Raw genomic sequence first — 56,259 nt, 5'->3', positions numbered from 1 at the left:
CATGTCCGGAGCGCCGCTGCCTGCCTTCAGCGCCGTACGCAGCTTGGTGTACTGCGGGGTGCCCTGGCCGGCGTTGACGATCTTGACCTTGATGGCCGGGTACTTCTTCTCGAAGAGTGCGACCTCCTTCGCGATGTTCGGCACCCAGGTCCAGAAGGTCAGCTCGGTCGGGGTCTTCATGGCCTTGTCGATGTCGGCCTGCCCGACCGGATTGGCGGAGGCGGACGAATCGCCGGAGTCGCCGCCGCACGCGGACAGCGCGGCACCGAGCGACAGGGCTCCCGTCGCGGTGAGGAAGAGCCTGCGGTTCATGGCGGAGGGACTGGCGAAGGACCTGGATGTGGGCATGGCGAACTCCCGCGATGGCGAAGGGGATGGCACGCCGAGCGAGGGCGTGCGGAACACGGAGGAAGGGAGAGGGGCAGGCGTGGACGTGACGACCGGGTCGTGGACCTGTGCGGTCGGGTGCACGTCCTCGCCGGCCGGGACCGGCGTACGTTCCACGTACTGCGGAGGTGGAAGGACGCGGCCGACAGGAGAAGCGGCGGGATCGAGCAGGGACCGGCGCGACGGCTTGGACCGGTGCGGTCGTCCGTCTCAGAGGTCCCGTGGTGAGAGGGATGGTCCGGCGGCGCTCGTGTCCCGGGGTCGTCCGGACGAGCGGGCGCGGTCGGGGAGGAGGGAGCTGATCGGCGGGCGGCAAGGCGGCTCGGCCTGGGATCGCATGCCCGGCCGTGGGCTCTGCCGGCCGGGTCGATCGCCGCTGGTCAGCGGTTGTGGGCGCTGGTGAGCGCTTGTCAGGGGTGGTGAGGCGCTGTCAGCCAGGGTCAGTGGGCAGTGGACGAACCCCCCTTCGGGAGTGGTGGGTTACCGCCCCGGCCGCGCCCCGGGGTCTTCCGGGGCGGCGGAGGCGCGGTCGAGGCGCGGACGATGAGGTCGACCGGTGGGTCGCTCGCGGGCAGCGGGTCCGCCTGCGGATTCTCGATGGAGTGAACGAGACGCTTGAGGCCCTCCTGCGCCACGGCGTCGAACGGCTGGCGCACCGTGGTCAGCGGGGGAGTCACATAGCCGGCGACGGGGATGTCGTCGAAGCCGACCACGCTGACGTCCTCCGGTACGCGTCGGCCGGACTCGGCCAGCGCGCGGATCAGACCGATGGCCATGTCGTCGTTCGCGGCGAACACCGCGGTCACCTCCGGGCGGGAGGCCAGTTCACGGCCCGCCGCGTGGCCGGACGCGGCCGACCAGTCTCCCTGGACGACCGGCGGAACGTCCTTGCCGTGCTCCGTGAGCGCGGAACGCCATCCCATCAGGCGGTCCCGGGCGGCGTACCACCGCTGCGGACCGGCCAGGTGGTGCACGGTCGCATGGCCCAGGTCCAGCAGATGTTCGGTGGCGGCCCGGGCCAACCGGTCGGCGCCGCCGCCCGCGGCCAGCACCGTGGAGGCGGTGAAGGGCGAAGGTGCGCCGATGACCAGGACCGGGACGTCGAGGCGGGTGGAGAGGTCCCTCCCGTCGGCCTCCTCGTCGATCGGCTCGGAGATGACGATCCCGTCCACACCCTGGTCGAGGAGTGAGGCCACCGCACCGGCGATGCCCGCGGGGTCCCCCTCCATCGTGTTGACCACGCGGAGCGCGTATCCCGTGTCCCGGACGACCCGCTCGACACCCATGAGCAGGGTGGCGGGCCCGTACAGAGCGGTGCCCAGCGTCACCACACCGATGGACCGGGTCCGCCCCGAAGCGAGCGCCCTGGCCGCGTTGTTGAGCCGGTATCCGAGTTCCTCGGCGGCGGCCAGTACACGTCGGCGCACGTCGGCGGACACGTACTGCTCGTCGTTGAAGACCCTCGACACCGTCTTCTGCGACACCCCGGCCAGCCGGGCCACATCCACACTGCGCGGCGCGGCGGAGCCCCCGCCCCGGCCTGTACCTCGCGTCATGGAGCCTCCCCAACGGCCGACGAATCGGATCCCAAGGATGCCAGACCACCGATGGTCTGACTGCGCAGACATGTCTACGCAGTCATATGGCTGGCGTCAAGGGTTCCGGCGCGTTCGCGGAGTCTTGTCTCTGTACGGGCATGTGCACTTCCTGAGATAGTCAACTATCTTAATAGCCGACTAATTAGCCATCCGTTCTCGCTCCGCGGGCAGCGGGGGATCTGGGCCGAGAGAAGGCGGGCGACCATGGCGAACAGTGGCTACGCGCGGTACGTCGCCCTGGGTGACAGCCAGACCGAGGGCCTCGGTGACGACGACGGCACCGGGAACCCGAGAGGGTGGGCGGACCGGCTCGCCGAGCAGATCGCGCGGACCGAACCCGGCCTCCTGTACGCCAACCTCGCCGTCCGTGGACGCCTCGCGGGCGAGGTGCGCTCCGAGCAGTTGGAGCCCGCGCTCGCGCTGCGTCCGGATCTGGCGACGGTCGTTGCCGGTGTCAACGACGTGCTGCGGCCCCGCTTCGACGCGGACGAGGTGGCCGAGCACCTGGAGGCGATGTTCGCCGCGCTCACCGGGAGCGGTGCCCGCGTCGCGACGCTGACCTTCCCCGACTTCGCGCGGATCGTCCCTGCCGCCAGACCCATCGCCCACCGGGTCACCGCACTGAACAGCCGCATCCGCGAGGCGGCCCGGCGCCACGGGGTCGTGGTGGCCGACGCGGAGCCTCACCCGGTGGTCACCGACCTCCGGCTGTGGAGCCCCGACCGGCTGCATGCGAGCCCGCGTGGCCATGCCCTGATCGCCGCCGCGGTCGCCGAGGCACTCGCCGTACCGGGAAGCGACGACAGCTGGATCCGGCCTCTGCCTGACACCGCGCTCAGGAATTCGAGGCTGCGCGTCGTCGGGACCGAGCTGCGCTGGGCGGGATCCTTCCTCGGGCCCTGGCTCGCCCGCCGCGTGCGCGGCCGCTCGTCAGGTGACGGCCGGGAGGCCAAGCGGCCCACCCTGCTTCCGGTGGCCCACGCCATCGAGGATCCCTCGTGAGGGCCCCTCATAGTCGTCGCATTGAGTAATCAACAGGCTGTTAGGTTGGATCCATGGCTCTTCGCAATGCGGTGATGGCGGCGCTTCTCGAGGGCGAGGCGTCGGGGTACGACCTTGCCAAGGGGTTCGAGGCGTCGGTCGCCAACTTCTGGATGGCCACACCGCAGCAGATCTACCGCGAGCTGGAGCGTATGGAAGGCGAGGGCCTCGTCGCCGCTCGCGTCGTTCAGCAGGAGCGCCGTCCGAACAAGCGGCTGTTCTCGCTCACCGAGGAGGGCCTTGCCGCCGTACGGGCCTACACCGCCGAACCGCCCGCCAAACCGACCGCGATCCGGGACGAGTTGCTGGTCAAGGTGCAGTGCGTGGACGTCGGCGACATGGAGGCCGTACGAACCGCCATCGGCCGGCGCATGGAGCTGGCCGCGACCAAGATCGCGCGCTACGAGCGCGTACGGGAATGGCTGTTGGCCGGACGTACCGAGGACGAGTACTTCACCACCGCCGAGCGCATTGGGCCCTATCTCACCTGCCTGCGGGGCCTGTCCCTCGAACGGGACAACCTGACCTGGGGCGAGGTGGCCCTCAAGCGGCTCGCGCAGCGTGCGGAGGCGATGGCTTCCCCGGCACGTGAGGCACACGGCTGAGTACGTACGTCCCTGCCGCGACCTCGCGATGCCGCGGTTGCTCATGTCTCGGCCCACGACCGACTCTCGGGGGGTCTATGTACACTCCCCGGCATGGCATGCCGCATCAGTGAACTGGTTCTCGACTGTGCCGATCCGGAGCGGCTCGCCGCGTTCTGGTGCGAGGTCCTCGGCTACATCGAACTCGACCGGGAGGACGACGGAAGCATCGAGATCGGGCCGCCCGATGTCGGCTTCGGCGGCCCGCAGCCCACCCTCGTTCTGAGCCCCAGCAGCGACCCGCGCAGGGGGAAGCTCCCACTGCACATCGACGTCAACGCCACCGACCGCGACCAGGACGCCGAGTTGGAGCGGCTGCTCGCCCTCGGCGCCAGGCCCGCCGACGTCGGCCAGACCGGCGCCGAGAACTGGCACACCCTGGCCGACCCGGAAGGCAACGAGTTCTGCCTCCTGCACACCCGGCTCAAGCCCCTCTGACCTGACCTGACCTGACTTGGCCGGGACCTGGCCGGGTGTGCGTCGGACAGGAACCTACGGGCGCGCTGTCGCAGAGCGGCTGTTGTACGCCTCCACCTTCAGGAGCGGGCGGTGCGAGGGCAGGGCGCGGGCGGGCCAGGACAGGGTGACGGTCTGTGACTCGCCGGGGAGCAGCCACAGGTAGTTGTCGCTGTAGAGCGTCGGCAGGACGCGATGGCCGGTCTTGTCGTTGAGCAGGGACAGCCGGACCATGGCGGCGACGGACCGACCGTGGTTGCGGATGGTGGCGGTCAGTTCGTGACGGGCCCCGGACCGGGACAGGCGCGTCACCGTTCCGGACACCCTGGTCTGCGGCGCCTTGGTCAACGCACGCATGGCGGCCGCGGTGCGATGGCGCCAGTAGGTGTTGTTCGACAGCACGCGGCCGTCGCTGCTCTCCAGGGTCAGGCGCAGCAGGTGCAGGTCGGGCAGGTCGTCGGTCCAGGCGCTGGTGAACGCCTTTGCGGTGGCGGCCGGGCCCACGTCCAGCCGTGTGCTCCTGGTCCTGCCGAGCTGTCGGCCCGACAGGTCGAACAGCCGCGCCGAGACGGTGGCGTTCTTGAGGTCCTTGCGCGTGTGGTTGACGGCCAGGACCTGTCCCTTCGGGTCGGCCTGGACGTGCAGCGGTTCGCAGGCAGTGCGGGCACCGTAGTAGGTGCCGTTGACGTCGAAGTCGTAGTCGTAGGTCTGCCAGACCGTGCTGTGCCACGCGGGGTGGGACATCCACAGCATCAGTCCGCTGGCGTTGTCCCACAGGTTCGCGTTCCATGCCTCGAACATGGCTCGCGTGTTCTCGTAGTTGACGAACTGGGCCTTGCGGGCGAAGTCGTCCAGGTCCTCGGTCTCCCCGAGGCGGGCCTCGACGGCTGCCTTGTAGGTGTGTGGTGCCTGGTTCCCGCGCTCACTCCAGTCGTGGTAGTACCACGCGCCGCGGATCGGCCACTCGGGCTCGTCACCCGTCATGTTCCGCATGCTGGCCGCGGTGGAGACGACCGGCATACCGATCTCGGTGTGGAAGCCGAAGTCCTTGCTGCCGTACGTGGACGGATCGAAGTACTTCTCCGGCTCGACCCAGCCGTAGGGACCGCCGCCGGTGATGATGCCGCCGGCCGAGTTGTTCTGGTAGAGGATGCCGGGCGCCTGCTGTTCGACGGCCTGGCGCATTCCCTTGTCGATGGCGGCGGGCGGGTTGCCCTCGTTGGCTCCGCACCAGATCACCACGCTGGGGTGGATGCGGTAGCGCAGGACGGTGTCCCGCGCGATCGAGTTGAAGGCGTCGTGGTCCGGCGGGTCCATGGCCCACGCGTTGGGGAAGTCGTTCCAGACCAGGATCCCGTGCTCGTCGCAGGCGGCGAAGAACTCCTCCCGGTCGCAGGTGCCGACCCAGTTGCGGATCATGGTGAAGTTCATGTCGCGGTGCATCCGTACGGCCGCGTCCATCCGCTCCGGCGGCATGCGGCGCAGCAGTTCGTCCCAGCCCCAGTTGCCGCCGCGGGCGAGGACTCGCACTCCGTTCACGCTGATCTTCAGCGGGTCGGGCGTGTTGGACACGGACTTCACATCGGTCCAGGTGTCCCCGTCGTCGGACACCTGGATCACGTAGGTCTTCGGGTAGGCCGGCTCCCACACGATGGCCACCCGGTCGAATCTCTTCGCTGCGCCCAGGTCGACCTGGATCCATTGCTGGTCCTCGTACTGGGACGACCAGCGAGTTCTCGTGTCGCCGTCGGTGGCGTGCGCGGCCGGGTGGTCGGACTCCTCGGTCGAGGCGGTCGCCTTCTGGCGCAGGGCGAGGTCGGTTCCGGGCTTGGCGCTGTCGATGACGCCGAGGGACCACAGTGAGTTGCCCCAGCTGGTGTTGCGTACCCCGCAGGCGATACGGACGTAACGGGCGGTGCGCGCGGCGAAGTCCTCGACCTGGAGGCTGGCGTTGCCGTTGTTGAAGGGCAGCGGCACCGCGCTGTTGTCCACCGACGCCACATCGGTCCAGTCGGCGTCGTTCGAGGAGACCTGCACGACGTAGGTTTTCGCGTACGCCTGTTCCCAGGTCAGGTCTACCCGGTCGAACGACTGCGAGGACCCCAGGTCGACCCGGATCCACTGGTCGTCCTCGTAGGAAGAGGACCAGCGGGTGGCGGGATCGCCGTCGGTCGCGTTGGCCGGGCCGTGGTCGTCCCCGTCCTTGCTCGACGCGTCGGCGGGTGCGTGCAGGGCGAGGTCGACGGAGGGCCTGGCGCTGTCGGACACGGACAGGGTCCACAACGAGTTGCCCCAACCGGAGGCCCTGGTCAGGCACTTGACGCGTACGTACCTGGCCTGCTGCCGGTCGAAGGTGACGGACTGGGTGTAGGCGTCCTCGGAGGCGGTGAACGGCAGCGGCACCTCGTACTCGTAGCCGAACTGGCGGATGCCGAACCGGGTGGTGCGGCGGTCGCTCTCGGCGCCGTCGAGCGACGCGACGAGTGTGAGGTCATGCAGGGCGGGATCCCCGAGCCCGTTGGGCCACCACAGTTTCGGGTTACGCAGCCGCAGTTGGCCGAAGGCGTCGGGGGTGAACGTGACGTCGACGCTCTCGCCCGCGGGCACGGTGACGACCTTGGACACCCGTACGCCGTCGAAGGCAGCTGAGACCGTCGCCTTGTGGTCGGTGGTGTCGGCGTTGCGGACCGGGACGACGATGGTCAGCTCGGCGACCGACACGTCGGGCAGCTTCGGCAGCAGGGTGTCGACACGGGGATCGCCGATCACGACATGCCCGGTGGATCTCAGCCGGACGTGGTTCCAGATCCCGGCGGCCCGGTCGCGTACCGCGGGCATCCAGTCCCAGCCCGAAGAGGCCAGGTAGGTGGGCGAGTTGAGGTTCATCTGGTTGGCGCCCGCGTCCACCCAGGCCTCGCCTGCGGGGCCCTTGTCGCCGGGGCTGCCGGGCACCGGCATCGGCGTGATCTTCACCGCGAGCGCGTTGGCGTCGTCGGTCGAGAGCAGTTTGGTCACGTCGTGGGACGAGCGGGCGAAGGGGAACGTCAGGTCGCCCACCTGCTTGCCGTTGAGCCAGATGTCGGCCTTGTGGTTGATGCCGTCGAACTCCAGCCAGATCCGGCGCCCGGCTCCGGTGCGCAGACCGCGTGGCAGCTCGAAGTCCCGCTTGTACCACCACGCGTGCCGCGACAGGGCCTCGGGGACATGGAGGTTGTTCAGTCCGGCGACGGGGTCGGGCAGCTTGCCCTGGTCCACGAGCGAGGCCAGGACCGTGCCGGGAACGGTGGCGGGCAGCCAGCCGCTGGTGTCGACCGTCGTCTTCGACAGCTCCCTGCCGTCGGCGTCCGCCCAGTCGTCGAGGGTGAGTCGCCAGCCGGACTCCACCGGCACCGTGCCGTCGTCGGCGACCGCGAGCTTGGGCGCGGGCCCGGAGTGCTTGTCCCAGTCCGTCCAGCCGGTGGCCGAAGGACGGTGCCCCTTGGGGCTGCCGTAGACCTCGAAGCCGTTCAGACCGAGGGGATTGGGGTTGGAGCGCTTGCGCGAGGTCATCCGCACATGGCGTGCGGTGACCGGGCGCGGGAGCTGGATGTTCACCACTCCGCCGGTGCCCGCCGTCGTGCGGTACACGCTGGTCCAGGACTCGCGGTCGGTGGACGTCTCGACCACGTACTCGACCGAGTAGCTCGACTGGATCTCCTTGCCCGTGGTGCCGCTGGCCGGATTTCCCGTGGTCGGGGGAGTGAACACCGGGTCGCTCGCGTCACCTTCGAACGTGAGGCGGATCCACGTGACGTCACAGGCGGCCTGCAGATCGATCGAGATCCACTGCGGGTCACCCGCCGCGGCCCGCCAGCCGCTGCCCCGCACTCCCGGTGAGGCGAGCCGGTCGACCACGAACGAGCCCGGGGTGGGCGCGTAGGCCGTCGAAGAGACCGTGACGGGGCGGTAGAGCGCCAGCTCACGAGGCGAGGAGGGCGCGGCCGACGCTCCGGTGCCCGCGGCGGCGGCGGTCGACGCGGGCAACAGGGAACCAAGTCCGAACCCCGCCAGCAGGGTGGAACCCGTGGTGACGAGGGAGCGTCGCGACAGGCGTGGCGAGCTCGACTGATCTGTCATGAGCGTGATGTCCCATCAAAAGACAGCGGTGCGGGCCGGGTACGACACGGCACGTGATGCCAACGGATGACAACGTTGCCAAAGGCTGTGACGCGGGATGGTTTCTGTCAACCCCTGGTGCGGAGTTCGTCTCTTGAGGCCTGGTTGAACGAGAGGTGCGGCCCGGCGCCCCGGGTGACTCCGTGGGGTGCCTGAGCAGGACGAAGTGACTGTCCGGGCGGCGGTGCGGGTGAGGGGTCACGAGACCTCTTTCTATTAAATTAGGAATTAATGTTGACAGGGTTTCGGCCGCGCGCCACAGTCTTCGCCGTGACGTAGGTGGCCCCCTGTCGCAACGCGGCCCGCGTCACGTCCTCGTGCTTCCCAACCCTCGGGAGAGGCAAGTGACTTCACACCCGCAGGTCCGCACACCCGCGGCGTCCAGACTGACGCGCCGTGCCACCGCGGTCGCGATCGCAACCGTGCTGGCGGTGACCGCCGCCCCGGTGGCCACGGCGCAGACCGGCCCGGATCGGGGCGCCGTCGACCAGGGCGCGCCCGAGTACTACGACAGTGGTCTCGCGCCGACGCCCTACATGGGCTGGAACACCTACTACGGGCTGGGCGCACCCACCGAACAGGCGGTGCGCTCCGTCGCGGACAAGCTGGTCAGCAGCGGTCTGCGCGACAGCGGCTACGACATCGTGTGGCTGGACGGAGGCTGGCAGGCCGACAACCCACGTGACGCGAAGGGGCGGTTGGCCGCGCATCCGGACCGCTTTCCCTCCGGCATCCCGGCTCTGGTCTCCTACCTGCACAAACGCGGCCTGAAGGCGGGCATCTACACCGACGCCGGCGCCTACGACGGCGGCAAGACCTGCGGCCTCGGCAGCAGGGGCCACTACGAGGAGGACGCCCGGCAGTTCGCCGGCTGGAAGATCGACGCGGTCAAGGTCGACTTCCTGTGCGGGATCGGTGCCAAGCTCGATCCGGGCCCGGCGTTCAAGGAGTTCAGCGACGCGGTGGCCAAGTCCGGCCGCAAGATGCTGCTCAACCTCTGCAACCCGCTCACCGACGACTGGGGCGTGCCGCACACACCCGAGCAGGACGCGCACAACTCGTACGTCTACGCCCCGACAATCGCCGACTCCTGGCGCACCGGGACGGACATCGCCTGGGGCACCCCGAGCCCCGGACAGTGGCCGAACGTGCTGCGCAACATGGACGCGAACGCCTGGCACCCCGAGGCGCAGGGGCCCGGCCACTACAACGACCCGGACTACCTCATCCCCATGCGGCGCATGGGCGACGGTTCCCTGGAACTGACCCAGGAGGAGTCCACCACGCAGTTCGTGATGTGGGCCGAGATGGGTTCACCACTGGTCATCGGGTCCGATCCGCGCACCCTGTCGGACTCGATGATCGAGACGCTGCGCAACCCGGAGATCATCGCCGTCGACCAGGACCCCCTCGCCATCCAGGGCGTACGGGTGGCCAGTGACTCCGTCGGCGATGTCTACAGCAAAGTACTCGCGGGTGCCGGCAGGCGCGCGGTCGTGCTGCTCAACCGCTCCGACAAGCCGGTCGAGCGCACGGTCAAGTTCTCCGACGTCGGGCTCGGCGGCGGGGTGAAGGTGCGTGACCTGAGGGCGAGGGCGGACCGGGGTGCCCACACCGACTCGTACACGGTCGAGGTCCCCGCGCACGGCACCGCGTTCCTGAAGCTGACCGGCGCCGACGCCCTGCCCGGCACCAGCCTGGGTCAGAAGGCCACGGCGAGCCCGGCGGTGGTGCGCGACGGTGACACGCTCACGACGTTCCTGCGCGGACCGAAGGGCTCCCTCGTCCAGCACACGGCCACCGCCGAGGACTATGGCAAGGCTCGGCCGCGGGATCTCGGCGGCCCCACGAAGGGCAGGATCCTCGGCCAGCCCGCCGCGTACGCCTCGGCCGGCGGCCGGATCGACGTCTTCGTGCGCGGCACCGACTCCCGGGTGTACCGGCGGGTCTTCGCCGACGGCCGCTGGGGCGCGTGGCAGAACCTGGGCGGCCGGGTGACCGACGCGCCGTCGGTTGCGTTCACCGACCCCGGGCACTGGACGCTGTTCGCCACCGGCTCCGACGGACAGGTCGTGCAGCGCGGCCCCTCGTCCGGCTGGTCCTCGCTCGGCATGCCCGGTGACCGGCCGGTGTACGGGCGGCCGTCCGCCGCCGTCGACTCCCAGGGGCGGGTCCACGTGGCCGTGCGCTCCGCGGCGGACGACGTGTGGACGCGGTCCAGGGAAGCGTCGGCGTCGGGGGAGTGGTCGCCTTGGACGTCGCTCGGTGGGACCGTCGGCGGCAGCCCGACGCTCGTCGCCGTGGGGGACGCCGTGGTGCTGTACGCGCGGGCCTCCGACTACACGCTCTGGCAGCAGCGGTACGAGAACGGCGGCTGGCAGGGCTGGACCAAGCGGCAGGAGTTCCCCAGCGCGGCCTTCGAGGGCGCGCTCGGAGCGGCGGCAGGGTCGGGCGGCACGGTCGACGCGGTGTTCCGCGGAGTCGACGGCTACGTGCACCGGACCCAGTTCAAATAAATTAGTAATTATTCTTGACGTGGCGTGAGTGCCACGCGAATCTGTATCCGCGCGAGCGGGGCCCGGCCGTCAGGAGGGCCGCCCCGCCCGCGCGGATCCACAGGGAGCCATCCATGACGAACCACCAGACCGGCCGACGCCGGTTCCTCGCAGGACTCGGTGCCGCCGGGACGACGGCGCTGCTCAGCGGCTGTGTCACCTCCACCTCCTCCGGCAAGAGCTCCTCCAAGGGCGCGGTGACCCTCCAGTCCAACGTGTCCGCACCGCAGGCCAAGGCCGCGATGCAGGACCTCGTCGCCGCGTACGCCAAGAAGGGATCGGCGCGCGCCAGCCTCAACACGGTCGCCGCCGAGACCTTCCGCACCCAGCTGCCGACCTACCTGACCTCCGCCAACCCGCCGGACGTGTACACCTGGTACCCCGGCTCGGTGGCGGACGCCTACGCGAAGAAGGACCTGCTCCTCGACCTCGGCGAGGTGTGGAGTTCCTCGCCCGACCTCAAGAGCTACTCCAAGGCGCTGAACTCCCTGTGCACCGCGACCTCGGGCAAGAAGGTCTTCGTTCCCGCCACCTACTACTGGTGGGGCATGTTCTACCGGAAGTCCAACTTCGCGAAGTGGGGCGTGAGCGAGCCCAAGAGCTGGGACGACTTCCTCGACCTGTGCGACAAGCTGAAGAGCAAGGGCGTCGACCCGATCGGCCTCGGTGCGGGCGGCAACACCGCCTGGGTGGCCTCGGCCTGGTTCGACTACCTCGACATCCGGATCAACGGCGCCGAGTACCACCGCGAACTCCTCGCCGGGAAGCACCGGTTCGACGACCCCGAGGTGCGCAAGGTCTTCGACCGCTGGCAGGAGGTGCTGCCGTACTTCGACCCGAACGGCGACGCCGTTCCCTTCCAGGACGCCACGACCGCCCTGCTCAACGGCCGCACCGGCATGATGCTCATCGGCACCTTCTTCGCCGATGCCGCCCCCAAGGACGCGCTCGACGACATCGACTTCTTCCGCTTCCCCGTCATCGATCCGAAGGTCCCGCTCGCCGAAGAGGCCCCGGTCGACGGCTACTTCGCCAGCGCCCGCACCGGCCGCCGCGAGCAGGTCGTCGACCTGATGAGCTACCTCGCCACCGCCGAGTCCCAGGAGATCTACATCAAGGGCTCGTCGGGCACCGTCCTGCCGTGCAACCCGAAGGCCAAGGACGCCGGCACCGCCCTGGTGAAGAAGGGCCGCGCGCACGTCGAGGAGGCCGCCGAGATCACCCAGTTCTTCAACCGGGACTCCAGCGACGCCCTTCAGCCCACCGCGGACACCGCACTGACCAGGTTCCTGGCCAAGCCGAAGGAGATCGGCAGCATCCTCACCGGCTGGCAGCGCGACGCCGAGAAGATCTGGAACGCCTGACATGGCAGTCCTGACCGCGCCCGACCGGAAGTCCCCGGCCCCGCCGTCGCCCCGCGGCAGGCGGACCGGGGGCCCGCGCCGTACGCCCCCGCTGGTGCTCGCGTTCGTCCTCGTCCCGCTCCTCGCCGAAGCGGTATGGGTGTTCTGGCCCGCCCTCCAGGGCTTCTACCTCGCCCTCACCAGCTGGGACGGGGTCTCCCCACCGCAGTTCGTCGGCCTGGACAACTTCCGGGAGATGGCCCACGACGAGGTCTTCCGCAGCGCGGCCGGCCACACCGTCCTGTGGCTCGTGCTCTTCGGCGGCCTCTCCGCCCTGCTCGGCCTCGCCGCCGCGCTGCTGCTCCAGCAGGAGCGGCGCGGCGTCGGCTTCTACCGCGCGGCCCTGTTCCTGCCCGTCGTCTTCTCCCTGGTCGCCACCGCCCTCGTATGGCAGGCGATCTACCAGCCCGACGGCGTCCTGAACCAACTCCTGGAATCGGTCGGCCTGGGCAACCTGCGCCACGCCTGGCTCGCCGACCAGGACACCGCCCTGTACGCGGTCATCGTGCCCGCGCTCTGGCGGCAGATCGGCTACGTCATGGTGCTCTACCTGGCCGGCCTCAAGGGCATCGACCCGGCCCTGTACGAGGCCGCCAAGGTCGACGGCGCGAGCGCCTGGCAACGCCTCCGCCACGTCACCCTGCCCCAACTGCGCAGCGTCAACGCGGTCGTTCTGTCCGTCATCGTCATCGACTCGCTGCGTTCCTTCGACGTCGTGTGGTCGCTGACCCGCGGCGGCCCCTACCACTCGTCCGAGCTGCTGAGCACCTACATGTACTCAACCGCCTTCCAGTCCCTACGACTTGGCTACGGCTCCGCACTCGCCGTCGTCATCTTCGTCCTGGCCTTCGGCGTCATCTGCTCCTATCTCGTCCGCGCGTTCCGGGAGGCCGACTGATGTCCGCCACGTCCACGGCACTGCGCCGCAAGCGGGCCGCGACCGCCGGATTCCACCTGGGCGCCGGGGCGTTGGCCCTCCTGTGGCTGCTGCCCATCGCCCTGGTCCTGGTGACCAGCCTGCGCTCCTTCGATGACATCGCCGCCAACGGCCTGGGCAGCTGGCCGCAGTCCTTCACCCTCGACAACTTCGGCCAGGCCTGGAACGACGGCGGCCAACAGCGCGCGCTCATCAACAGCCTGCTGGTCACCGTGCCCTGCGTCCTGGTGACCCTCGCCCTCGCCGCCATGGCCGCCTTCTCGCTCAGCCGCTACGCAATGCCCTTCCGGCGCTCCCTGTTGCTGCTCATGCTCGGCGGCAACCTGCTCCCGCCGCAGATCCTGCTCATCCCGGTCTCCAAGCTCAGCGAGCAGATGGGCGTCTTCGACACGCTGCCCGCGCTGATCGGCGTACAGATCGGCTTCGGTGTCGGCTTCTACGTCTTCGTCCTGCACGGCTTCATGCGCTCCATACCGGCCGAGATCCAGCAGGCGGCGGTCGTCGACGGCGCAGGGCCCTGGCAGATCTTCTGGCGGATCATCCTCCCGCTCACCCGCCCCGCCCTGGCCGCCCTCAGCGCCCTGTCCTTCACCTGGATCTTCAACGACCTGCTCTGGGCGATCACCGTGCTGCGCAGCGACACCAAGATGCCGATCACCGCGGCCCTGATCGGACTTCAGGGACAGTACGTATCGATGTGGAACGTGATCGCCGCCGGTTCCGTCATCGCCGCCGCGCCCACCGTGATCGTGTTCCTGCGGTTCCAGCGGCACTTCGTGGCCGGCCTCAACCTGGGAGCGGTGAAGTGACGTCGTACCCGCGCTGGACGCTGCGCACCGAACACACCAGCTACACCGTCCGCCTGTCCCCGGACGGACCCTGGGCCGAGCTCGACGCCTGGGGCCCGCTCGGCGTCGAGGACGGCCCCTCCGCCCTCGACTGGTCCCGTCGTACCCACTTCGTCACCCCCGCCGACGCGGCGCCCGCCGAGTATCTGCCGTACGGACTACGGCCGTTCACCGGATCCGAGCTGATCGCGGCACGACCGGGCCAGGACCGGGGCGTGTGGTGGGACTTCGACGGCGCGGAGGAGGGGGAGGGAAGCCTGCGGCTCGCCTTCACCGACGACGTCCTGGGACTGCGTACGGTCCTCTGCTACGAGACGGTGCCGGGCACGGACGTGATCCTCCGCTGGACCGAACTGACCTCCACGGAAGAACTCCGCCTGGAGCGGCTCGACTCGGCCGCCGTGAACATCCCCGTCACGCGTACCGCCCGGCTGACCTACCTCACCGGACAGTGGTCCCAGGAGTTCCAGCGCACCCAACTCGACCTGGCAAGAGGCACGTTCACCATGGGCAGCCTCCAGGGCGCGCCCGGACACGCGTACGCTCCCTGGCTCGCCGTGCAGGACGGGGAGGCCGAGGCGGCCTATGGCATCGCCCTCGAATGGCCCGGCAACTGGCACATCACCGCGGAGGCCGAGCCGGGCGGCAGCGTGCGCGTCCGCGCCGGGCGGGTCCCGCACGAGGGAGTCGTACAGCTGACCCCCGGCGACACCCTCACCACCCCTCGCCTCGCCTGCGCCTTCAGCGCCGACGGCCTCGACGGCCTCTCCCGCGTCTGGCACCGCTACGAACGCCACCTCTCCGGCGAGCGACTGCACCGCCCCCGCAAGGTGCTCTACAACTCCTGGGAGGCCACCGGCTTCGACGTCGACGCGGCGGGCCAACTGGAACTGGCCAAGCTGGCCGCCGACGTGGGCGCCGAACTGTTCGTCGTCGACGACGGTTGGTTCACCGGCCGCGCCGACGACACCGGGGGACTGGGCGACTGGTACCCGGACCCGGCGGCGTTCCCGCAGGGCTTCGGCCCGTTCGTCGAGGACATCCGGGCGCTCGGGCTGGACTTCGGCCTGTGGGTCGAGCCCGAGGCGGTCAGCCCGGCCAGCCGCCTGTACGCCGAACACCCCGAGTGGGTCTACCGGATCGAGGGCCGCCCCGCCCGCCTGGTCCGCAACCAGCTGCTGCTCGACCTGGGCCGCACGGATGTACAGGACTTCGTGATCGGCACGCTCGACCGGCTGCTCAACGGGCACGCCGTCAGCTACCTCAAGTGGGACATGAACCGGCCGCCCACCGAACGCGGCCGGCCCGGCACCGAACACGCCGACCACCTCGACCTGGACGCCCAGCACGTCGCCGGCTACCTGCGCGTCCTGGATCACCTGCGCGCCACCCACCCCGACGTCACGATCGAGGGCTGCGCGGGCGGCGGCGCCCGTATCGAGCACGCGACCCTCGCACGCACCGATGTCGTCTGGCCCAGCGACAACACGGCCCCGCTGGACCGGCTCTCCATCCAGCACGGCTTCCTGCACGCCCACGCCCCGCACGTGATGAGTTCCTGGGTCACCGACGCCCCCGGCATCTTCGACCCGCGCCCCCGCAGCCTCGCCTTCCGCTTCGTCAACGCCATGTGCGGCGTCCTCGGCGTCGGCGCCGACCTGCGCACCTGGACCCCCGACCAGCGCACCGAGGCCGCTCGGTGGATCGCCCGCTACAAGGAGGTCCGGGAGACCGTCCACCACGGAGACGCCCGCATCCTCGGCACCCCCGAGGACCCCACGTTCGGTGTCCAGTACGACGACCCGGAGACAGGACGCACGGTCGTCGCGGCCCTCAGCACGGGGCGTCTCGACGGGGCTCCGCTGGTGCCCGGCCGCCCCGCCCGGCTACGACTGCGGGGCCTGGCGCCGCAGGCGAGCTACCGCGACGCCGAATCGGGCAGCACATACAGCGGAGCCCATCTGCTCCACTACGGGCTGCCGTTCTCCTGGAGCGCCGACCATGACGCCGAACTGGTGGTGCTGATACGGCAGTGAGCCCGGTCCGGCATATGTTCTCAGGACGGCCGATCAACCGTCCCACGCCCGCGAAGGAGTCGAACCCCACGATGGAGCAGTCCGCACGACGGCACGGCGCCCGTTTCTCCGGCCGCACGGCCGTGGTCACCGGAGCGGCCTCCGGCATCGGAGCCGCCACGGCCGAACGCCTCGCCGAGGAGGGCGCCGCCGTCGTGATCGCCGACGTCGCCGAGGAACAGGGCGAGGCCGTCGCCACGCGGATCACCAAGGCCGGCGGCCTCGCCAGGTTCGTCCGAGCCGACGTGGCCGAGGAGGACGACTGGACGCGGATCCTCACCGCCGCCCACTACTTCGGGCCCGTGGACGTCCTCGTCAGCAACGCCTACACCGTCGAGGTGGCACCGGCCCACACGATGTCCCTCGCCTCGTGGCAGCGGCAGCTCGCCGTCAACCTCACCGGCGGCTTCCTCGGCTTCCGGACCGTCCTGCCCGATCTGCGGGACCGCCGCGGCGCCGTCGTGCTGACCTCGTCCGTCCACGCCCACAAGGGCATCCCCGGCCATCCCGCCTACGCCGCCTCCAAGGGCGCCCTGCTCTCCCTGTGCGGCCAACTCGCCGTCGAATACGGCCCCGAGGTACGCGTCAACGCCGTCGTCCCGGGCCCGATCCTCACCGCAGCCTGGGACAGGGTCCCGCCCGAGGACCGGGAACGCAGCATCGCCGAGACCGCGGTGCGCCGCTTCGGCTCACCCGAGGAGGTCGCCGCGGCCATCGCGTTCCTCAGCGCCGACGAAGCCTCCTACATCACCGGGACGAGTCTCGTCGTGGACGGCGGCTGGAGCGTCGTCAAGGCCTCCGCATGACCACGCTCCCTCAACAGCAGAAAGGCTGTACGACATGACGCCCTATGCCCGTCGCGGCGTGCACGGCCAGACCGTGGAACTCCTCGCCCGCCGCATCCTGGGCGGTGAGATCCCCGAGGGAGCCACGCTGGACCTGGTGGCGCTGCAGAGCGAGCTGGACGTGAGCCTGACCGCGCTGCGCGAGTCGCTCAAGGTGCTCGCCGCCAAGGGAATGGTCGACGCCCGCCAGCGGCGCGGCACGTTCGTGCGCACCCGCGCCGAGTGGAACCTGCTCGACGCCGACGTACTGCGCTGGCAGTTCGAGGGCGGCCGCACCAACGCCTCCGACCGGGCCCTGCTGCACAATCTCGCCGAAGTACGCGCCATCATCGAACCCGCCGCCGTGCGCCTGGCCGCCGAGCGCCGCACCGACGAGGACCTGGCCGCCCTGGACGGCGCACTGGCGGCGATGGGGGAGCACGGCAACGACGCCGCCCACGCCGTCGAGGCCGACCTCGCCTTCCACCGCGCCCTGCTCAACGCCACCCACAACGAACTCCTCGAACGCATGGAGATGGTCATCGAGTCGGGCCTGGCCCACCGCGACCGCATCGTGCACAGCTCCCCGCACAGCGAGGACCCGGTCCCGGCCCACCGCGCCGTCCTGGACGCCGTACGCGACCGGGACCCGGGGGCCGCCGAGGCCGCGATGCGGGCCCTGCTCGACCAGGCCGGCCGCGATCTGGACCGCGTCGGCGACTCCGAAGAAGCGGAAGGCTCCCGGTCTCAGTGAAGATCACCCGAATCGAAACCTTCCTGGTGCCGCCCCGCTGGCTGTTCTGCCGCGTCGAGACCGACGAGGGCGTGGTCGGCTGGGGAGAACCGGTCGTCGAGGGACGAGCCGAAGTCGTCCGGTCCGCCGTCGACGTCCTGGCCGAATACCTCGTCGGCCAGGACCCGCTGCGCATCCAGGACCACTGGCAGGTCCTCACCAAGGGCGGCTTCTACCGGGGCGGCCCGGTCCTCTCCAGCGCCGTCGCCGGCTTGGACCAGGCCCTGTGGGACATCGCTGGAAAGGCGTACGGAGCCCCTGTGCACGCCCTGCTCGGCGGCCCGGTGCGCGACCGCGTCCGGGTCTACGCCTGGGTGGGCGGCGACGAACCCGCCGAGCTGACCGAGCAGATAGCAGCCCAGGTCGAAGCGGGCTTCACTGCGGTGAAGATGAACGCGGCCGGAGCCACCTCACCGGTCCCCACCGCCGCCGAAACCGCCGCGGTCGTCGCCCGCGTGGCCGCCGCCCGCGAGGCGCTCGGCCCGGACCGCGACGTCGCCGTCGACTTCCACGGCCGCTTCACCGCCGCGGGCGCCCGCCGCGTCCTCGCCGAACTCGCCCCGCTGCACCCGCTGTTCGTCGAGGAGCCCGTCGTACCCGAGCAAGGCCATCTGCTGGCCGGGTTGGTCGCATCCAGCCCCGTACCGCTCGCCACCGGCGAACGCCTCTACGGACGCGCCGAGTTCCTGCCCGCACTCGCCGCGGGCATCGCGGTCGCCCAGCCCGACCTGTCCCACGCCGGCGGCATCTCGGAAGTGCACCGCATCGCCTCACTCGCCGAGACCTACGGCGCCCAGCTCGCCCCGCACTGCCCCCTCGGCCCCATCGCGCTCGCCGCCAGCCTCCAAGTCGCGTTCGCCACCCCGAACTTCCTGATCCAGGAGCAGAGCCGGGGCATCCACTACAACAAGGACGCCGACCTGCTGTCCTACGTGGTCGACCCCGAGCCGTTCCGGTTCGTCGACGGGCACGCCCCGCGCGGCGACGCCCCCGGCCTTGGTATCACCGTCGACGAGGAGGCCGTACGTGCCGCCGACCGCACCGGTCACGCCTGGCGCAATCCCGTGTGGCGGCACTCCGACGGTTCCTTCGCGGAGTGGTGACCGCACCGATGGACATCGTCACCGACCTTGCCCACGGCGGCCGTTGGACCTCACTGCGCACCGCGGGGCGCGAATGGCTCTGGCATCGCGAGGTACCCGAGCGGCAGAGCGTGTCACCCGGCGACGCCTTCGTGGACGCGGGCGGACTGGAGGAGTGCATCCCCACGGTCCGCGGCACCCCCGACCACGGCGACGCCTGGTCACGGCCCTGGACGCGCGACGGTGACAGCGACGTCCTCCACCACGACCGCTTCATCCTGACCCGCACGATCCGGGGCACCGCGGAGGGAGCCGAGGTCGACTACGTGCTGAAGGCCGACGCGGGCTTCCGGTTCGTATGGGCCGCACACGCCCTGCTCGACCTCTCCGACCGCGCGACGCTGCACATCCGCGACGGAGCGAACACCCGCCTCTTCCCCGAGGCGGCGCCGCTGCTGGAGGAGGCGTGGCCGCAAGGCGCCGCCTGGGTCGAGGGGAGCTGGCCCGCACCCGGTGGACTGCGCCTCGACCAACTCGGCTCGGACGACGGCACCGCCGTAGGAGCCGTCGTGGACGCCTCCCACTGCTGCGTCCACGACCGGGCCGACCGTCTGTCGCTGTCTCTCGAAGCCGACGGGCAGCCCGTGTCCACCGCCCTGTGGCGCAACCTGGGCGGCTACCCCGCCGCGCACCCCTACCGCAGCACGGGAGTCGAACCGATGCTCGGCCGCGTCTTCGACCTCGCCGAGGCGGGCCTCGGCGACGCCGCCCGGGTACCCGAGTCGGGTGAGGTGCGATGGCGGCTGACACTGACCGCGAATTGCCGCTGCACCTGAACCGACCCGTGTGAACCTCTGTGAACCCGCGCGAATGCGAACCCGCAAGAAAAGGAGAACTCGTCCATGGATCTGCGAGCGGCCCTGGCCGCCCACCGCCTGGTCGCGATCATCCGCGGCACCGACCCCGAAGCCTCGGTACGCGCCGTGCTGGCCCTCGCCGAGGAAGGCGTCGAGCTGATCGAGGTCTCCCTGACCGGCGCGGACGCCCTGTCCGTCATCGAGCGGGCGCGCAAGGCGCTCGGCCCCGATCGGCCCCTCGGCGTCGGCACGGTCCTGACCGCCGACGACGCGTGCGCCGCCCAGCGGGCCGGCGCGAACTTCGCCGTCACGCCCGCACTCGGTGAGGGCGTCGCCGCTGCACACGAACTCGGCCTGCCCGTCCTGGCCGGCGTGGTGACCCCCACCGAAATCGTGGCCGCACGCTCCTCCGGAGCCGCAGCCCTGAAGATCTTCCCGGCCGCGGAGGCCGGCGGCCCCGCCTATCTGAAGGCTTTGCGGGGCCCGTTCCCGCACGAGTCGTTCGTGCCGGTGGGCGGTGTCGACGAGGCTGCCGCCCGTGCCTACCTGGCCGCCGGCGCGACCGCGGTCGGCGTCGGCTCGCCGCTGATCGGAGACGCCGCCGACGGCGGCAGCCTGACCGCGCTGCGCGAACGAGCCCGCGCCTTCTTGACCGTCGTACGGAAAGACACGCCGTGACCGAAGCCGCAGCGTATTCCGAAGCCGCATCGCACACCGAAGGCGCAGCGCACACCGAAGACGCAGCGCGTACCGAAGGCGCAGCCGGGAGCGCGACAGCCGGAGCCGGAGCCGCGGCAGGACTCAGCGTCGGAGATGGCGCCGAAGGTCTCCGCCCCGACCGCCTGGAGCTCGGTGAGGGCGTCCGATGGACGGACCGCGGCATCGTGCTCGTGGACATCCTCGCCGGGCGTCTGCTCACCGCCGTCGGACATCCCACCGACCCCCTGCGACAACTGGCCCAACTGCCCGTTCCCCTGGGCGCGGTGGCCCCCTTGGCCGATGATCCCGGCATCTGGATCGCCGCAGCGGGCACCGGGATCTGCCTGCTCTCACCCGACGGGTCGACGCGGTGGCTGGCACAGCCCGAGGCGGACGCCGTACGGCCCATGCGTATGAACGACGCGACCACCGACCCCTTCGGCCGCTTCTGGGCGGGCAGCATGGCCTACGACGCCGACGAGGGAGCCGGCTCCCTCTACCGGGTCGACCACGACGGCACGGTGACCCGCGTCCTCGACGACATCACAGTGCCGAACGGACCGGCCTTCACCGCCGACGGCACCACCATGTACCTGGCCGACAGTGCCCGGGGAGTCGTCAGGCGCTACCCGGTCGACCAGGACACCGCCGAACTCGGAGCCCCGGAAGTGTTCATCACCGTCGACGACGGCAGCCCCGACGGCATGGTGGTGGACGTCGAGGGCGCCGTGTGGGTCGCGGTGTGGGGCACGGGGTCCGTACGCCGGTATCTGCCGGACGGCCGCCTGGACCGCACGCTGAGTCTGCCCGCACGACAGCCCGCCGGTGTGTGCCTGGAGGAGGACCTTCTCCACATCACGACCGCTCGTGTGGGACTCTCCGAGCCAGGCCCCTACGACGGCGCGGTGTTCACGGCCCGTGTGGAGCTACCCGGTCGGCCGGCGACGGCCTACCGCTACGAGGGATCGGGTTCGCTCCCGGGGGAGAGGTCATGAAGGACGGCTGGAGGCCTGCCGAAGGACCCGTGGTCTGCATCGGGGAGACCATGGCCGCACTGGCTCCCGGCCCCTCGGAATCGCTGGAGACCGCCGAGGACCTGCGTGTGTCGGTGGCCGGGGCCGAGTCGAACGTGGCGATGTACCTGGCAGACCTCGGCATCCCCGTCTCCTGGCTGTCGGCGCTGGGCGACGACGCGTTGGGACGGCGTGTGCGTGCCGCGGTCGGCGCGGCGGGCGTCGACGTCGGCGGCGTGCGCTCCGATCCGGAACGGCCCACGGGCCTGCTGGTGAAGGAGCCGACGGGTTCCGGCACCCGCGTCCACTACTACCGCGGCAACTCGGCGGCCTCGGCCCTGGGACCCGACGTACTGGAGGACGAGAGACTGCGGTCGGCCTCCGTCGTCCATCTGACGGGCGTGACCCCGGCACTGTCCCCGTCCTGCCGGAGCCTGGTCGTGGAAGCGCTCGCCACTCCGCCCGCCGAACGCCCGTACACCATCAGCTTCGACGTCAATCACCGCCCGGCCCTGTGGCCGCCCAGGACCGCTGCCTCCGTGCTTCGCGACCTGGCCGACCGTGCCGACATCACCTTCGTCGGCCTCGACGAGGCACAGGACCTGTGGGACGCCGACCTCGAACCGGCCGACGTACGGAAGCTGTTGCCGCATCCGCGTCTCCTCGTCGTCAAGGACGGCGGTCGTGCGGCCACCGTCTTCGGCGACGAGGGTTCGTGGACTGTGCCCGCTCTGCGCACCGATGTGGTGGAGCCCGTCGGCGCGGGTGACGCTTTCGCCGCCGGATTCCTGACCGGCCTGTTGCGCGGCGGGGGAATGGAACGCGCGCTGCGGCTCGGACACATCACGGCGGCGTCGGCACTCAAGGTGACGGGTGATCATGGCCCCCTGCCGGAGGCCACCCGCATCAAACGGCTCCTCGACCTCCCGGCACACGATTGGGCGAAAGAGACCAACGGCCGTCCCTACAAGCCCAGTTCATAGGCGTCACCCTCCGTTGCGGAGAGCTGTGCCATGATGGTTACCGGCGAGTAATCAGCATGCCGGGAAAGCCGGGAAAGCCGGGAAAGGGAGTCCATCGTGGCCCGTACGTTCACCGTGTCCCGCAGCGTCCTCATAGAGGTGCCACCGGCTGTCGCGTACGACGCGATCAGCCGCCCTGCCCTCATGGGGCGCTGGAGCCCGGAGAACCTCGGCGCGACCGTGTCGAAGCCCGCTGAACCGGCTTCACTCGGGATGACTTTCGAAGGGCGCAACAAGCGTGGCGCCTTCCGCTGGGTGACTCGATGCACGGTGACGGCTGCAGAGCCGGGCGGCCGTTTCGCCTTCCGGGTCCACGCGATCGGGCTCAACCGCCCCCGCCTGAACGCCCGAATCGCCACCTGGGAATACCGCTTCGAACAGGACGGCGACGGCACGCGGGTCACCGAGACCTGGACCGACGACCGGCGCTCCTGGCCGACCTTCGTGACCAATGTCTTCGACCGCGTGGCCACCGGAGGGCACACGTTCGCGGACTTCCAGGTGCGCAACATCGACAGGACCCTGCGGAACCTGAAGCGGGAACTCGAAACGGCACCTCGGTCCTGACGCTGCGGATGCGCACCGGTCGTCATTGGTGGCTGAGCACATTGACCACCCGGCCGTTGGGGTCACGGACGAAGAACCGGCGTACTCCCCACTCCTCGTCCTGCAAGGGGTGCACGATCTCCGCGCCGCTCTCCCGCATCGCCGCGTGGACCGCGTCCACGTCGTCCACCTCGACACTCATGTCGGGCACGACGGGCGCGCTCTTGTCCTGGCTCATGAAGGTGACCTGCGCCGTGGGGTTGGAAGGGGAGGCGAGCGTCATGACCCAGCCCAGGTTCATGACCTCCTCGAAGCCCAGAAGGCCGTAGAAGTCCCGGCTCTCCTCCATGGCCTCTGATCGGATATCGGGCATGACTCGGCGGATGGACATGGGTGACTCCTGCCGGCCGACGACGTGGAACGTGCCTCTGATTCTGTCCGGTGGGCCGCTGCGGCGCATCCGTCGCCACACATTCGCGGGCGGCCCTCGAGCCGTGCCGTGTTCGTCTGCGCGACCCTGCCCCGCACTGAGACGCGCGTCACATTCGGCGATGTCACATCTCGCCGGGCCGGCCCGTCGTAGAGGTATATCCGCCAGCAACGGCAAGGAGTGGACCATGGAAGCCCGTTTGAACCTCTTCGACATCCCCCTCGCGGTCAAGTCCCTGAAGCACATCGTCACGGCGGGCAAGGTGATGGGGGAGTCGACAGTGCCGGCCGCGACCCAGGAGCTGGTCAGGCTCCGGGCCAGCCAGATCAACGGCTGCGGCTTCTGCACCGACATGCACACCAAGGACGCGGCCCACGCGGGGGAGACCTCGGTGCGCCTCAACCTGGTCGCGGCCTGGCGTGAGGCCACGGTGTTCACCGACGCCGAGCGCGCGGCCCTGGAACTGACGGAACAGGGCACCCGTATCGCCGACGCGGCCGGTGGGGTCACGGACGAGGCCTGGGCGAACGCCGCCAAGTACTACGACGAGGAGCAGCTCGCCTCTCTGGTGTCGATCATCGCCATCATCAACGCCTTCAACCGCCTGAACGTCATGGTCCAGCAGCCCGCCGGCGATTACCAGCCCGGCCAGTTCGGGTAACGAGGGGTAGCCGGACGGGGCCCGTGACCGCTGCTCACGGGCCCCAGGTGCCAATGCGGTTGACGGCCTGTCCGGGGGTCGGGGGCTGCTGAAGGACTGGTGCGGGCGAGAGTGTCTGCCCTCCGGAAGCAACCGCCGTGTCCCCTGGGGTCCGGTCGGTGGTGCCGGGTTGCCAGGCCTGCCGGCCGCGCGACAGTACGTAGGCCAGACCGATGACCACGACGAGGGCGAAATCGACCACGCCGGCCAACCGGGCCTCGGGAATGTCACCGACTGTCACGGCGAACACGACGAGTGCGGTCTTGCCGGCGAGTACGAGTTCCCAGATGCCTGCCGCTTGGCGGGGCCTGGCCGCGAGCAGGGCGAAGAGTCCGACGAAGAAGGCGTAGGTGATGGTCCGCCAGGCTTCGACCCAGAGGCGGTCGTCGGCCGCGTCGGTCATCCTGATGATTCCGTCGGCGAAAGCGCCGACCGTCGCGAGTGAGGCGAAAGCCGCGAGCCCGCGGCCGATGCGGTCTGCTCGGCCGGAAGGGGCGATCGAAGCGTGGACGTCTGGTGCGCTGGTCATGTCACGCCTTGAATGAAGGACGGACGTGTCGGACGTACCTGGTGGACGGGCGTGCACGGCCGGGCGGTCCTGCTTCAGTGGACGGGGTCGAGGACGCCCCAGAGCGACCTGGCCGCGACGCTCACCGACGGCAAGGAGGAGCAGTGCCTGGGAGGGTTCTGGTCGATGATGCCCGCGGCGGCATCACGGATGCCCGACCGCACCGACCTCCTGCGCGCCTGCATCGCGCCCGACGCGATGCGCGGCGGTTCGAGCACTACGCCACGCTCGTCGAGGACCGGCCGAACGGCCCGCGCGTACGGCCGGTTCGGGATGCCGATCCTCGTCCTGAACGGCGAACACGGCCCGCCCCAAGGGGTTTTGCTGGACGGCGCCCGTGGTGGCCGCGACCAATCTGCGCGCGGACGTCGTCCCCGGCGCCGCGCACACCTTCGCCGCCGACAATCCGCGATGGACCACCGAGCGCCTGACTCGCTTCTTCACCACCACCCCGGCCGTTTGACACGGGCAACCGCACCACACCGAACGGAGCACGTTTCGGGGCGGCAAGCAGAGCTGGAAACCGCTCGACGGCCGCGGCCAGGTAACGGGTCTTATCCGTGCCGAGGCGCATCCGCCAGCGCCGTCAGGAGCAGCAGGGCCAGCTCCTGCATTCCTCGTTCACTCATACCAGCAGAGTATTCCGTCCGACGGACATACCCACCGAGCCGATCTCCCATGGACTGTCAGTAGGGCCAGATCACCCGACAGTCGTCCGCAGGTACGCACCGAGGCGGGCGATCGCCGCAGGGTTGCGGGGGCTCTCGACCAGGTCGACGTAGTCGAGGACGAAGATCCGCCGGTGCTTGACGGCGGAGACGTTGCGCAGCGGGGCGTAGGAGAGCAGGAACTTCTTCTTCCGCTCGGCGCTCACGTCCCCGTAGTCGCAGATCACGATGACATCCGGGTCGCGCTCCACGACGCTCTCCCAGCCGGTGGTGGTCCAGGAGTCGGCGACATCGTGCATGACGTTGACGCCGCCTGCCTCGCTGATGATCTGCTCGGGGGCGGCGTAACGGCCGGACGTGAAGGGCTGGTCCTGCCCGCTGTCGTAGAGGAAGACCTTGGGCCGCTCAGCGTCCTCGGGAGCCTTCGCCCGTACGTCGGCGATCTGCTTCTCGAAGTCGGCGATCAGCGCGGCCGCCCGCTTCTCGACGCCGAACAGCTTTCCGAGGTTGGTGAGGTCGGCGTACAGGGCGTCCAGGGGCGGCATGAGGCCGCGCGAGGTCTTGGTGCGGCCGTTGCGGCAGGACTCGGTGAGGACGTACGAGGGGATGCCGAGCGTCTTCAGCGCCTCGGGGGTGAAGCCGCTGTCGTCGCGGAAGCCGTAGTTCCAGCCGGCGAAGACGAGGTCGGCGCGGGCGTCGAGGACGTTCTCCTTGGTGAGTTGGTCCTTGGACAGCCACTTCACCTTGTCGTAGCCGTCCTTCCAGGGCACGCCGCTGAGATCGCCCTTGTCGTCGGGCATGGCGAACCCGGCCATACGGTCCTCGAGGCCGAGCGCGAACATCAGTTCCGTGATCCCGACGTCGTTCGTGACCACCCGCTTCGGGACCTTGTCGTACGTCACCTTCCGGCCGCAGTTGGTCAGGCTGACCGACGAGGACCTCGCGTCGTCGGACGACTCGACACTGGCGCCGCAACCGGCGGTCGTGACGGTCGCGGCGAGGCAGAGGGCAGCGGCGAGGAACTTGCGCATGGGGATCCTTACGAGGTGGTGAGCGGGAGCCGGTCGAAGAGGAGCTGGACGGCGCCGGTCTCCGGATGCCGTACGGGATGCGCGCGGACCCCGAACACCCCGGCGAGCAGGTTCGGTTGGAGCACATCGTGCGGCGCACCCGAGGTGACGATTCGGCCGCCGTCGATGACGTACAGGAGATCGCAGTGCGCGGCGGCCAGGTTGAGGTCGTGCAGAGCGGCCAGCACGGTCAGGCCGCTGGCCCGGACCAGCGAGAGCACGTCCAACTGGTGGGCGATGTCCAGGTGGTTGGTGGGTTCGTCGAGGACGAGCACCCTGGGCTGCTGGGCGAGTGCGCGGGCGATGAGGACGCGCTGTCTCTCACCGCCGGACAGGGCGAGGAACCCGCGCTCGGCGAGGTGTGTGACACCCGTGCGGGCCATGGCGTCCGCGCACACGGAACGGTCCCCGGCGGCCGTACGGTCCCGGTGCGGCAGCCGGCCCATGTCGACCACTTCGGCGACGGTGAAGTCGAACTCGGCCGACGACTCCTGCGGCAGTGCGGCCAGCACCCGGGCGGCGGCCCGGGGCGACATGGCGTGTACGTCGTCCCCGTCGAGCCGTATGGTGCCCGCCGCCGGACTCAGCGCCCGGTACACGCAGCGCAGGAGGGTGGACTTGCCACTGCCGTTCGGGCCGACGAGACCGACGAACGCCCCGCTGTCCACGGCGAGTCGGATGTCGTCGACCAACCGGACTCCGGCGGCTTCGACCGCCACCCCTGCCAGGTCAAGCCGCATGGCCGCCCACCTTCCTCACGTCGGCCCCGGCGGCCATCAGCGGCCCCCGAAGGCGTAACCGCCGCGCCGCATCAGCAGCAGAAAGGCAGGCACACCCACCACCGCGGTGATCACCCCGACGGGCAGTTCGGCGGGTGCCAGCAGCAGCCGGGACAACAGATCCGCCCACAGGAGCAGGACGGCGCCGACGAGCGGGGCCACCGCCAGTACCCGCCGGTGATCGGCCCCGACCAGCATCCGCACGACGTGCGGCACCATCAGTCCGACGAACCCGATGGCCCCGCTGACCGCGACCACGGTGCCGGTCACGGCGGCGCTGACAAGGAACAACTCCCGGCGCAGCCGCCCCGGTTGGACACCGAGCGCGGCCGAGGTCTCGTCACCCATGGCGAGCGCGTTGAGCGCCTCGGCGCGCCACCGCAGCCACGCCCACCCGGCCGCCACGGTCACGGCGGCGAGCGGCACCTGCGCCCATGTCGCGCCGCCCAGGCTCCCCAGCAGCCACATCATGGCCGACCGTGCCGCCTCGCCCCGGGCCGCCCCGAACACCATCACGGTCGTGACGGCCTCGAAGCCGTACGCCAGAGCCGTCCCCGTCAGGATCAGCCGCAGCGGCGTCAGCCCGTGCGCCGACCGGGCCACGGAGTACACCAGCACCATCGCCGCGAGAGCCGAGACGAACGCCGACAACGACAGCGCCCAGACTCCCAGCCCCGCGAACGCGCCGAGCAGGATCACGGCGTTGGCGCCCACGGCGGCGCCCGAGGAGATACCCAGCACGAACGGATCGGCGAGCGCGTTGCGCACCATCGCCTGCACCGCCACACCGACGGCCGCGAGCCCCGCTCCGACGACAGCACCGAGCACGACACGCGGCAGCCGGATCTCCCAGACGATGGTGTACGCGGCCATGTCTCCGGCGTGCACCGTCCCGCCGGTGAACCCGGCCCACAGAAACCGCTGCACGTCCGCCCAGCCGACGCCCGCGGCCCCGAGAGCCACCCCGCACACGATCGACACGAGGAGCAACAGCCCGAGCCCAAAGACCAAGGGCACGACGGATATCCGGCTCGGCGTTGGGATCGAGGTCTGGCTCGGGCTCGGGCTCGGACTTCGGCGCACGGTCGGGGCGGTCCTTCATCTGGGCCCGCCTGAACATCAGGAAAAGAGGCAGCCCGTACGACACGCCGGCCGTGCGGTCCCCTCTCGCAGTCCACGGCGAGCAGTCAACGGGTCGCACCACCTGCGGGCGATCGGGCTCACGCGACGAACCACGGGTTCGCCACGCACACCGTTGCGGGTCAGCGCCGGACTCTCACCGGACTTCCCCCACAGGCAGCGACGGGAGCGTAGCAAACCGGGGAAGTGGCGGATGGGCTGGGCCACTTGACGTCGCAGTCAGCGACTGGATACTGGCGGAGGTTCCGACAGCAGTACGTCAGTACGTCTGATCGGCATCTCGAACAATGCTTGAAATGTCGGCCACGGCGTGGACTGTCCAAGCCGTCATCTCCGCACCCGACAGCCCAACCTCCACATCCCCCCACACAGGAGCCTTCTCCATGAGCCCACGACACACCCCGGAGCCCACTGAGCGAGCGGCCATGCCCTGGCGAAGGAAGGTGGCCATAGCCGCGCTGACAGGAGCCTTACTGGCCGGGCCCGGAGTCGCACAGGCCGCACCCCAGGCCGCCCCGGTCCCCAAGGAACAGGTGGCGGCGGCCACCATCACCTGGACCCTCGAACGGGCCGCCAACCCCACCCAGGACCAGCAGACGGCGTACAACCTCATCACGACGGCCATGAACGCCGCGGTGGCCCGCTACAACAACGTCAGCGACCTCGGCAAGACCATCACCGTCCGCTACGACCCGGGCGTCCCCACGGCCGACGGCAACATCAACGGAACCATCCGCTTCGGCAACCGCGGCTACATGACCGAGCGGACCGCGCTGCACGAGATCGCCCACACCATCGGCGTGGGCACGAGCTCCGGCTGGTCCTCCCTCGGGGGCAGCGGTACCTGGCGCGGAGCGCAGGCCACGGCCCTCGTCAAGCAGTTCGACGGTTCGGGTGCGACGCTGTCCACCGGTGGCGGGCACTTCTGGCCCTACGGCCTGAACTACGACAACGAGTTCTCGAACACGGCGGCCAATCGCCACGTCCAGATCGTCGCCGCCATGGTCCGCGACGGCCTGTAGCTCGGACGATGCTGGAGGGGTAGCCACTCCCGCGGTTCCCCGCGCGGCCCGCGTACCCCTCCAGCTGGGGCCCGTTGGTGTAGTAGGAAGGGTGCACATGCCCTGACGCACGACTCGCACCCGCGCTCACCGCCAACCCCCACGCGCCCGCATCGAGGACTCCAGAATGAACGACGTGTCGGCTTCCCACCGTCTCGTGGCCGGCGCGCCGGACTCCCCCGTGGTCCTGCATGTTCCGCACTCCTCGCGGGTGATCCCGCCGGGCGTACGGAGCGGCATCGTGCTCGAAGACACCGCCCTGGAACGGGAGTTGGACCACATCACCGACTCGCACACCGCCCGGATCGCGGCGACGGCAGCCGAGCGCTGCGCCACAGAACCCTGGCAGTTCGTCAACCAGTTGTCTCGGCTGGTCGTCGACCCCGAACGGTTCCCGGACGAGCGTGAGGAGATGCTGGCCGTCGGGATGGGCGTGGTCTACACCCGGACCACACACAGGGAGGAGCTCCGCCCGGCCGACCACGACGGACAGTGGCTCGTCGAGCGCTACTTCCACCCGTACGCGGCCGCCGTCACGGACGCGGTGGCCCAGCGGCTGGCTGCTGTCGGACGGGCCGTGATCATCGACGTCCACTCCTACCCGGCCGAGCGCCTTCCCTACGAACTGCACGGTGACGGCCCCCGTCCGCCCATCTGCCTGGGCCGGGACGCCTTCCACACCCCGGCCGAGCTGCTGGCCCACGCCGAGAAGGCGTTCGCGGGCTTCGGCGGCACGGGCATCAACACCCCTTTCCAGGGGACGTACGTCCCGCTGAAGTACTACGGCAACGACCCCCGGGTCAGCGCCCTGATGATCGAGATCCGGCGGGACGTCTACATGTCCGAGCCGGGCGGCCCGGCGGGCGCCGGCCTCGACGCCCTCGCGAACGCGCTCGCAGACCTGGTCGACACGGTGAGTACAGCCGGCGCGGTAGGACCCTGACACAGACCTGCTTCCAGCACGAACGGGCGCGGTTCCACCTGGCTTCCGCCATGGCTCGCCGCTGTCGCCTCCGCCCGTCCGGCAACTGCTCGCGGCACAGTGGAGGTCATGAACGCAGACGACAGAAACATTCTGGCCGGAGCACGTGTGGCGACGAGGCTCCCCGCCCAGGACCTGGACCGGGCGCGGCGTTTCTATGCCGAGAAACTCGGTCTGGATCCCCTCGACGAGCGGCCCGGGGGTCTGCTGTATCGGTGCGGAGGCGTGGACTTCGTGGTGTTCCAGTCGACGGGAGCCTCGCCCGGGACCTTTACCCAGATGGCGTTGGAGGTCGACGACATCGAGACGGTCGTATCAGAACTCAAGCGGCGTGGCGTGGTGTTCGAGGAGGTCGACGTTCCTGGACTCCGCACCAGGAACGGCATCGCCGAGATCGAGGGAAACTATCCGAGCAAGGGCGCACGGGGCGAACGCGGTGCCTGGTTCCGTGACAGCGAGGGAAACCTGCTGGGCGTCGGCGAGTTGGTCTTCTGAGCACGGATGGGATCAGAAGCGGCCCTTGACCGCCGAGTACAGGGTCTCCACGCTGCGCCGGGTGTCGTCACTCCCGCCGATGAAGCTCGTACGGGGATTCAGACGGAACGTGCTGCCGTCCGCGCGGCGTATGCGGACGTACGTGTTGCCGGTGTAGGCGCCGTTCATGTGCAGCTCGTTGGGTCTGTTGCCCAGCGCCACCTCGTCGAGCTGGTCCGCCCACAGGAGCCCCCTGTCGCTGACCGACCAGTAGGCGCTCTTGACCAGAAGGACCCGACGGTCGGTCACCCCGAGGACGGCACGCCGGAAACCGGCACCGAGGTACCCGGACAGGGCCACCTTCAATGTCTCCTTGCGCAGATGGGAGTGCAGGGCTCGCTTCAGCTCGGACTCGATCATGAGGGACCTTCCATGGGCCGGTGCGTGCGGACCTGGCGCGGTGCCGCGGGCGAGTGCGTACACCCTCGTCGGTGTCCGTGCCGCCGGTGCACCCACAGATGATGCCCGCCGGACCGCCCGAGAGTCACGCCTGGCGCCCCAACTGATCTCGGTGGAAGCCGAGTTGGGCCCGGCGGCGTCGGCGGGGCGATCAACGTGCCGCCCGGCGGTCCGGTCGGCCGCTGGTGCGAGTCCGTGGGCCCGGGAGCGGCCCCGGTGGTCGTGCCCCACCCTGAGCTCGCCCAGAACAGCCATCGGTCCTGACCACGGGAGCGGAGCCCATGGGCCAGATGCTTTCGACCCGACGCCCAAGCAAGCGCGTCGCCGGAGGCCGGGCAGAGACAAGCCGCTCCGGCGTGCCGATCCCCAGTGGCGTGCCTGTGAATCCAATGGACCTCGGACCCCGGACCCCGGACCTAGGACTCCGGACCCAGGACCCGGGTCAGTACCCGATGGCCTCTCGGAGAAGCAGCACGGTGCCGCGCCCCGGGCGGGTTTCCGCGTTGAGGATGAGCAGGCGGTTGACGGCGCTGGGCATCCCGTACACCGCCTGGGCGCGGGCGTTCTCCAGCGGGAGGGCGTACTCCTCGACGCGGCGCAGCGCTGTGCTGAGGTCGGGCACCACCTTCTGCGCGCCGACGATCCAGACCGCGTGGGCGGCGCCGCCAGCGTTGGCGGGGAGTTGGCTGCCGCTGCCCGAGGCGAGAACGAGTGAGCCGGTCTCGGTGACCGCGGCGACGCTGTTGACGACGAAGTCGGGGCCGGCGACCAGCCTTCGGATCCCGTCGGCGCCGGTGGCACGGTCGATGGCCAGGACGCGCGGCCTGATGGCGTCGTACCGGCCACCGGTGTTGATGTCCTCGTCGATGCCGGACAGCCGGAGGGTCTCGCTGGCTCCGGTGAGCACGCGGGCGCCCTCGGGGACCAGGTCCTTGATGCGGGAGCGAGCGGCCGCGGCGTCGTCGAGGATCTCGGCGGCGAAGCCGCTCGCCCGCAGCGCGGCGGCCACGCGCTCCAGTTGTTCGGCCGATGCCGGGTCGGCGAAGGACGCGGCCGGAGCCGGGGAGGCCGTGGCCGCTGCCGGGTCGGTCCCGGAGCCTTGCTCCGCGCGGGGCGCCGAACCCGCCAGCGGGGAGGTGTCGAGGTACCTGACCTCGTACACCCGCTCGGCGAACTTCCAGCCCTCCACGGTGCGTTGGTAGCGGTCGTGGTAGACGGCGTAGTTCAGTCCCTGCCGTCCGTCGAGGGTGCGCGCGAGTTCCTGGATGTAGGCGCGGCCGGTCGCAGTGTCGCCGTCGAGCAGGATGGTGCCGGGGTGTGTGGTCTGTACGAAGAAGTCCCACTGGCTCTGCAGCCGCTCGCCTCCGGCACGGATCTCCTCACGGCCGACCAGCTCGACGGGAATGTTGGGCATGCGCAGGGCGCCGTCCGGTGTGAACAGCGCCGACAGGCGGGGTCGGTCGCGCATCATCGCCGCGTCGGTGAACTCGCCGCGCAGCGCCTCGATCTCGACGCGGTCCGCGATGGCCCGGAAGTCGTTCATCGGAATCACCTCTCGGTCCTGTTGTCGTCCTCACCGGTACGACAACGCGGCCCTGCGGAATGTGAGGTGGAGCGGCGACCTCACATTCCGGCGAGCTGTCCTGTCGTATCGGGTAGAGGCACAGAACCGAGCGAGGGAGACGGCCAGACCATGACGAGCAGAGCGGAGCCCGGCGACGACCGGCGCGGTCCGGACCTCAGCGCGATCATGAGCGAGCGGCGCCAGTTGATCAACCTCGGCTATCGACTCCTCGGGTCCCTCGCCGACGCCGAGGACGTCGTCCAGGAGACCTACGCCCGCTGGTACGCCATGTCCGCACAGGAGCGGCAGGCCATCGAGTCGCCCGGCGCCTGGCTGATGACGGTCGCCAGCCGCATCTGCCTGAACCTGCTCGGCTCTGCGCGGGCCAGGCGGGAGACGTACGTGGGCGACTGGATCCCGGAACCGCTGCCGGAGCCCACGGAGTGGATCACCGACAGTTCCGGAGCCGGCGGCATCGACCCGGCCGAGCGGGTCACCCTGGACGAGTCGGTGACGATGGCCTTCCTGGTCGTCCTCGATGCGATGACCCCGGCCGAGCGCGTCGCGTTCGTCCTGCACGATGTCTTCCGCTACCCCTTCGGCGAAGTTGCCGAGATCGTGGGCCGCACTCCGGCGGCGTGCCGCCAACTGGCCTCGTCCGCCCGACGGCGCGTCCGCACCGCACAGACCCCGGCGGGCCCGAGCGCCGGGCAGGCCGGGATCGTCAGGCGGTTCAGAGCGGCATGGCAGGCCAAGGACATCGATGCGCTGATCGGCCTGCTCGACCCCGACGCCACCGCGACCGCCGACGGCGGCGGGCTGGCCGTCACCCACCTGCTCCCGATCGTGGGCGGCGAGCGGATCGCACATGCCTACGCCGAGATCGCCCGGGTGTCGGGCCACCGCACGACGTTCCTGGAGTGCACGGTCAACGGCCTGCCCGGCCTGGTGGCGCGGCAGGACGGCGCCGTCGCGACCGTGTTCGCGTTCGAGATCGTGGGCGACCGGATCAGGCACATCTGGGCGGTGCGAAACCCCGAGAAGCTCCGTCCCTGGCGAATCGGCTGAGGAGCGATCCGGAACACCGCGGCGATCGGACCGTGACAGGCCGAGAGCACCCGCAGGCAGGACTCACCGGCGGGCGCTCTCGGACTGACTGGGATGCACGGGCCCGTTGGAGTAGGGCGCCGTCTCAGGGGCTACCGCTTGCGCGCAAGCGTGACGCCGTCGGCCATCGGGAGCATGGACACATCGACTCGCTCGTCCTTGAGGAGGGTGCTGTTGACCTCGCGTACGCCTTGGGTGTCGGCGTCCTGTGCGGTGGGGTCGACGACCCGGCCCGACCACAGTGTGTTGTCCAGGACGATCAGGCCACCTGGCCGGGTGAGGGCGAGGGACCGCTCGTAGTAGTGGGGGTAATGGGCCTTGTCCGCGTCGATGAAGACGAGGTCGAACGAGGCGGGGCCTCGCTCGGCCAGCAGGTTTTCCAGGGTCGCCGTCGCGTCGCCGAGGCGCAGGTCGATGCGGTCGTTCATGTCCGCCCGCTGCCAGGCGCGACGGGCCATGGCGGTCCAGTCCTCGCTGACATCACAGGTGACGACCTTCCCGCCGGGCGGCAGGGCACGGGCCATCGCCAGCGTGCTGTAACCGGTGAAGGTGCCGATCTCCAGGACGTCGCACGTGCCGGTGAGACGGATCAGCAGCGCCAGGAACTGGGCCTCCTCGGGAAGGATCTGCATGATCCCGTCGGGCAGCGCGGCGGTGCCGTCGCGCAGCTCGCGCAGGACAGTGTCCTCGCGCAGGGAGACGTCCCGGACGTAGTCCAGCAGAGCAGGGGTCATGTCGATCTGATCACGCACTGGGGTTCCTTGCGGGTCGGGGGTCCGAGGAATCGGGAGAGCTGGGGTGGTCGGTGTCCCATGCGCGTGCCGGGCCGTAGCGGCGGGCACGGGTGGTGCTTTCGTAGGGGAGGCCGGTGGCTGCCTGGACGAGTTCCATCTGCATGCCCCAGGGCGTACGGAAGTAGATCCAGCGATTGCCCGCGATCGGTCCGTCCGGGATGGTCTGGGCGGTGCCGAGCAGCTCGACTCCGGGCTGTCCGCGCAGATAACGCACGGCCGCGTCCAGGTCGGTGACATGGATGGCCACGTGGTGGCCGCCCCAGTCGCTGTTGGCCGGCAGGACCCGGTTCTGGTCCGGAGCCTCGTACTCGAACAACTCGACGTTGGTGACCGGGCCGAGGCGGAGCATGGCGATGTGGGCGACGGCCGTGGCATGGACGCCGAGTTGGCGGCGCATCATGTCGCCCTGCGGGTCCCGGACGGGGCCTTCGCGGTAGATCAGCTCGGCGCCGACCACCTCGGTGAAGAAGGTCACGGCCTGGTCGAGGTCGGGCACCGTATACGCGATGTGATCCACGTTGGTGGCGCCCGGGATGCCCGGATACCGAAGCCCGGGGGACGCGGTGGTCGTCGGGGCCGTGGACGTCACGAGGCGACCGGCAGTCGGGGCGGCATGGCGGCGGTCAGGTGCCGGGGCGCCACAGCGACCAGGATGAGCCGCGCGCCGTGGTCGCCCGCGCGCAGACGTGCGCCGCTGTTCAACGAGCAGACGGCGAGAGCACCGCGGTGCAGCACACCGGTCGATCCGTCCGCGTGCAGAAGGTGACCGTCGCCGTCGGCGACGAACCAGATCTCCTCGGTTCCCTCGCGCCCGCGCACTCCGATCTCGGCGCCGGGCGCCAGGTGGAGGTGGTCGACGGCTTCGGTCTCGGAGAAGAAGAAGCCGCGCCGGGCCAGTGAACGGCTCGCGGTGTGCGCGGCACCGTCCTTCAGGGTCCGGGTGGTCTCCTCCACGGTGGTGACGATCACTGTGCGTCCGCTTCCTCGACAGTCGGCGAGAGCGACCCGGCCGAGGCCGAGGGGGTCATGAGGCTCGCGTGGAAGTAGCGCAGCGGCTCCGGGCCGGCGCTGATGGTCATCGATCCGCCGAGCGGCAGGGTGACGGCGGTGCCGGCCGCCAGGTCCACCGTCGTGGTGCCGGCCTGCGCGGAGCCGGTGCCCTCCAGCACGAAGAGCGTGTGCTCGCGGTCGGTGGCCGACAGGGTCTCGGCCTGCGCGGTCTCCAGGGTGACGACGCGGGCCTGGCGCAGCGGCCCCGTCAGCATGGTGGTCAGGTCGACCTCTCCGCAGGCGGCGAGGTCGATGATGGTGGCGGTGGTCATGAGGTCCTCTCAAGGGCAGGAAGGGGCTGGGTGATTGGGTCGGCGCCGGATCCGATCAGCGCCCGGGTGGTGGCGGGCCCGAAGACCTCGATGACGAGCCAGTTGAGGTCCTGGTCACCGAGGTTGCGGAACTGGTGCCGTGTGCCGAGGCCGTTGACGACCAGGTGTCCGGGGCGGATGCGGTGCGGCACGTCGTTGAGGAGGATCTCGCCCTCGCCCTGGAGGACGAAGTACAGCTCCTCGGTACGGGTGTGACGATGCTCCCCGCAGACCGCGCCGGGAGGCAGGGAGGCCCACTCGATGGCTTCCCAGGTCCCGGCCAGCCCCATCCGGCGGGCCAGGCACTTCCAGCGGGCGATGTCCGCGCCGCCGTGCATGGCATGCACGGCGGACGCGCCGCGCACGTCCGCGACCAGCAGTTCGTCAGGCATTGTCATTTCCTCTTTCGTGCAGGAAGCCCGCGGCGGACCGGACTTCGTCGATGGTCAGGTCGTTCACGAACAGCGCCGATCCGATGTCGGCGGGCAGTGGCAGCCGCTGGCGGCCGTCGCGGTGGCGAACGGTGTCGGCCAGGGCGTGTTCCAGCAGCTCCGGACGGCACACCGGGTGGGTGAGGGGAAGTCCGAGAGCCGTCGTCACGGCCAGTACGCGATCGCGCTGGCCGGTGGTGAGCAGTCCCCGGCCGCAGGAGATGACCGTGGTCAGTGCCATGTCGATGGCGACGGCCTCGCCATGCAGGAGGCCGGGGAGTGCGTGCATCTCCAGGGCCGGGCTGAAGGAGTGGCCGTAGTCGACGGCCCGTTCGAGCTGGTCCTCCCACAGGTTGGGTTCGAGTTCGGCGAGCATGCCGCCGATCGCGCGGCGCAGCGTCTCGTCCGCGGCCTGTGCGCCGGGCGCGGAGATGCCCTGGAAGCGTTCGGTGCGCAGGAGGGATCCGTGCTCCTCCAGCAGGTCGAACAGCCGTCGGTCCAGGACCAGCGCGATCTTGAGGATCTCCGCCAGCCCGTTGGAGAGGTGACGGTTCGGCAGGGTCGCCAGGAAGGTGGGGTCGACCAGCGTGCGCCGCGCGGGGAAGTAGCTGCCCAGCCGGTTCTTGCTCCCGCCGTGGTTGACCCCGGTCTTGGCTCCGATGCCCGCGTCGACCAGACCGATCAGTGTGGTGGGGACCCTGACATGGGGCAGTCCGCGCCGATAGGCGCTGCACGCGAACCCCACGATGTCGGTCAGGACACCGCCACCGACGGCGATGACGGGCTCCTGCCGTCGCAGGATCCCGTGGGAGTCGAAGGTGTCCACCACCCGCAGGACGGATTCGATGGTCTTCTTCTCCTCGCCCAGGTCCAGGACCAGCCATCGCACATCGATCCCGTGGGCCCGGAAGTACGCCGACAGGCGGTCCCCGTAAAGCTGTTCGACGGTTCGCTCGGTGATGACACAGCGCCGAGCCGGTGCTGCGAGGGCCGGGCCGAGACCCGCTCGCGCAAGGGAGTCGTCAGCGGGATCCAGCAGATCGCGGGTGAGGACGACGTCGTACTCGACGGCCTGCTCGGCGCGTACCGCCCAGGCCGTTCGGGACGGCACGAGCGCCCGCGGGAGGGCGATCGAGGGCCGCACCTCCCAGTCCTGCGGGCTCTGATGTGTTCTGGGCATGACGACAGGACCCTCTTCACTTCGTATGTGGGGACATGGGGGCCGGCCGAAGCACTCGAGCCGTGCGGCCCCCGACGCGACGAAGGTTACATGTGGTGATCTCTGTGCAACAATCCGTCACTCGACAAGTGAGTCCCCAGCTCAGAACCCTCCCGGGGGAGCCCGTGCCAAGATCGAGGAGAGCATGGCGCCGCCAGTAACTTCCCAGGCCCCCAGGCCGTTTGAGTACGACGTCGTGATCGTCGGCGGTGGCTCCGCCGGAGCGGTCCTGGCGGCCCGGCTGAGCGAGTCACCCGACCGCAGCGTGCTCCTGACCGAGGCCGGACCCGCCTACGCGCCCCACGAACTGCCCCGCCACATCCTCAGCGGCGCGGTCTACGAAGGCGATCCCTCCCTCCTGTGGGAGGTGCCTCCACCAGACCCCCAACACACCGGCCATGCCGCGTCATTCGTGCGGGCGAAGGTCCTCGGCGGCGGGTCGGCCATCAACGCCGGAGTGGCGATGCGCGCCCACCCCGCCGACTTCCACCGCTGGGAGCGGAAGGGGCTCACAGGCTGGAGCTACGACGACGTCCTGCCCTACTACCGGAAACTGGAGGCGGACAGGGACGGTGTCGCCGACAGGGACGGTGGCGCCGACAGCGACCCGGCCCTGCACGGGCACGACAGTCCCGTACACATCAGCCGTGTCGCTCCACAGGACCTCACGCCGGCCCATCAGGCCTTCAGTGACGCCTGCGCAGCTCTGGGCTTCTCTTCCGTCGACGACCTCAACACACCCCACGCCGGCGGCATCGGACACTTCCCACTCAGCCTTGCCGACGGCATCCGGCAGAGCACGGGCCTGGTGTACCTCCACCAGACGGTGCGCGACCGCCCCAACCTGCACATCGTGGGCGCGACGACCATCGACACCGTTGCCTTCGACCGGCGGGGCAACGCCATCGGCGTCCGCACCACCGACGGCACCCTCCTGCGGGCCAGGGAAACCGTCCTGTCCGCCGGTGCGGCAGGCAGTGCGGCCATCCTGCTGCGGTCCGGCATCGGACCGGCCGACGAACTCAAGCGGCTCGGCGTCGATGTCGTCACCGATCTGCCGGTCGGCCGCCGTCTGCGCGAACACCCCTGCGCCTATGTGTTGTTCAGCGCGGACGCCGAACAACTCGGCGCGACGACACCCCCGGTGTCGGTTCTGCTGACGACGCGCAGTTCGCTCGCCCGAGCCGACGAACTCGACCTGCAGATCGCTCCGAGCCACCTCGTGCGATCCGACGCCTACCCGCGCGGCAGCGGACTCGGCTTCCTGGTCTCGGTCACCCGCCCCGAACCCGATGCCCACGGCACGCTCCAACTGGCAAGCACCGACCCGGCCGTCCCGCCCCGGCTCCAGCTCGGCCTGCTCGACGACCCCAAGGACCTGCACAAGATGACCGAAGCGATCGCTCTCGGCCGGGAACTCGCCGACACCGCCTCGATGCGCCCACTGGGCCTGAACGAAATCGCCCCCGGCCCCGCCGTCACAACGGACACCGACATGGCCGCGTACCTACGCGCCCACGTCAAGCCGTACCCGCACCTGTGTGCCACCGCGCCCATGGGGCCCGACACGGACGCTCACGCCGTCGTGGACCACCGCGGCCGTGTACGAGGAGTGCCCGGCCTCCGAGTGGTCGACGCCTCCATCCTGCCCGACGTCCCCTCCGTGGCCACCAACCTCACCGTGATCATGGTCGCCGAACTCATCGCCGACCACTTCACAGAGGTCACCGTGGTCTGACGTCGACGCTCCCGTCCCCGACGGCTCGGCATGGGGGGGCGGCCGACAAGGCGGGACAGTGTCTGTCTACGTCCCCGAGCGCGCTGTGCCGACCGACGCCGCGTACGTCTCCAGAGCGGACCGCGGCTCACGATCCAACAGCCCCCGCAGCGCGTTGAGTTCGATGCCCGTCCCATCCAGGAACCCGGCCGCGATCGCCGAGTACGTCCCCATCAGCATCGGCAACTGATAGGGAAGCGCCTCTCCGGCCGCAGTGATGGCTTCCCGGGCTCGGGCGAGTGTGCCGGGCTCGTAGGCTCCGTCGGCCGCCGTCGCCAGCTCCGTACCTCCGAGGGCTTCCTCGCCGACAAGCTCGTACGTGCGGCCCGCGTGCTGCTCCGGGGCGCTGACCACGCGAGCGGCCACCTCCGCGAGATCCTCGCGGGCGACGGCGGCCAGACGCCCCGCGCCGAGCGGCGCGGTGATCGTCCCGTCTGGACCCGGGGCGGCGATGGCCGCGAGGAACTCGGCGTACAGGCCATTGCGCAGGATGGTCCACTCCAGGCCGCTCCGCCGGATTCTGCGCTCGGTCCAGCGATGGGGGAGTGCGTAGGCGAGGTGGTCGCCGTCGCCGCTCAGGCTGGTGTAGACGATGTGCCGTACGCCCGACTTCTCGGCCGCCGTGATGGCCGCGTCGTGACGGGCGACGACCACGTCGTCCTCGCCGAACCCCGCGGAGATCAGCAACAGGGTGTCCACGCCCGTGAAGTCGAGCGACGCCGGCTCGTCGAAGTCGACTCGGCGCTCGCCCGCGGATCGGGGTGCGCGGGTGCCGAGCACCACGTCGTCGCGTATCGCCAGTCGCTGGGCGACGAGTTGTCCGAGTGCCCCGGCGGCGCCGGTGACCAGAATCATGGGAAGTCCCTCCTGAGCTGTGTGGTTCCATCCTCAGCAGAGGAACCCGATCGCATAAGGAGGCACTTTCATGTCAGCAGGGCACATGGCGGTAACCAGCCCGGCGACCGCCCCGGTGGCCGCCGAACCTGTCATCGTGTGCGACACACCGCAGGACGAGTGCGGTGTCCGGGACGTACTGGACCGGCTCGGCGACAAGTGGTCCGTCTACGTGGTGGTCGAACTCGCCTCCGGCATCCGCCGATTCAAGGAACTCCAACGCGCCATCCCGGGCGACATCTCGCAGCGCATGCTCACGCTCACCGTCCGCCGCCTCGAGCGCGACGGCCTGGTGCGGCGCACGGTGTACCCCACTGTCCCGCCGCAGGTCGAGTACGAGTTGACGGAGATGGGCCACAGCCTGACCCACCTCGTGAAGGCTCTCGCCGACTGGTCGATCGCCCATCGCCCGGCCATCGCCGCCTCCCACGAGGCATGGGACGCGGCCCGCCAGGACTCGGACGCCCGCTGACTGCCCGGTCCGCAGGAGGGCAGCCGTCCAGGGAGGTGTGGGGTCCACAGAAGGCTGGTCTCACCCGGGCAGGTGGACGGCTGTTCCCTTCTACAACGGCCGGCTCCAGCCGACGGTCTCTGCCGCGCGGGCGGCGCGCATCGGTGCCCAGCTCGCCGACGCGCTGGCCGCCCTGCACGAAGCGGGCGTCGTCCACTGTGACGTCAAGCCCGCGAATATCGGCCTCACCCGGCATGGGGCCGCGAAGTTACTGGACTTCGGCGCCGCCTACCGGGTCGGCGGTACCGAGACCATCACCGTCAACGGCCCGTTCAGTTACACCCCGGACTACGCCGCCCCCGAACTGGCCCGGGGCAACGTCCCCCGGCCGGCCTCGGACGTGTTCTGTCTGGCCGCCACCCTCCACGCACTGGACACCGGTGCACCGCCGCGCGGTGCCGCGACAAGTGAGGACGCAGGCTCTGCCAGGACGGGGGACGACGGGGAGGAAGCCGAGCGGCTGAGGTACTGGAAGGCCGAGCAGGGCGTCGTCGAACTGGACGCCGCCGCCGTGGGACCGCTGTATCCCGTGCTCGCCGCCATGCTGCACCGCGACCCTCGGCGGCGCCCGGACGCCGCCGACGTCAAGCAACTCCTGGAGGACGTAGCCGGATCCGAGCCGAGAACCCCTGGGGGCACGGCCACCGTCACCGGGCGCCGGAGGTGGGGCCGACCGCTGATCGCGGCCGCGCTCGGCGTCAGCACCGCACTGGCCCTGGGGCTCGCCCTCGTCCCCGGCCACGGCGACGACGGGAAGGCCACCTCCCAGTCCGGCCGGAGCGGGCTGGAGGAGGACGCCTCGGACGGCGAACCGCAGGCCCTGATCGGCGATCCCCATACGGCCGACGTGTGTTCCCTGGCCGAACCCGCAGCTCTCGACCAGTGAGCACGGGTCCTGCGCGAGGAGCTGTCCGACAACAACGGGGCACTTGACAGGCTGTGTACGTGGTGACAACGAGGTCCCGGCAAGGCGTGTGAGGTCGGAGGGGGAACCCTGGCGACTTCCGGGCACCGCCGACGGGCTCGTCGGTGGTGAGCCGCTTCCGTCTGAGGTTCCGGCGGCCTCGTAGGTTCCGGGAGAAGGCTGTCGCTCTCCCCGTCGGCGGTGGACCGCTCCGCAACACATCCCGCACCTGCCCCGAACGCGGGCACATGGTGAAGGAGCACCGCCACCCAGGGAGAGTTCCAATGTGTCGTCTGCAGCCACGCCGCACACACGCCGATACGGTAGGCGCTCTCAACGTTCTAGGGGCCAGGCCGGTCCGTCGCAAATCCAACCCGGCACAGCGAGAAGCCACCGGTTCCAGCCGGAGGAGGAGTCACGACGATCGAAGTGCGCCCGGCTACGGTCTTCGAGGACGTCCGCACCCTGGTGGGCCCGAAGTCACCCGGAGCAAACGTCTGCTGGTGCCTGAGCTACCGGATCCCGTCCAAGCTCAACAACGAGCTTCGCGGGCCGGCCCGCGGCGAATACGTCGCCGAACTGTGCCGTACGGGACCCCCTCCGGGCGTGCTCGCCTACGACGGCGGCGAGCCGGTCGGCTGGGCCGCGGTGGCACCGCGCGCGGACACCTCCTTCGCGCGCAACCGCAAGATCCCGCACGTCGACGACCTCCCGGTCTGGTCGCTGTGGTGCATCCGCGTACGCCCCGGTCATCGGAAGCAGGGGATCTCGCACGCTCTCATCGCCGGGGCGGTCGAGTATGCCCGCGACCAGGGCGCACCGGTGGTCGAGGCCTATCCCCTCGATAACGGTGACGCCAAGGTCGACATGACGATGGCGTACGCGGGGCTCCGCAAGAACTTCGAGCGCGCCGGGTTCACCCACGTCGCCGACACCACCTCGGTACTGGCCGGCCATCCCCGCATCCTGATGCGCCTCGACCTGCGCTGACAGTCGGCAGGAACCCCTGGGTTCGACTTCGTGCTCCGGGCGGCACGAAATCACGACCAGCTTCCTCTCTGCTGGTAGCCCCATCTTTCCATCGCAGGTCAGCGGCCTGACCGCGTGAGAACGGCGTCCGGCACGCGATGGAGCGTAGTCAATCGGTCGGCGATGTTCGGTGGCACGGCGCCGATTCGCGACCGCTTCTGATCCAGTTCCTCAAGAGGACCGGCTTGACCAGTTCGTCGCAGCGGTCCCGGCTCACACTGCCGACCATTGCGGACATCCGCATCCACCCCCACGGGCCCGGAGCGCGGCACCCTTCATGCCGTCAACTCGCCGCGAGTACCTGTCATTTCGTACCATCCGGCCGTCCGAGAGCGGTGTCGGGGCGCACGGGCCCGGCGCGTGGAGCGGCCTTGCCGTAGCGGCGCGCGCGGTCTCCCGCACCGCCCGGCTGTGTGCGCCGCGCATGCGCCGCCCGCCTGCGTGCGCCGCCGGTGCCAGGCCCGTTTGGGAGAACGGGGAGAGCGGTACCGTGCCGAGGCGGGAAGTTCCATCCCGACCGTCCAACTCGCGCCGCACTCCGGACAGTTCGGCGTCCGGGCGACCAAGGTGGTTGTCCGGCGAAAGCCCCACGCGGCAACGGAGTTCCCATGGGCAGGAGATCGACCAAGATCCTTCTGTCGCACGAGGAACTCCGTTGGATGCTCAGGGTCGCACCCTGCCCGCAACAACCACCATTTCCTGGCCGGAGACCAGTCATCCTCTCCGCGGCCCGTTCCCGCTGAGCTGAGCTGAACTGCGCTTCGGCGGCCGTCCCGGTGTCGGTGCTGTCCCGAGCTGTCCTCCCGGCGGTGGTGGAAGGGACGGCCGCGTCAGCGCCGCTGGAAGGCGCGGTTCAGGACGTCACGGGTGACCGCCAGCCCGAGCCGGTGCCCGTGCTCGGAGGCGAAGCGGTAATGCACGCCGGCCCAGATTCGCGCCTCCATGAGTTCGGCTGTCGCCGCCCGAAGGCTGTCGTAGCGGCGGGTTGTGCCGGAGGCGGGGCTGTACGCGGCGAACATGAGGTCGTCACGGCCAAAGAACGACCCCAGGGTCGTCATGACCGCCGTGGTGAAACAGGCGTGGCCCGACGGGTACTCCGGCGACGGGGCGGTGACCCGCAGCGGCGTCCAGTCCGGGTCGGGATCGGTGGCCGCGTTGCCGTCGGTGTCGGCGAGCGGAATGGCCGTCACTGGGCGCCAGAAGTTCCAGTGAGCCTTGGCCTTGTAGCAGGAGATGAGGGTGTCGGCGGAGGCCACGTACACCATGGCGAGCAGCCGGGCCGTCCGGAGGCTGCTGAGGCGGTGCTCGCCGGCGAGTTGCCGGGTGATCGACCATTCGACCATCTGGGGGTCGTCCCACCAGATCGCCGCCTCGGTCTGGTCCTCGGTGCGGACGGTGCTGGTGGCCGCGCCGAGGCTCTTGACCTCGTTCAGGTCGCGGGCCCAGGCGGCGCTGGTCAGGGCCGGTGGGGGCTCGACCCGGTGGGCGCCGGCGTCGGGGACGACGAACGGCTTCAGGTTCGGCACCCAGGCGCCGACGCCGATGTAGCCGGGCGGGGTGAGCCGGTATTCGCCCGGCTCGGTGCCGACGGTCCACGGCGCGCTGGGGTCGAAGCCGTCGTCACGGCGGCTCTCGGTCATCGCCGCGGCGGCGGCCCTGCCGACGGCCACCCCGCCGTCCTCGGCGCGGCCGTCGGGGATCGCGGCCAGCGCCTCGTCGTACCGGGCGTTCAGCGACTCGGCCTGCCCGGGGAAGAGCCACAGCAGCGTGTCGTGGGCGGCCGCGGCGACCGCCGCGGCGGTGGAGTCCCCGGGGCGGCTGCGGGGCGCGCTGACCAGGGGCTCGTACGGACGGCCGGCGACAGCGTTGACCGCGTCGTATACGGCGCCCTGCACGATGGCGAAGCTGCGGGTGCTGGTGGTGGGCGACTGCTTGGCGGTGTCGTAGATAGCGCTCTGGGCGTGGATGTTCCAGGCGATGACGGGATTGCCCGGGGTGGCCTCCACGCCGCTGTGCGCCTCGGCGGTGGTGGCCGTCAGTGGGACGGTCAGGGCGAGTACGGTGAGGACCGCGATACGGCGTAACCCTCTGAATGATCCGGCGAGCTGGCGGTGTGTCACGAGACCCCCATGGGCTTGTCGGTGACAGATTGTCCGAGCCTATCGACGGGGGTTCGGTTTTGTCGTTACACCGACAATCATCGACAATTCGACGGGGTTCACACCCGGTTGTCCGTCACCATGTCCGTGACCATGTCCGTCACCTCGGCGACGAATGCATCGCACCGAAATCGCTCATGCCGACCTGGACCCGGAATCCGTTCTCCCGTTGCGGGTCGCAGCGTAAGTCGTAGGGCCCCAGAGCTTCGTGATCACCTCGGGCCAGAACGCGCACCGCTCTCCTGCCGCCACCTCGGCGGTGCTCACCACATTCATGAGCCCCAGTGTTGCTGCGGCGGGGCCAGATCAGCATCACCCGAACCAGCCGAACCCATCCCACCGCCGTACGCGTCCCGGCGGGAACCTGACCGCGGTCCGATGCTCCCCCTTAATGGGGTGATCATGACGGGCTGATCCGACACACTGGTTCGATGCGGCACGACGATGAAGAGCCCTTGTCCGGTGGCAACGTCAGTGATGGTGTCGTGCGCGTCGGGGACACCGTTCGCCGTCCGGCCGGACCATGGACTCCCGCTGTGCATGCCCTGCTTGCCCACCTGCACGAGGTGGGATTCGGCGCGGCGCCTCGTCCGCTCGGCATTGACGATCAGGGGCGTGAGGTCCTGACCTTCATGCCGGGAGATGTGGTCTGGCCCGACCGGTTCTCGGTGATGGAACCCGCTCGACGACTGGCTCGCGTGGCACGGCTGATCCGGGACTTCCACGACGCCGTGCAGGACTTCACGCCGCCGTCCGATGCGCGGTGGCAGACGCTGATCCCCGCCGAGGGCAGTGACATCATCGCCCACAACGACCTGGCCCCCTGGAACCTCGTGGTCGCAGACGAGGCACGGTGGGCCTTCATCGACTGGGACGCTGCAGGTCCCGGCCTGCGCCTGTGGGATGTCGCATACGCCATTCACGGGTTCATCCCGCTGTCCGCGCATCCGGACTGGCAGAGCCCGGACGCGGCGCACCGACTGCGAGTCTTCGCCGACGCCTACGGTCTGGCTGAGTCCGAACGCCGTCGGTTGGTCCCTGTGCTGGGGCGCCGTACGCATTCCATGCACGACTTCCTGCGGCGACCAGGCAGCCCAAGGAGCCCAGCCTTGGGCAAGGCTGTGGGCTGAAGGCCACGGCGACGCCTGGCGAAACGACGCCGAGTACATCGAGCAACGCGAAGAGCAGTGGATGCAGGCCCTGCTCGCCGGCTGAGGCATCTCACCTGTCCGGCCCGTGCACCGAAACCCTCAACGCCCGGACCTGGAAAGCCAGTTGGCTAGAAGAACCGGCGGCCTGCCACCCGCTACGACGTGGGCAAGACCATGAAACGACCCGAGAGCGCAGGGCAAGCTTGAGACGCCGGGTCCTGGCCTTCGGTGGCGAAGCAAACTTCGGCCCTGGGATCGGCGATGTGCTGCGAGGTGTTGCCGGCAACGTCGAAGACGCGGTCATCCCGGACCGCGGGCACTGGATCACAGAAGAGCAGCCGCAGGCGACAACGGACCTGGTCGTCGACTTCCTGCGCCGGGAGAAGTGAAGGACCCGACTTTGATGTGAGCGGCGCTCCGGCCTTCGGACTCGAACTCTGCCGGCCCGGCATCGAGGAATTCCACTACAAGAGGCTGCTCCGCATCGCGGCATGGAGGAGAGGGCAGGGACGGACGCGGGCCAGCGCGGGCGCCCGGAAGACGCCCGCGCGGCGGCTCGCCACACCCTGCGGGTCAGGGCTTGCCCAGGTACTCGGTTGCGTCGATCTCGTTGAGGTGGATGAGGACGTCGTGTGCCTGGCCGAGGGCGATCCTGTACGTCACGGGGTCGGGCCACCCGGCGCCGATGTTCCAGGTGACACGCGACTTGTCCAGCCAGGCGCGCGCGGAGTTGGGAGCCGTGCGCATGTCGAGGATGTAGTCGTCCTGGCGGACCTTGTCCAGGGTCTCCTCGTTCGAGCCGGGCTTCGCGGCACCCACGCGGTAGGTACGCATCACGTTGTCGTCGGTGCCGAACGCCTTGAAGGAGCCCTTGAAGAAGCTGAAGCCGACGCTGACGTACTTCCTGCCCAACGCGTCTCGCAGGAACGCCCCTTGGGTCTTGGGGTACCGCTCGTCGAAGGAGTCGTACGACACGTGCGTGTTGTGCGCCGACAGCAGGATCCGGTCACCGGTGTGCTTGTGCCACCAGGCCACGTTCTCCGCCATCACCTGGTCACGGAGCCTCATCATCTCCGCGACCTGGGCCTCGTCGGTGATGTCGAGGGAGTAGCCCCTGGCCATCTGGTGGATGGCCCTGGCGTGCTGCACGGTCCACAGGTGCTCCTGCCGGTCGGCGCCCGAGCCGGGGCGCTGCTTGCGCAGTAGCTCGTACACCTTCCCGGTCCGCTCCGCCCGCTCCTGGCGCTCCGCCAGTGGCAGCTTCAGGTAGTCCTCGCTGTAGGTGCCGGCGTCGGTGGTCGGCGCCAGGCCGCGGTACAACTCGGTGACGCGCTCCAGCAGTTGCGGGTACTCGCGCGCCACCTGGTCGGTCACCTTCTCGTACAGCTCCGGCCCGGCGTAGCCCATGTCGTTGCCCATGAACTGCACCTTGTCCTTCGGGTGCCGGCGGTTGTAGTCCCGCATCCACTCGATGAGGTCGATGTAGTCCTGGTTGTTCCAGATCCGGTACGCCCCCTGGAACTCCTCGTTCGCTATGTCCTTGAGGTTGCCTCTGCCGTTCACTACGTAGTCGTTGAGCCGCAGACCGCTGCTCCAGGCAAGCTCCAGGGAGAAGGTCCGGAAGTCCTTCTGCTCCACCAGGTAGCGGAAGACCCGGTGCTTCATGCGGAAGAAGTCCTGCGATCCGTGGCTGGCCTCGCCCAAACCCACCACCTCGGCGTCCTTGACCATACGGCCCAGCGCGTCCAGGTCCCGCAGACTGCCTTCGGGTTCTGTGGTCCTCAATGTGTGGGCATTGCGCGCGATGGCTTCGACCACGCCGCCCGCGCGTTGCCCGGTTGCCGGCGTCGTGGAGAGGCCGGCGGACGCCGAAACCGGACTCGCTGACTTGTCCATGGCGTCGCCGATGGCGGGAGTGGCAACCGCCACGGCACCGAGGGAGAGGAGGACCGAGGGAATGATTACTGCCTTGCGTCGCGTCATGGCCATAGATTCCCGTGCGCGCAGGGGGCGTCTCCAACCCATACGCTGCCCATCTCCGAGTACAGCAGACACTACCGCCGGGACTCCTGACACCGCCTTGCGGCCGTTCTGAAGGATGCGAACACAACTGGTGTCGTCCCAGTCGTGCAGGATGTACTTGAGGAACCTCGGCTGCCCGGCCCACCACACCGAATGTGCTGGCGAAGCAGGCCGCGCAGCCAGCCGCGAAGAGTTGCTCGGGATTGGTGCTGCCGCGCGTCAGTGGCAGCTCAGAGGCTCCTGGCCGGCAGCCGGGCGGGAGCTGTCCACGCCCGGGCGGCCGGGTGTCCGGGCCGTTCAGGAGACCTTGGCCCCCAGCAGGTCGATCGGGGCGATCACCGGCGGTGCGCTGAGCTTGGACTTGGCCGCCTCCCCGAGGGCGGCGGCGATCCTGCCCGCGAGGTGTGCCTCGCGCCCCTGCTCGTCCTCGAAGGTGTCGAATACCCCGAAGGTGGTGGCGTTCTCACGGAACGCGAACCACGCCACCGTGCCTCCCTCCTGCTCGGCCAACTCCTGCGCGCCGCTCAGCATCGCCGCCACCTCGTCGGCGAACTCCGGCTTGGCCTCGATGCGTACCAGCAGACCGACCTTCATGTGACCACTCCTTGCCTGAGAAGCGCCGGGCTCCCGGCGCACGACGAACCTATGGCGACGGTTGGTGATCACATCAGTGGCAGAAACGACACGTTTGATAGTGTTCCCGCCATGCGCATAGCGGTCGTGGTCTACGACGGGGTGTTCGACTCAGGGCTCGCAGCCGTCCTCGATGTACTGGACAACGCCAACGCCCTGGGCGGGCAGATCCACGAACCGCCCACCTGGAACGTGACACTTGTCGGCCCCGCTCCGCAGGTTCGGACCGGAGCGGGATTCCTTGTGGCACCCGAGCCGCTTGAGCAGGCACACACGGCGGACCTCCTGGTCGTTCAGGCATTCGGGGGGAGCGATCCCGACGCATTGCTCGACCATGTCGGCGGCGATGCGTCTCTTGCCGTGCGTGACCTCATCGCACACACCCGCGCCCGCGGTACGACCATCGCGTCGGCGTGCGCGGGGACCTTCCTGTTGGCCGAGGCGGGAGTGCTGGACGGGCTGCGTGCCACGACGACCTGGTGGCTGTCGCCCGTGTTCCGGAACAGGTATCCCAAGGTCGAGCTGGATCACAGCCGGATGCTCATCACCTCGGACGGCGTCATCACCGCCGGTGCGGCTTTCGGTCACGTGGACCTCGCGCTGGCGATCGTCCGGGCGGGCAGCCCCGCTCTCGCCGACCTGGTCGCCCGCTATCTCGTGGTCGATGAACGCCCCTCGCAGGCCGCGTACACCATTCCCAGTGCCCTGGCCCAGAGCGATCCCACCGTCGTGGCCTTCGACCTGTGGACCCGCGAGCATCTGGCCGAACCCATCAGAATCCCCGAAGCCGCCAGTGACATCGGCGTGAGCGAGCGGACGCTGCAGCGTGCCGTACAGCGCACGACCGGAACATCCCCCATCCGATTCGTCCAGGACCTGAGAATCGAACGCGCCTCCCACCTGTTGCGCACCACTGACCTGTCCCTGGAGACCATCTCGAGGAAAGTCGGCTACGAACACCCCAACACCCTGCGAGTGCTCCTTCGCGAACGCACCGGGAAGACGACATCAGCCCTCCGCGGCGGCAGCTGACCCCGCAACTCCGCGCAGGACGGAGCGCTACGAGCGGCGCGGTGGTGACGCCGTCCACCCACCCACGGACGAGGTCAGAATCGGGCGACGTCGACGACGGCGCGGGCGAATGCTTCGGGCGCGAACTGTCGCCGGAAGCCCAGGCCCACGTCTCCCGCATCGTGCAGGTAGCCGAGAGCAGAGCACCTCGTACGGCCGCCGTACGAAGTGCTGCGGCATGGTGCGAAGGTCCGGAGACCTCGACGTCAGACCTTCCGGATCCGGTCGGCGATCTCCGGCCTCACCGCGAACCCGGCCGCCATGTACGTGGCGACGCCGCCGACGTTGGAGCTCGGCGTGCACACGCGCACGCTTGACGAGCCCATCTCCCGCAGTGCGGCCGCCCCGGCGACGGTGATCGCCCGGCCATGGCCGCGGCCGCGGTGGTCTGCGTGGACGCCCATCGGCTCGACCAGTCCCGGCTTCCCCGAGCCGGCTGACCAGACCGTCACCACCGCCGCAGGGTTGCCCTGTTCGTCGTAAACACCCAGGCATCGGGCGTCGCCGTAGAACGGTGCCGCGGACATCTTGTGCCGGTATTCGCGCGTGGGCTTCGTGGTGTTGAACGCGGACCGCAGGACGTCGGCGAAGTCCTGTGCCTGCTCCAGACCGATCTCCTTGATCCGCACGCCGGGGTCCTCCGTCGCTTCGGCGAGGTCGCGGGAGAGCGGCGTCCACGGCTCGTCGACGCCCCAGCCCTCCTTGGTCAACAGGTGGTGGAGCAGCAGGCCCTGCGGTGCCTCGATGAATACCGTTCCTTCCGGCAGCACGCCGCGCTCGGGCAGCGAGAAGTCCTCGACGAGTCGCCGCGCCAAGTCCTCGTCATGGAAAACGTCGGGAGCGACCGTCATCCGCACGAGCGTCGGCGAATCCAGCATCCCGACGGCGAGGATCCGTCCGTTCCGGCTCCAGGTCCGTACCGCCGCGGCCGTCTCGGCCGATCCGAACCGGTAGTTCCAGCCGATGTCTCCGGGATGCAGCTGCATCGGCGTCTCGTCGTGCTGCCACTCCCGCAGCGCCGCGATGGCCTCGCGTACTCCATCGGCCGTCGGCGTACTCAGCACAATCGTCATAGCCGGGATCTGACACTCCAGTCTCGGCGGCGTGCAACCGAATAACTGACCGGCTCCAGGTAATCGGCTTCTGTCGACACTGCAGCGACAGCCTGCAGCGCTGACCACTCGTACTCGTGCCCCGGGAGGCCAACGCCTCGGCCCCGCCCTTCCGCCAACAAGCCCGAGGCGAACCGGCTCGCCGACAACTTGCGTGTCGCGGCAGCGCTCGCTGAAGCGGGCTACGACTTCCGCCTCGTCCTGGGTGATGGCGGCCACAGCCCCAACCACTGTGGTGTCCGGCTCCCTGATGCCTTGCGCTGGTTGTGGCGGTCTGGTGATCGTCCGAACTAGCCAGTGGGTTTGGGTGGAGCGACTTCGTAGAGTCGGCCCTCCTGGATCAGGGCCCACAGGACGTTGACTCTCGCATCGTGTGGTGCCGGCGCCAGACCGGCGAATGCTGCGAGCCCGTCCTGACTGGTGAAGTCCGCCAGGTCGTTGCCGATTGGGGCGAGGAACTCGGGACCCAGGAGCGGACCGATGCCGGGCATGCTTGCCACGATCTCGGGGAGTTCGTGCGTGCGGAACCTGGCCTCGATGAGCCGGTCGACTTGGGCGATGCAGAGCGAGACCGAGGAAGGCTAGAGGAACCCAAAATTCCGGAAGGGCGGGCGAGGCGCCCGTCGATCGGGCGCGATTGGCGCGGCAGTGGGGCGTAGGGGCGCGGCCCGTGGTCCGTCAGTCGGGGGCGTCGCTGGTCTGGAAATCCACTTGGCGGGTCTCTCCGTTGCCCAGTGTGACGTCGGCGGTGACCGGAGAGGAATCGGAGGCGACGACGGTGTAGGGGCCCGGAGTCAGGCCCTTCAGGGTGTACGTGCCGTTCTCGCTGGTCGTGGACGTGGTCACGACATCGCCATGGGGGTTCAGCAGGGTGATGTGGGCGTGGGGGACTGGACGGCCAGTGTGCGCTTGGCGCACGGTGCCGTGCACAGCGCAGACCGCTGTCAGGGCGAGGTCGGAGAGGGCCGGTTCCTTTCCCGTGGTGACCTGCACGGCGCGCGGCTCGTGCCCCTTGGCCGACACGACCAGCATGTGCGAACCCGGTTCCGCCGACGCCAGCTCGTACGTCCCGTCCTCACCCGATCTGGCGATGGACTTCTGGTGGCCGTAGCGGTCGACGAGCGTGAGGGTGGCGTGGACCAGTGGCTCGCCGGCGCTGTCCCGTACCCTGCCGCGCAGTTCCAGGGCTGGTCGCACGGCCGAACCGAACTCCGTGGCCGCTCGCACAGGCGCCGAGGTAGCCGGCGTCACGGGGGTCGGCAGGGTGGACACTGCCTTGGTGCGGCCACGGATCAGTGAAGCGGCCGCGGCGGCCAGGGACATGGCGATGGCGAGGGAGAAGACGATGACCAGACCGTCGTGGAACGGCTGCGAGATCAGGTGGGGGAAGAACTCACGCCCCGTGAGATGCGCTGAGGCAGTCGGGGAGAGGTGGGCCAGGACATCCGGGCCGAGCAGGTGCTGGATCGGGTTGTAGCCGAGGAAGGCTGCGAACAGGACGCCCACCGGGGGCAGTTCGGCGACGGTGTGGGCGGCGTGTGCGGGGACGCCCTGGGCGGTGAGGCCCGAACTCAGGGTGTGCGGAAGCGTGCTGGAGAGGCCGGCCACCATGAGCGAGAAGAACACGCCCATGGACAGCACCATGCCGGCGTTCTGGAACGTGGCGCGCATGCCGGAAGCGGCACCGCGGGCATCGGCCGGGACGTTCGACATGACGATCGACGTGTTCGGCGCCGCGAAGAGGCCACCACCAACCCCGTTGAGGAAGATCAGTACTGCGAAGACCCCGTACGAGAAGTCGCTTGGCAGCATGAGCAGTCCCGCGAAGGACGCCGCCATCACCGTGAATCCGGATGCGGCGAACAGGCGTGCACCGAACCGGTCGGACAGCGCTCCGGAGATCGGCCCGGCTATCAGGAATCCGGCGGTCAGCGGCAGCATGTAGATGCCGGCCCACAGTGGGGTGTCGGCGTAGTCGTAGCCGTGCAGGGGTAGCCAGATGCCCTGCAGCCAGATGATGAGCATGAACTGCAGGCCACCGCGTGCGATCGACCCCAGCAGAGTGGCCGCGTTGCCGCCCGCGAACGCCGCGTTGCGGAACAGGCGCAGCGGGAACATCGGCTCGGCGACCTTCATCTCGACCACGCAGAAGACCGCGAGCATGGCTACGCCGCCGATCAGTCCGGCCAGCACCCACGGGTTGGTCCAGCCCATGGTGTGGCCGCCGTAGGGCTGGATGCCGTACGTGATACCGGCGAGCAGGGCGCTCAGTCCGACGGCGAAGGTGATGTTGCCCCACCAGTCCATCCGCCCCGGCCTGCGCACGCCCGTCTCGTGCAACGACTTGTACGCCCACACCGTGCCGATCAGGCCGATGGGCACGTTGACCCAGAAGACCGAGCGCCAGTTCCACGTCACGAGGGCTCCGCCCAGCACCAGGCCGATGAACGACCCGGCGATGCCCGCCACCATGTTGACGCCCAGGGCCATGCCGCGCTGACGGGCGGGAAAGGCGTCGGTGAGGATGGCCGCGGAGTTGGCCATCAACATCGAGCCGCCGACTGCCTGCACGATGCGCCAGCCGATCAGCCACAGTGCCCCGCTCCCGCCGTGGAAGGGGTCGAGGGACAGGACCACCGAGGTGAGCGTGAAGATCAGGAAGCCGGCGTTGTAGATGCGGACCCGGCCCATCATGTCGCCGAGCCGGCCGAGGGCGACCACCAGCACCGCGGTGACGAGCATGTAGCCCATCAGCATCCACAGCAGGTAGCTCACGTTCGCGGGTTCCAGCGGATCGAGTCGGATACCGGTGAAGATCCCGGGCAGCGAGATCAGCACGATCGAGCTGTTGATCGTGGCCAGCAGCATGCCCACAGTGGTGTTGGTCAGCGCGACCCACTTGTAGCGGGGATGATCCACGCCGATCCACGTTCTGTGGCTGCCCTGCCCCCTGTCGGCGGTTGCGGGTACGTGGGACTGCTCGGGGGTCATCGCTCGCTCCCGGTGCTGTGCTGTTCGAGGAGGGGAGGCTGCTGTGTTCCGTCCTCGAGCAGCATCTGCCGCACGAGTGGCAGGGCGGTCCGCATCGCTGTTGCCAGGGATTGCTGCTCCTCTTCGGGGAGGGAGGACAGCAGGGCGGCCAGGCGGGCGTCACGCTCTTGTCGGCGCTCGGCGAGAACCTCCCGTCCGGTGTCCGTGATGGCCACCAGAGTGACGCGCCCGTCTTCCGGGTCGTCGATCCGCAGCGCCAGCGCCTGCCGCTCCAAGCGCTGCACCAACTGAGTCATAGACGGCTGCGTGACGCCTTCCGCCGTCGCCAGTGCGGTCAGCCGGGCCGGTCCCTCCCGCTCCAGCCGGGCGAGGGCGGAGGCGGCGGTGAAGCTCATACCCCGCCGGTCCGTCACGGCCCTGACCACGACAGAAGCGAGGTCGGCCAGCGCTCGCGCGGTTTCCTGGAGGCGGTCCTCCGAATGCGACTGTTCCACAGTCATCAAGTATCGCGCATTTACATAGGCACCCTATGAAAAATGGGTAAGAAGAATCTCCGGGACGCGGGAGCACGGCCGGGGAGGGGCGGAAGCCGGGGGAGGCGTGACGCCGGGCCGACGGTCCCGGTCCCGACTGTGGGCCTCATGCGCGCTGCCCGTTGTCCGTTGCGCTGGGCGGCGGCCTCGATGCGGGCGAAGAGCTGCTGGCGGCGGTGGGCGTGGGTGAAGTCGGCGACTCGGTGGGTGCCCTGGGTTAGATCTTCGCGGATGCCGGCGTAGGCGTGGCCGACGCTGTAGGCGGGGCCGGTCCGGGCGTCGGCGAGGGCGGGCAGCTCGTAGGAGGCGGGCAGGGGAAGTTCGGACAGTTCGCTGTTCTTGCCGTGGGCGCCGCGGAGGGTGATCGGTCCGACCTGGAGATGACTGTTGGGAGCGGTGACCTGGATGTCGCCCTGGGTACCGTTGATCTCCCACAGGAACTTTGTCCCCCCCCCGCTCAGTCCGCCGCGGTAGTGGGCGGAGACGACCGCGCCGGACTCCAGGACACCTGGACGGCGATCTGGACCACCGAGTCCTACGATGAGGGGCCCGCCTTCCGCCCGACCAGCAAGGAACACCAGGCCGTGGACGTCGAGTTACCCCCGTTCGTACGCGACACCGCCACCAAGTTCGGCGCCGGTGTGCCGTACGCCCTGAAGGTCCTGGCCGGACAGTTGGCCGACGACCCGGACATGGGCCGGCCCTCGAATCTGCCAGGCATCCTCACCGTGACGGTCGACGGCGACCTGTTCGAGGACTGCCCCGCCCTGGCCGTCGGCTACATACGCGAGCCCGACCGGATCGAGATCCGGTACGTGAACCCGATCTCCTTCGCCGAGCCCGCGGAGTCCGCCGAGCCCGCTGCCGACGCACAGGACCAGGAGCAGCAGGAGGAGGGGCACGCCGACCCAGCCACCGACGCGGTCACCGTACGGGAGGTCGCCGATGCCTGGCAGCGCATCACCGGCTGGCTTCAGCGGAACGCCCCCGATTCCTACGCCGCACTCCGTGCCGGCGCCGGCCCCGCCGCCATCGCCGCCCTGGAGGGCGACCTCGGCATCCCGATACCTGTCGAGCTGCATGTCCTGTGGCTGCTGACGGCGGGTGACGACGGGGTCGATGGCGCGGGATGCCTTCCGGGTAATTGGGCTCTGATGACCCTGGACGCCGTGGCTGCTACCTACCGGCTGAAGATGGACTCCCAGGCCCACCAGGACACCTTCAACATCGACCGCCCCGAGGACGAGCGGATCACTGTGTGGAAGGCAACCTGGATTCCGGTTGTCGCCGTGGGCCCGGCTGACGGCACCTCGGGCCTGTACCTGGACGCCGCGACCGGCTACCTGGGCCGCTGGTCCCGCTACAACGAAGCCCCGGGCGAGGAACTCGACACGCTGGTCACCTACTTGGAAGAGGCCGCCGACATGCTCGAAGCGCCGGCCCTGGCCACGAGGGACAAGCCCGGCCTGATCGGTGGCGTGCTGGTGTGGCTCAGCAGCATCAACCCCGCACAGGAAGACCGGTGGCAGCCCTGGACCGGCTGATCGGCTGACCAACCGGTCGCTGTCTCTGTGTCTGTCCCTTCAGTGGGTGACCAGCAAGCCCCGGCTGCGCAGTACTCGCCGCTCCAGCGGGCTGAAGATGAGCAGGTCGATGGCGATTCCGACGATCAGGATGAGGAGGATGGCGAGGAAGACCATGGACATGCTGTTGGCGGTGCGGCCGTTTTC

Annotated in this window: 54 protein-coding genes, 2 pseudogenes and 1 riboswitch (1 of these 57 only partly in view); of the genes and pseudogenes, 30 read left to right on the top strand and 26 right to left on the bottom strand. The window is 69.7% G+C overall.

Features of this window, described 5'->3' with window-relative positions:
• A protein-coding gene (locus ACIBEI_RS21225) for an ABC transporter substrate-binding protein (RefSeq protein ID WP_398890965.1) crosses the window boundary here: on the bottom strand, positions 1-348 show its 5' end (the start). It extends 1,038 nt beyond the left edge of the window; 348 of the gene's 1,386 nt are visible here — the first part of the coding sequence; the start codon lies at positions 346-348; the stop codon falls past the left edge of the window.
• A 479-nt stretch (positions 349-827) separates the two neighbouring features.
• Positions 828-1,943: a LacI family DNA-binding transcriptional regulator gene (locus ACIBEI_RS21220; RefSeq protein ID WP_398890963.1), complete on the bottom strand. Its 1,116-nt coding sequence runs from the start codon at positions 1,941-1,943 to the stop codon at positions 828-830.
• A gap of 246 nt (positions 1,944-2,189) precedes the next feature.
• Here ACIBEI_RS21220 and ACIBEI_RS21215 point away from each other — a divergent pair, with 246 nt between their 5' ends.
• From ACIBEI_RS21215 to ACIBEI_RS21205, 3 genes are all read left to right on the top strand, one after another.
• Positions 2,190-2,987: an SGNH/GDSL hydrolase family protein gene (locus ACIBEI_RS21215; RefSeq protein WP_398890961.1), complete on the top strand. Its 798-nt coding sequence runs from the start codon at positions 2,190-2,192 to the stop codon at positions 2,985-2,987.
• A 53-nt stretch (positions 2,988-3,040) separates the two neighbouring features.
• Complete coding sequence (locus tag ACIBEI_RS21210) at positions 3,041-3,631, top strand: PadR family transcriptional regulator (RefSeq protein ID WP_398890959.1); 591 nt, start codon at positions 3,041-3,043, stop codon at positions 3,629-3,631.
• Positions 3,632-3,724: 93 nt separating this feature from the next.
• Positions 3,725-4,108: a VOC family protein gene (locus ACIBEI_RS21205; RefSeq protein WP_398890957.1), complete on the top strand. Its 384-nt coding sequence runs from the start codon at positions 3,725-3,727 to the stop codon at positions 4,106-4,108.
• A 54-nt stretch (positions 4,109-4,162) separates the two neighbouring features.
• On the opposite strand, the gene ACIBEI_RS21200 is transcribed toward ACIBEI_RS21205, so the two are convergent.
• Positions 4,163-8,242 carry a discoidin domain-containing protein gene (locus ACIBEI_RS21200; protein WP_398890955.1) on the bottom strand — a complete coding sequence of 1,360 codons (4,080 nt, stop codon included), beginning with the start codon at positions 8,240-8,242 and terminating at the stop codon, positions 4,163-4,165.
• A gap of 383 nt (positions 8,243-8,625) precedes the next feature.
• Between ACIBEI_RS21200 and ACIBEI_RS21195 the strand changes: the two genes are divergently transcribed.
• From ACIBEI_RS21195 to ACIBEI_RS21135, 13 genes are all read left to right on the top strand, one after another.
• Positions 8,626-10,797 carry a glycoside hydrolase family 27 protein gene (locus tag ACIBEI_RS21195; protein WP_398890953.1) on the top strand — a complete coding sequence of 724 codons (2,172 nt, stop codon included), beginning with the start codon at positions 8,626-8,628 and terminating at the stop codon, positions 10,795-10,797.
• 113 nt (positions 10,798-10,910) lie between these two features.
• Positions 10,911-12,200, top strand: coding sequence for an ABC transporter substrate-binding protein (locus ACIBEI_RS21190; RefSeq protein WP_398890951.1), 1,290 nt, complete (start codon positions 10,911-10,913; stop codon positions 12,198-12,200).
• Position 12,201: 1 nt separating this feature from the next.
• Complete coding sequence (locus ACIBEI_RS21185; RefSeq protein ID WP_398890949.1) at positions 12,202-13,137, top strand: carbohydrate ABC transporter permease; 936 nt, start codon at positions 12,202-12,204, stop codon at positions 13,135-13,137.
• Positions 13,137-13,985, top strand: a complete 849-nt coding sequence (locus ACIBEI_RS21180) for a carbohydrate ABC transporter permease (protein ID WP_398890947.1) — start codon at positions 13,137-13,139, stop codon at positions 13,983-13,985. The genes ACIBEI_RS21185 and ACIBEI_RS21180 overlap by 1 nt, the downstream gene beginning before the upstream one ends.
• Positions 13,982-16,060, top strand: a complete 2,079-nt coding sequence (locus ACIBEI_RS21175) for an alpha-galactosidase (protein ID WP_398890945.1) — start codon at positions 13,982-13,984, stop codon at positions 16,058-16,060. The genes ACIBEI_RS21180 and ACIBEI_RS21175 overlap by 4 nt, the downstream gene beginning before the upstream one ends.
• Before the next feature lie 71 nt (positions 16,061-16,131).
• A complete protein-coding gene (locus tag ACIBEI_RS21170) occupies positions 16,132-16,905 on the top strand; it encodes an SDR family NAD(P)-dependent oxidoreductase (protein WP_398890943.1) in 774 nt (257 codons plus the stop codon).
• A gap of 34 nt (positions 16,906-16,939) precedes the next feature.
• Positions 16,940-17,677: a FadR/GntR family transcriptional regulator gene (locus ACIBEI_RS21165; protein ID WP_398890941.1), complete on the top strand. Its 738-nt coding sequence runs from the start codon at positions 16,940-16,942 to the stop codon at positions 17,675-17,677.
• Positions 17,674-18,819, top strand: coding sequence for a galactonate dehydratase (dgoD, locus tag ACIBEI_RS21160; protein WP_398890939.1), 1,146 nt, complete (start codon positions 17,674-17,676; stop codon positions 18,817-18,819). Before ACIBEI_RS21165 ends, dgoD begins: the two co-directional genes overlap by 4 nt.
• Positions 18,816-19,634: a hypothetical protein gene (locus ACIBEI_RS21155; RefSeq protein ID WP_398890937.1), complete on the top strand. Its 819-nt coding sequence runs from the start codon at positions 18,816-18,818 to the stop codon at positions 19,632-19,634. The genes dgoD and ACIBEI_RS21155 overlap by 4 nt, the downstream gene beginning before the upstream one ends.
• A 66-nt stretch (positions 19,635-19,700) precedes the next feature.
• A complete protein-coding gene (locus ACIBEI_RS21150) occupies positions 19,701-20,333 on the top strand; it encodes a bifunctional 4-hydroxy-2-oxoglutarate aldolase/2-dehydro-3-deoxy-phosphogluconate aldolase (protein WP_398890935.1) in 633 nt (210 codons plus the stop codon).
• 164 nt (positions 20,334-20,497) lie between these two features.
• A complete protein-coding gene (locus tag ACIBEI_RS21145) occupies positions 20,498-21,349 on the top strand; it encodes an SMP-30/gluconolactonase/LRE family protein (RefSeq protein WP_398891393.1) in 852 nt (283 codons plus the stop codon).
• A complete protein-coding gene (locus ACIBEI_RS21140) occupies positions 21,346-22,350 on the top strand; it encodes a sugar kinase (RefSeq protein ID WP_398890933.1) in 1,005 nt (334 codons plus the stop codon). Before ACIBEI_RS21145 ends, ACIBEI_RS21140 begins: the two co-directional genes overlap by 4 nt.
• Before the next feature lie 96 nt (positions 22,351-22,446).
• On the top strand, positions 22,447-22,956 hold the full coding sequence (locus tag ACIBEI_RS21135; RefSeq protein ID WP_398890931.1) for an SRPBCC family protein: 510 nt from the start codon (positions 22,447-22,449) through the stop codon (positions 22,954-22,956).
• Between the two features lie 22 nt (positions 22,957-22,978).
• Here the strand turns inward: ACIBEI_RS21135 and ACIBEI_RS21130 are convergent, their stop codons facing one another.
• Positions 22,979-23,326: a VOC family protein gene (locus tag ACIBEI_RS21130; RefSeq protein ID WP_398890929.1), complete on the bottom strand. Its 348-nt coding sequence runs from the start codon at positions 23,324-23,326 to the stop codon at positions 22,979-22,981.
• Between the two features lie 226 nt (positions 23,327-23,552).
• On the opposite strand from ACIBEI_RS21130, the gene ACIBEI_RS21125 reads away from it, so the two are divergent.
• Positions 23,553-24,026 (top strand): carboxymuconolactone decarboxylase family protein, encoded by a 474-nt coding sequence (locus ACIBEI_RS21125; RefSeq protein ID WP_189841929.1) that lies wholly within the window; start codon positions 23,553-23,555, stop codon positions 24,024-24,026.
• Positions 24,027-24,060: 34 nt separating this feature from the next.
• On the opposite strand, the gene ACIBEI_RS21120 is transcribed toward ACIBEI_RS21125, so the two are convergent.
• Both ACIBEI_RS21120 and ACIBEI_RS21115 read right to left on the bottom strand, forming a co-directional pair.
• Positions 24,061-24,594, bottom strand: coding sequence for a hypothetical protein (locus ACIBEI_RS21120; protein WP_398890927.1), 534 nt, complete (start codon positions 24,592-24,594; stop codon positions 24,061-24,063).
• Positions 24,595-24,668: 74 nt separating this feature from the next.
• Positions 24,669-24,851 carry a hypothetical protein gene (locus ACIBEI_RS21115; RefSeq protein WP_398890925.1) on the bottom strand — a complete coding sequence of 61 codons (183 nt, stop codon included), beginning with the start codon at positions 24,849-24,851 and terminating at the stop codon, positions 24,669-24,671.
• Positions 24,852-24,973: 122 nt separating this feature from the next.
• Between ACIBEI_RS21115 and ACIBEI_RS21110 the strand changes: the two genes are divergently transcribed.
• Positions 24,974-25,096 (top strand): hypothetical protein, encoded by a 123-nt coding sequence (locus tag ACIBEI_RS21110; RefSeq protein ID WP_398890923.1) that lies wholly within the window; start codon positions 24,974-24,976, stop codon positions 25,094-25,096.
• A 237-nt stretch (positions 25,097-25,333) separates the two neighbouring features.
• Here ACIBEI_RS21110 and ACIBEI_RS21105 read toward each other — a convergent pair whose 3' ends face one another.
• The 3 genes from ACIBEI_RS21105 to ACIBEI_RS21095 are packed head-to-tail and all read right to left on the bottom strand — an operon-like array spanning position 25,334 to position 28,194.
• On the bottom strand, positions 25,334-26,332 hold the full coding sequence (locus tag ACIBEI_RS21105) for an ABC transporter substrate-binding protein (RefSeq protein WP_398890921.1): 999 nt from the start codon (positions 26,330-26,332) through the stop codon (positions 25,334-25,336).
• Between the two features lie 8 nt (positions 26,333-26,340).
• Positions 26,341-27,111 carry an ABC transporter ATP-binding protein gene (locus ACIBEI_RS21100; protein ID WP_398890919.1) on the bottom strand — a complete coding sequence of 257 codons (771 nt, stop codon included), beginning with the start codon at positions 27,109-27,111 and terminating at the stop codon, positions 26,341-26,343.
• Between the two features lie 36 nt (positions 27,112-27,147).
• Positions 27,148-28,194, bottom strand: coding sequence for a FecCD family ABC transporter permease (locus tag ACIBEI_RS21095; protein ID WP_398891391.1), 1,047 nt, complete (start codon positions 28,192-28,194; stop codon positions 27,148-27,150).
• Between the two features lie 143 nt (positions 28,195-28,337).
• Positions 28,338-28,484: riboswitch (cobalamin riboswitch) on the bottom strand.
• Positions 28,485-28,715: 231 nt separating this feature from the next.
• Here ACIBEI_RS21095 and ACIBEI_RS21090 point away from each other — a divergent pair.
• The 3 genes from ACIBEI_RS21090 to ACIBEI_RS21080 all read left to right on the top strand — a co-directional run bounded on the left by ACIBEI_RS21090 (position 28,716) and on the right by ACIBEI_RS21080 (position 30,828).
• Entirely contained in the window at positions 28,716-29,312 is a 597-nt protein-coding gene (locus ACIBEI_RS21090; RefSeq protein ID WP_398891389.1) for a hypothetical protein, read from the top strand.
• A gap of 166 nt (positions 29,313-29,478) precedes the next feature.
• Entirely contained in the window at positions 29,479-30,294 is an 816-nt protein-coding gene (locus ACIBEI_RS21085) for an N-formylglutamate amidohydrolase (protein ID WP_398890917.1), read from the top strand.
• A gap of 108 nt (positions 30,295-30,402) precedes the next feature.
• Positions 30,403-30,828 (top strand): VOC family protein, encoded by a 426-nt coding sequence (locus tag ACIBEI_RS21080; protein WP_398890915.1) that lies wholly within the window; start codon positions 30,403-30,405, stop codon positions 30,826-30,828.
• Positions 30,829-30,840: 12 nt separating this feature from the next.
• On the opposite strand, the gene ACIBEI_RS21075 is transcribed toward ACIBEI_RS21080, so the two are convergent.
• Entirely contained in the window at positions 30,841-31,227 is a 387-nt protein-coding gene (locus tag ACIBEI_RS21075; RefSeq protein WP_398890913.1) for a hypothetical protein, read from the bottom strand.
• A 481-nt stretch (positions 31,228-31,708) separates the two neighbouring features.
• A complete protein-coding gene (locus ACIBEI_RS21070) occupies positions 31,709-32,809 on the bottom strand; it encodes a nuclear transport factor 2 family protein (protein ID WP_398890911.1) in 1,101 nt (366 codons plus the stop codon).
• Positions 32,810-32,959: 150 nt separating this feature from the next.
• On the opposite strand from ACIBEI_RS21070, the gene sigJ reads away from it, so the two are divergent.
• Positions 32,960-33,898 carry an RNA polymerase sigma factor SigJ gene (gene sigJ / locus ACIBEI_RS21065; RefSeq protein ID WP_398890909.1) on the top strand — a complete coding sequence of 313 codons (939 nt, stop codon included), beginning with the start codon at positions 32,960-32,962 and terminating at the stop codon, positions 33,896-33,898.
• Positions 33,899-34,029: 131 nt separating this feature from the next.
• Here the strand turns inward: sigJ and ACIBEI_RS21060 are convergent, their stop codons facing one another.
• Genes ACIBEI_RS21060 through ACIBEI_RS21035 form a run of 6 tightly spaced genes read right to left on the bottom strand, consistent with a single transcriptional unit; the run spans position 34,030 to position 37,703 of the window.
• Complete coding sequence (locus ACIBEI_RS21060; RefSeq protein ID WP_398890907.1) at positions 34,030-34,689, bottom strand: O-methyltransferase; 660 nt, start codon at positions 34,687-34,689, stop codon at positions 34,030-34,032.
• Positions 34,682-35,320 carry a VOC family protein gene (locus ACIBEI_RS21055; protein ID WP_398890905.1) on the bottom strand — a complete coding sequence of 213 codons (639 nt, stop codon included), beginning with the start codon at positions 35,318-35,320 and terminating at the stop codon, positions 34,682-34,684. Before ACIBEI_RS21055 ends, ACIBEI_RS21060 begins: the two co-directional genes overlap by 8 nt.
• Positions 35,317-35,700: a hypothetical protein gene (locus ACIBEI_RS21050; protein WP_398890904.1), complete on the bottom strand. Its 384-nt coding sequence runs from the start codon at positions 35,698-35,700 to the stop codon at positions 35,317-35,319. The genes ACIBEI_RS21055 and ACIBEI_RS21050 overlap by 4 nt, the downstream gene beginning before the upstream one ends.
• Positions 35,697-36,053, bottom strand: a complete 357-nt coding sequence (locus tag ACIBEI_RS21045) for a hypothetical protein (RefSeq protein WP_398890902.1) — start codon at positions 36,051-36,053, stop codon at positions 35,697-35,699. Before ACIBEI_RS21045 ends, ACIBEI_RS21050 begins: the two co-directional genes overlap by 4 nt.
• Positions 36,050-36,484, bottom strand: coding sequence for a cupin domain-containing protein (locus tag ACIBEI_RS21040; RefSeq protein WP_398890900.1), 435 nt, complete (start codon positions 36,482-36,484; stop codon positions 36,050-36,052). Before ACIBEI_RS21040 ends, ACIBEI_RS21045 begins: the two co-directional genes overlap by 4 nt.
• Positions 36,477-37,703, bottom strand: a complete 1,227-nt coding sequence (locus tag ACIBEI_RS21035; RefSeq protein WP_398890898.1) for a sedoheptulose 7-phosphate cyclase — start codon at positions 37,701-37,703, stop codon at positions 36,477-36,479. The genes ACIBEI_RS21040 and ACIBEI_RS21035 overlap by 8 nt, the downstream gene beginning before the upstream one ends.
• Positions 37,704-37,887: 184 nt before the next feature.
• Between ACIBEI_RS21035 and ACIBEI_RS21030 the strand changes: the two genes are divergently transcribed.
• Positions 37,888-39,480 (top strand): GMC family oxidoreductase, encoded by a 1,593-nt coding sequence (locus ACIBEI_RS21030; RefSeq protein WP_398890896.1) that lies wholly within the window; start codon positions 37,888-37,890, stop codon positions 39,478-39,480.
• A 66-nt stretch (positions 39,481-39,546) separates the two neighbouring features.
• Here ACIBEI_RS21030 and ACIBEI_RS21025 read toward each other — a convergent pair whose 3' ends face one another.
• Positions 39,547-40,374: an NAD(P)H-binding protein gene (locus tag ACIBEI_RS21025; protein ID WP_398890894.1), complete on the bottom strand. Its 828-nt coding sequence runs from the start codon at positions 40,372-40,374 to the stop codon at positions 39,547-39,549.
• Positions 40,375-40,444: 70 nt separating this feature from the next.
• Between ACIBEI_RS21025 and ACIBEI_RS21020 the strand changes: the two genes are divergently transcribed.
• The 3 genes from ACIBEI_RS21020 (at position 40,445) to ACIBEI_RS21010 (ending at position 42,818) form a co-directional block, all read left to right on the top strand.
• Complete coding sequence (locus ACIBEI_RS21020) at positions 40,445-40,885, top strand: winged helix-turn-helix transcriptional regulator (protein WP_398890892.1); 441 nt, start codon at positions 40,445-40,447, stop codon at positions 40,883-40,885.
• A 37-nt stretch (positions 40,886-40,922) separates the two neighbouring features.
• Complete coding sequence (locus tag ACIBEI_RS21015) at positions 40,923-41,810, top strand: protein kinase (RefSeq protein ID WP_398890890.1); 888 nt, start codon at positions 40,923-40,925, stop codon at positions 41,808-41,810.
• Between the two features lie 441 nt (positions 41,811-42,251).
• Positions 42,252-42,818: a GNAT family N-acetyltransferase gene (locus tag ACIBEI_RS21010; protein ID WP_398891387.1), complete on the top strand. Its 567-nt coding sequence runs from the start codon at positions 42,252-42,254 to the stop codon at positions 42,816-42,818.
• Between the two features lie 869 nt (positions 42,819-43,687).
• Here the strand turns inward: ACIBEI_RS21010 and ACIBEI_RS21005 are convergent.
• Positions 43,688-44,977, bottom strand: a complete 1,290-nt coding sequence (locus ACIBEI_RS21005) for a vanadium-dependent haloperoxidase (RefSeq protein WP_398890888.1) — start codon at positions 44,975-44,977, stop codon at positions 43,688-43,690.
• Between the two features lie 470 nt (positions 44,978-45,447).
• Between ACIBEI_RS21005 and ACIBEI_RS21000 the strand changes: the two are divergent.
• Both ACIBEI_RS21000 and ACIBEI_RS20995 read left to right on the top strand, forming a co-directional pair.
• Positions 45,448-46,231 (top strand): annotated as a pseudogene (locus ACIBEI_RS21000) (phosphotransferase enzyme family protein).
• A gap of 199 nt (positions 46,232-46,430) precedes the next feature.
• Entirely contained in the window at positions 46,431-46,556 is a 126-nt protein-coding gene (locus tag ACIBEI_RS20995; RefSeq protein ID WP_398890886.1) for an alpha/beta fold hydrolase, read from the top strand.
• Positions 46,557-46,740: 184 nt separating this feature from the next.
• On the opposite strand, the gene ACIBEI_RS20990 is transcribed toward ACIBEI_RS20995, so the two are convergent.
• On the bottom strand, positions 46,741-48,150 hold the full coding sequence (locus tag ACIBEI_RS20990) for an erythromycin esterase family protein (protein WP_398890884.1): 1,410 nt from the start codon (positions 48,148-48,150) through the stop codon (positions 46,741-46,743).
• A gap of 336 nt (positions 48,151-48,486) precedes the next feature.
• Entirely contained in the window at positions 48,487-48,783 is a 297-nt protein-coding gene (locus ACIBEI_RS20985; RefSeq protein WP_398890882.1) for a putative quinol monooxygenase, read from the bottom strand.
• A 111-nt stretch (positions 48,784-48,894) separates the two neighbouring features.
• Between ACIBEI_RS20985 and ACIBEI_RS20980 the strand changes: the two genes are divergently transcribed.
• Complete coding sequence (locus ACIBEI_RS20980; RefSeq protein ID WP_398890880.1) at positions 48,895-49,854, top strand: GlxA family transcriptional regulator; 960 nt, start codon at positions 48,895-48,897, stop codon at positions 49,852-49,854.
• A gap of 245 nt (positions 49,855-50,099) precedes the next feature.
• On the opposite strand, the gene ACIBEI_RS20975 is transcribed toward ACIBEI_RS20980, so the two are convergent.
• From ACIBEI_RS20975 to ACIBEI_RS20960, 4 genes are all read right to left on the bottom strand, one after another.
• Complete coding sequence (locus ACIBEI_RS20975; protein ID WP_398890878.1) at positions 50,100-50,966, bottom strand: GNAT family N-acetyltransferase; 867 nt, start codon at positions 50,964-50,966, stop codon at positions 50,100-50,102.
• A 329-nt stretch (positions 50,967-51,295) separates the two neighbouring features.
• Complete coding sequence (locus tag ACIBEI_RS20970) at positions 51,296-51,496, bottom strand: transposase (protein WP_398890876.1); 201 nt, start codon at positions 51,494-51,496, stop codon at positions 51,296-51,298.
• A gap of 187 nt (positions 51,497-51,683) precedes the next feature.
• A complete protein-coding gene (locus ACIBEI_RS20965; protein WP_398891385.1) occupies positions 51,684-53,873 on the bottom strand; it encodes an MFS transporter in 2,190 nt (729 codons plus the stop codon).
• A gap of 119 nt (positions 53,874-53,992) precedes the next feature.
• Positions 53,993-54,490, bottom strand: coding sequence for a MarR family winged helix-turn-helix transcriptional regulator (locus ACIBEI_RS20960; RefSeq protein ID WP_398890874.1), 498 nt, complete (start codon positions 54,488-54,490; stop codon positions 53,993-53,995).
• A 512-nt stretch (positions 54,491-55,002) separates the two neighbouring features.
• Between ACIBEI_RS20960 and ACIBEI_RS20955 the strand changes: the two genes are divergently transcribed.
• The gene (locus ACIBEI_RS20955; protein ID WP_398890873.1) at positions 55,003-56,073 is read left to right on the top strand and encodes a hypothetical protein; all 1,071 of its coding nucleotides are present in this window, start codon (positions 55,003-55,005) and stop codon (positions 56,071-56,073) included.
• A 39-nt stretch (positions 56,074-56,112) separates the two neighbouring features.
• On the opposite strand, the pseudogene ACIBEI_RS20950 reads toward ACIBEI_RS20955, so the two are convergent.
• Positions 56,113-56,259: pseudogene (locus tag ACIBEI_RS20950) on the bottom strand (ABC transporter permease); the annotation flags it as partial.

Origin of the sequence: Streptomyces sp. NPDC050988 (assembly GCF_044456225.1) — a bacterium.
In the GTDB taxonomy this organism is placed as follows: Bacteria; Actinomycetota; Actinomycetes; order Streptomycetales; family Streptomycetaceae; genus Streptomyces.
Note: the sequence above shows the minus strand (reverse complement) of the source record. Positions and strands in the feature narration are given on the sequence as shown.

Bases quoted from the DNA above. Each gene is read 5' to 3' on its own strand.
- ACIBEI_RS21190 (WP_398890951.1), top strand. From the start codon at position 10,911: ATGACGAACCACCAGACCGGCCGACGCCGGTTCCTCGCAGGACTCGGT.
- ACIBEI_RS21075 (WP_398890913.1), bottom strand. From the start codon at position 31,227: ATGATCGAGTCCGAGCTGAAGCGAGCCCTGCACTCCCATCTGCGCAAG.
- ACIBEI_RS21045 (WP_398890902.1), bottom strand. From the start codon at position 36,053: ATGACCACCGCCACCATCATCGACCTCGCCGCCTGCGGAGAGGTCGAC.
- ACIBEI_RS21035 (WP_398890898.1), bottom strand. From the start codon at position 37,703: ATGCCCAGAACACATCAGAGCCCGCAGGACTGGGAGGTGCGGCCCTCG.
- ACIBEI_RS21215 (WP_398890961.1), top strand. From the start codon at position 2,190: ATGGCGAACAGTGGCTACGCGCGGTACGTCGCCCTGGGTGACAGCCAG.
- ACIBEI_RS20980 (WP_398890880.1), top strand. From the start codon at position 48,895: ATGCGCATAGCGGTCGTGGTCTACGACGGGGTGTTCGACTCAGGGCTC.
- ACIBEI_RS21180 (WP_398890947.1), top strand. From the start codon at position 13,137: ATGTCCGCCACGTCCACGGCACTGCGCCGCAAGCGGGCCGCGACCGCC.
- ACIBEI_RS20965 (WP_398891385.1), bottom strand. From the start codon at position 53,873: ATGCTGCTGGCCACGATCAACAGCTCGATCGTGCTGATCTCGCTGCCC.
- ACIBEI_RS21090 (WP_398891389.1), top strand. From the start codon at position 28,716: ATGCCCTGGCGAAGGAAGGTGGCCATAGCCGCGCTGACAGGAGCCTTA.
- ACIBEI_RS20990 (WP_398890884.1), bottom strand. From the start codon at position 48,150: ATGACGCGACGCAAGGCAGTAATCATTCCCTCGGTCCTCCTCTCCCTC.
- ACIBEI_RS21085 (WP_398890917.1), top strand. From the start codon at position 29,479: ATGAACGACGTGTCGGCTTCCCACCGTCTCGTGGCCGGCGCGCCGGAC.
- ACIBEI_RS20975 (WP_398890878.1), bottom strand. From the start codon at position 50,966: ATGACGATTGTGCTGAGTACGCCGACGGCCGATGGAGTACGCGAGGCC.
- ACIBEI_RS20970 (WP_398890876.1), bottom strand. From the start codon at position 51,496: ATGCCCGGCATCGGTCCGCTCCTGGGTCCCGAGTTCCTCGCCCCAATC.
- ACIBEI_RS21120 (WP_398890927.1), bottom strand. From the start codon at position 24,594: ATGACCAGCGCACCAGACGTCCACGCTTCGATCGCCCCTTCCGGCCGA.
- ACIBEI_RS21105 (WP_398890921.1), bottom strand. From the start codon at position 26,332: ATGCGCAAGTTCCTCGCCGCTGCCCTCTGCCTCGCCGCGACCGTCACG.
- ACIBEI_RS21140 (WP_398890933.1), top strand. From the start codon at position 21,346: ATGAAGGACGGCTGGAGGCCTGCCGAAGGACCCGTGGTCTGCATCGGG.
- ACIBEI_RS21185 (WP_398890949.1), top strand. From the start codon at position 12,202: ATGGCAGTCCTGACCGCGCCCGACCGGAAGTCCCCGGCCCCGCCGTCG.
- ACIBEI_RS21200 (WP_398890955.1), bottom strand. From the start codon at position 8,242: ATGACAGATCAGTCGAGCTCGCCACGCCTGTCGCGACGCTCCCTCGTC.
- ACIBEI_RS21070 (WP_398890911.1), bottom strand. From the start codon at position 32,809: ATGAACGACTTCCGGGCCATCGCGGACCGCGTCGAGATCGAGGCGCTG.
- ACIBEI_RS21025 (WP_398890894.1), bottom strand. From the start codon at position 40,374: ATGATTCTGGTCACCGGCGCCGCCGGGGCACTCGGACAACTCGTCGCC.
- ACIBEI_RS21220 (WP_398890963.1), bottom strand. From the start codon at position 1,943: ATGACGCGAGGTACAGGCCGGGGCGGGGGCTCCGCCGCGCCGCGCAGT.
- ACIBEI_RS21130 (WP_398890929.1), bottom strand. From the start codon at position 23,326: ATGTCCATCCGCCGAGTCATGCCCGATATCCGATCAGAGGCCATGGAG.
- ACIBEI_RS21165 (WP_398890941.1), top strand. From the start codon at position 16,940: ATGACGCCCTATGCCCGTCGCGGCGTGCACGGCCAGACCGTGGAACTC.
- ACIBEI_RS21210 (WP_398890959.1), top strand. From the start codon at position 3,041: ATGGCTCTTCGCAATGCGGTGATGGCGGCGCTTCTCGAGGGCGAGGCG.
- ACIBEI_RS21100 (WP_398890919.1), bottom strand. From the start codon at position 27,111: ATGCGGCTTGACCTGGCAGGGGTGGCGGTCGAAGCCGCCGGAGTCCGG.
- ACIBEI_RS21040 (WP_398890900.1), bottom strand. From the start codon at position 36,484: ATGCCTGACGAACTGCTGGTCGCGGACGTGCGCGGCGCGTCCGCCGTG.
- ACIBEI_RS21030 (WP_398890896.1), top strand. From the start codon at position 37,888: ATGGCGCCGCCAGTAACTTCCCAGGCCCCCAGGCCGTTTGAGTACGAC.
- sigJ (WP_398890909.1), top strand. From the start codon at position 32,960: ATGACGAGCAGAGCGGAGCCCGGCGACGACCGGCGCGGTCCGGACCTC.
- ACIBEI_RS21125 (WP_189841929.1), top strand. From the start codon at position 23,553: ATGGAAGCCCGTTTGAACCTCTTCGACATCCCCCTCGCGGTCAAGTCC.
- ACIBEI_RS21170 (WP_398890943.1), top strand. From the start codon at position 16,132: ATGGAGCAGTCCGCACGACGGCACGGCGCCCGTTTCTCCGGCCGCACG.
- ACIBEI_RS21020 (WP_398890892.1), top strand. From the start codon at position 40,445: ATGTCAGCAGGGCACATGGCGGTAACCAGCCCGGCGACCGCCCCGGTG.
- ACIBEI_RS20985 (WP_398890882.1), bottom strand. From the start codon at position 48,783: ATGAAGGTCGGTCTGCTGGTACGCATCGAGGCCAAGCCGGAGTTCGCC.
- ACIBEI_RS21205 (WP_398890957.1), top strand. From the start codon at position 3,725: ATGGCATGCCGCATCAGTGAACTGGTTCTCGACTGTGCCGATCCGGAG.
- ACIBEI_RS21150 (WP_398890935.1), top strand. From the start codon at position 19,701: ATGGATCTGCGAGCGGCCCTGGCCGCCCACCGCCTGGTCGCGATCATC.
- ACIBEI_RS21080 (WP_398890915.1), top strand. From the start codon at position 30,403: ATGAACGCAGACGACAGAAACATTCTGGCCGGAGCACGTGTGGCGACG.